Raw genomic sequence first — 55,348 nt, 5'->3', positions numbered from 1 at the left:
TGACGCCTTCTCTGCTTCATATTCCCGCCGATGAATATATTTCGGAACTGGTCGGGCATATTTTCTGGTTCTGGGCGATAGAGGTTTTCCGTCGCGATCTGCGAAACCGCATTACGCATGAACCTGATGCCGAAGTTCCGCTGAATTCACCGTTCAGATAATAGCGGGAAAAGCGATGTCAGTGACGGGCTCGCTACGGCGGGCCCGTTTTATCTCCTCAGAGGAGGCCCAGGCGCAGTCCTAAATCCTGGGGATAAGGGTTAAAGTAGTTTTGCGTCAGCAGGTAGCTATCCGGGAATTCGGCCAGGTAGTGTTTCAGTAAGGTGATCGGCGCGAGTATCGGCAGTAAACCGGCGCGATAGTTAAGGATTACCTCGCGAAGTTCCCCGCGCTGGCGGCTATTGAGCCGATCGCGGAAGTAACCCTGGATATGCATCAGCACGTTAGTATGGTTTTTCCGCGAAGCGGGTTGCTGCAGAATAGCCATCAGCTTTGCGCGGTAAGCGACAAAGAAGGCATCCCGATCCTCCCACTGGTGAAGGGAGGCAACGAAAGGCCCAATTTCGCGATAGCCTGCCTGATCATGCGCCAGCAGCTGCAGCTTGTACCGGCTATGGAAGTCCAGTAGCGCGCGACGGCTGAGCCCCTGCGCGCGCAGGGTATTTAGCTGGTGTAGCGCGAAGACGCGTTCGACAAAGTTTTCCCGCAGCACCGGGTCGTGCAGGCGGCCATCCTCTTCCACGGGTAGCCACGGGTAGTGCATCAGCAATTTCTGCGTGAAGATCCCCACCCCCTCTTTGCGTCCGCGGTTGCCTTTTTCGTCATACAGCCGTACGCGCTCCATACCGCAACTGGGCGATTTAGCACAGACAACAAAGCCAGAAAGGGCGTCGACGCTGGGGAGAAATGCCGCGGTAAATCCGGCCATTTTCTCCGTTACATCGTCGTGAGGCGTTTGGCTAAAATGCATCTGGATGGTTCCTTCGCGGGTTTGCACCAGACGCAGGGCCGGGCGAGGAACGGGCAGGCCGATAGCCATCTCCGGGCAGACGGGTTGAAAGGTGACCCAATCCGCTAGTTCATCCATCACAAAGCCCATACGTTTATGTCCACCGTCAAATCGTACGGCTGAGCCGGTTAAACATGCGCTGATACCGACCGCGGGTTGCCTGTTCATGCTGCCATCCTCTTATTGCACTCGTTGCAGGAAGAACGGGGTGGACCGGTTGTTGCCGGGCCGCGCGACGTCTTCGCGTACTTAAAACTTACACAATAACTAATATTTGTCCAAGTATTGGTGAAGATATTTATTATTATCTATTTAATTCATCAGGTTATATTCGTCGGTTTTCTCCTGGGCTTTTCCGTCATGCGATGTGGAAAAGCCCCGGAAGTCACTCTTTTTGGCGTGTGTCGCGGGCCGTGTCCGGCGAGATATCGGCGCAGGAGAGGGAGATAACGTCGAGGGTGTTGACCTGCCGCCGCCAGCATGCGATCTGCTCCTGGCGGGCCGCGGTGAGTTTTCCGGAGGTGACCAGCAGCCAGTTTCGTTGCGGAAAAATCTCGGGAGCCAGAGCCGCCGGCGGGAGAGGAAGGAGATCGATGCGATGGCCCTGGCCGGTACGGGCGAGGGCCTCCAGCCAGATTTCGCCAGGGTCGGAGAGATGCCAGCCGGCTATCAGCACGCTATCTCCCGGCGCTTTTTTGTCGCCTTCGAGGCAAAACGAGGTATAGGCGATAATGATCCCATCAAGAATCTCGCGCAGCGTCATCACCGTCGGGAGGCGGGCAGACAGCTTACCACGCAGCGGACGCAACACTTTAGCAACCAGTTCCTGGCGAGGGGACTCGCGGCCTGCATCGTAGATCAACTGGCGCAGGGCGTCGATTTTTCCCTCTTTCAATCGCTGCAGCATACTTTCCTGCAGGCTTGACCAGTGGTTCGTCTGCCTGGCGACGGGGTTATCCAGCAGGGGCTTTATCTGGCTGACGGGAACACCTTTTTGCACCCAGTCGAGAATGTTAAGCGCCTGTTGAACATCATCATCACTGTACAGACGGTGTCCCCCTTCGGTCCGTTGCGGTTTGAGCAGGCCGTATCGACGCTGCCAGGCGCGAAGCGTGGTGGGGTTGATCCCGCAAAGCCGGGCAAATTCACCGATGGAGTAAGACATGAGGGAGACCTGAAAAGAGAGGATAGTCCCAATATACTATGAATTATTCCCGGGTAAATGTTCAATGCCGTACGGGAACGTTGACCCGCGTGGTTTCCCGGTATTCGACAAAAAGTCCCCGAACGTCCTGCTGATTCTGCAGGGCAATAAATTGACCGTTTCCGTGTGGCTTTAAGGTTTCGTTAATTAAGTGCAACGATACTGAGGAAAGCAACGTTGCCGTCAACAAAATGGTTAAATGATGAAAATGAAAGACCAGTTATGTCATGCTCTCCCTCACCGGGACACCCCTTTTTTTCGTGCGCTACATATCAGCGTGGCGCTATTGGTTTTATTCCAGATTATCAACTCTCAACTGACTGAAAGCGAAGCCCTCGGCGATGTTACCCTGACAGGATGGGTGACGTGGCTGCACATTATCTGTGGATTTTCATTGATTGTGTTGGGTATTACGATGCTCATCTGGATGCTAACGCAGCGTGGTTTTGATTACTATTTTGCCTGGCTGAAGCTCGATTTTCGCGGCATCGCTACCGATCTCAAGACGTTCATTTCATTGCGTCTTCCCGAAGCGCATGCCGGGGGAGTGGCGGCATTGATTCAGGGGCTTGGTGTTGTGGCGCTGTTGGGCGTTGCTTTGTGCGGCGGGTTGTGGTTTGTGCTGAATACGGCGTTTGGTCCATCCTCGTCGCTGGCGCATGAGGTCCTGGGCCTGCATAAATTCCTGACCGTATTCATTGAAACTTATTTCTGGGCCCACGGAGCCATGGGATTACTGCATATTTTCCTCAAAGTCCGCAGTCAAAGGAATAACCCGATAATCTCGTGACCGCGATCAAGCGGCTCATTCTGGAACCAGAGCAACGGCGCTTTTGTCAAATACCCTTTTTCCTCGCGCTAAAACCGCCGTCAGGCTTTAACCTGACGGCAATGCGCAAGCCGTGAATCCGCTGCGACACCCCGCTTTAAATCGCCAGTGGCCACTCTTTTTTCAGCAGGGCATAGATGTAGGTATCGTCATATTGTTCTTCGCCGCTGGCGGTCACAAACGAAACAAACTCTTTAAAACAACCTTCCCGACGCATATGCAGGCGTTCACAGAGTCTCTGAGAGTCCTGGTTGTAGTCCTCAACATAGGCATATAAGCGCCGGGCTTCTCTTGCCGTAAACAGGTAGTGAAAAAGCGCGGAAACCGCTTCCGTCGCAAAGCCCTGACCCTCATAGCGCTGATTAAAATGCCAACCCACGGACCAGGTATTGTGGTCCGGTTCTTCGCGGTTATCGGCAAACAAATGCCCAATGAGTTGATCCGTTTCCTTGAGGCATACGGCAAACTGGCTTGCATCGCTGGCTCTTTTCATGACCTCTTCCCTTGCTTGCGCAAGTGAATCGAGCTTTTCATCCTCAAAACAGGGGACGCGCGGTGAAGACAGGTATTCCAGCAGCGGCAGGGCATCTTGTTCCTTAAAGGAACGAATAAAAAGTCGTGAAGTCGTTGCTACGATCATAGAGTGATAAGTCGCCCGGATGGGTTTGGGCCTAAATTAACATTCATCCAGGGATCTCCTCAACTCTTTCGAAAACGCCGACGATGCCCGGTTCATCGTCTGAAGTCGCGATGTGAATGATGCGCCATGGCGGGCGATTTTCGCCGGCGAGGGCCTCTGTTTTTTTCACCCATTCAGTCACACGGGGAATATTCCAAAAATAGGAAAACATGAAATTGTGAAGGGTATTTCTTTGGCATATGTTTAAAGTGTCAACTTAATCTTAAGGAACGATCATCATGTTTAAGCGTCGCACTCTCAAAACTGCACTTGCGGCGGTTATATCTCTTGCTGTCCTTGCGGCACCGGTTTATGCAAACCCAGGAAACGGAAATGGCGGTGGGCATGGCAATGGCAATGGCGGTGGTAACCACGGAAACAGCGGTAATCATGGCAACGGCGGAGACCATAGCAACAAGGGCCAGGGAAATGGGAAGTCCGATGAGGATCATGGCAACCGCAAGAACTATGGAAAACCAGATCACGTCGACTCCGATATCAGCTTCTCGCGGGCGCGCTCCCTGGCCGTAAATTATGGCCTGGTTGGCTATCAGGCGCTCCCTCCCGGTATCGCTAAAAATTTAGTCCGCGGCAAGCCATTGCCTCCGGGGATTGCGAAGAAAACGCTTCCGGCATCCATGATTCATGATTTGCCCTATTATCCTGGATATGAATGGCGTGCGGTTGGCGATGATTTGGTGCTGGTCGCATTAAGTACCGCCATTGTCACAGCTATTATTAATGGTGTTTTTGACTAGTAATACAGCGCTTATTCTGAGGCCCCGAAAATGCGGGGCTTTTTTATGGGCAAAATGCAGGATCAGGCAAGGCTGAAACGCAGTGATGGAATTTTATAAGGCCCTGGATTCTGCCTCCGGAAGAATAATGTATTCTTTCGCCGTTCCGGGCAAAATGGATAATGGCGGATTTCACCTATAATAGTAGTGATGACGGTGATTATATTACGGGGGATGGCGATGATTTATTTACGGAATTCTGTCACAGGAAAAGTTATGACGCAGGAAGAGTGGCAGCAATCCTTAAGCGAGTGGGAGGATGAAGGCGGCTCACCTTCGCCAACAGGCGAGTTCGTTGAGGTTGAGAGAGACAGCAACGGAAGCTGGGTGGAGAAAAAAAATGACGGTGATTTGCCCGACAGCAGTTGAAAACCTCTGTGGCGACTTAACCACGCTTTCCGTCATGCCAGGTGGATAATGGCTGTGATGGGATGCTTGTTTAAGCATGAAAGTTTGGTTGAATATTTCATGCTTAAACAAGATGTTATGGTTAAATAATGGGTTTTAATCAACCGGCGTGGTTCGCGTATTGCTTCCGGGCGGCTGACTTTCCCGCTACCGGATTCATGGCGATGTCCCGGTAACGTCCGTCCTGGCGTAAAACAGCCAGTGTTCAGGGCCGGCGGGTTGGATCCGAGCGAGGAGCGGACATGCATGCTGTCCGCTGGCGGGTCACACTTTATTCTCTTAACCTGGTGTCGTCGTGGTAATTAAACGACGAACGCGGCAGATCAGGATTGCCGTGGCGATGAGAATTTTGCCGCAATCATTTCAGATGTGGGTTGTATTCCCCCCAGACTCCACTGCTCAGGTTCATATTCATCAATCCTCACCCAGACCGAGCGGCGAAATTCAGGATCGCCGCGGCCTTCAATTTCCACGATCAGATCGGTCATGCGACGTAACAGCTCATTTTTTTGCTCCGGACTCATAATTCCTTTAATGGTTTGCACATTGACGAAAGGCATTGTATTCTCCATGATTATCTAGGTCTTAAAATCATACTCAGGTTAAAAGGTAAAACAAGGGATGTCAAAAGATAATTCACTGCCGTATTTGCTGCCTGAGCTGTGCGGGCTCGCGGCAGCCGCAGAACTGCTTGGCGATCAATGGGTTTTGTTGATTCTAAGAGAGGCTTTCTATGGTGTTACTCGCTTTGAAACGATACGTTGCCATACGAAGATAACGAAGCAGACCCTGGCGAACCGGTTAAAAAAAATGACAGACCTCGGCCTGCTTTGCAAAATCCCTTATCAAGAGGAAGGTACACGTGAACGCTACGAGTACGTTCTCACGGCAAAAGGGCGCAGCCTCGCACCGATCCTTTTTTCCCTGATGGCATGGGGGCATAAAAATATACTGCATGATGATCCCCATATTTCTTTAGTTGATAAAGCAAGTGGCGAAGCAGTATACGGAGCATTTGTCTCGGCCAGTGGCGAGGTTGTTGAGGTTAAAAATATTCAGATGGTGGCCTGCAAAAGTTAATTTCACTAAGAAATAATTGATCAACACGCGCTTCAAGCGGCATCAGTACATCCTGATGAACGAACGAGTGGATCCGCAGAGTGATTTAATCAGTGCGTCGCATCCATCGGTTGCAGGCTATTTCATCCCGGCGCAATGCATCGGTAAAAAATCCCCTTGAGCAGGCACACTCAAGGGGAAAATACTTCATGACATGATTGCTGTGTGCGACTTTGCACGATATCCATCATCCAGGAAAAATCCAGGTGTTTCCAGATGTTTCTGGTCCGAACAGTTCCCTGACGACGTTGGTGAGTGCGAGGATGGCTTGTCTGTCCCGGCATAAAAAGGGAGGGTGTCCGTTCCCGACGCTGGTGGAGCAAAATAACCCGCCAGGCTGAAAGCGCGGGCGAAGATATTGGCTGCAGTTGGTGGCGTGAGAAACGCGGGTGTGACGGGGGGGCTTTCAGGACGAGAAGCGGTTCTATGCGGGCGGCTCAATATAAGCGACTGAGCCGCAATAAACTCAAAAAATATTTTCCAGTAACGTAGCTTTCATCGTGGCTTCAAAGGGAATAATTTCCGCTTTAGCAATATTGAATTTTTGGAATGGATCCTGGCTAAGGCGGGCTTCCAGAGATTCAAGGCTGTCACATTTGGCGAGAATAACGCCGCCATTACGCGGAATGCGCCTTCCGGAGGTTAAAAATACACCATCGGAATAACCTTTCTTCAGCCACTCGACATGGTCTGGTAATTGCGAGTCAACGTCTTCTAGCGGTTTTATATAAGTCAGAACAACCACATAAATGATACTCATTTCAAAGTCCTTGTAAAAAGAAAGCCATTGAATGCTAGCACCAGAGAAGGTAAAGAAGAATAACTTCCCGCCATCATCCGGGAAGCCTCGCTTATGTACACTCGCTGATGGACAACATCAAGCGGAGCCGGTGTCGTAAACGCCAGTATTGCAAATTATGCTGCTCAACCGGCGTTGGCGAAGAGGGGATAGGGGATAGCCAGGAAAAAGGGTTGAGCAATCCTGAATTATCCCTCCAGACCAGAGCCGCTTCAGCCCGGAGATGACCAAACCTAAGGCCCAAGGGTACGCAAGGTGCCTGGTGTTACTGAAACCACCCGGCGTAGAAACTTCACATACTGTGTCGCCATCGAATCATGGACAGAAGAATTTTTTTGTTCAAAAAATAGGCTCTTATAATGATGAACAGTGTCAGCGCAATTAATATTTTTGTCATAAAAAAGCAACGAAAACGTTTGCGTAGGACATCCTTGCGATGTCTAATGTTTGCAGCCGTATTAATTGTATGGGTGTTAAAAATTATGAGTGTCGTTGAATTAGGCCTTGGCCTGCTGTGGATTGGCAGTGTAGTTACTATCACTTTAGTAATGGACTATCGATTCAGACGTAAATATCGCTCGCACCTCTAGCCTCCAGTAAAAATTATAAATCAGTATCTTACAACACGTCGTTCAGCGTCGTTTTTGCTTTCCGTCGATATGACAGGGGGGTTCGCGAGAGGCACCTGCATCAGCACCCCTGTCACATCGTCGTAATACAAATGAAAACAAGAGGCCTGAGTGCTTTCCCTGGTCAGAGCACCGTTGCGAGCAAGAGTCGAGTCCCGGCGGTGAACCTGTTTACCGCACCTGTGCTGTGGGCTTGTTGTCCGTTTACTTTTGGTTAACCAATGTCAGGCGAAGGTTGAAGCAATATTTACCTTTTATCGGGTATTTTACAGAAAACGATAAAGGGGTCGTGTTGTGAAAAAAATAGGCGGCGCATTGTTCTTTGTCAGTTGTCTTGCGGCAAGCTCTGCGATGTATTACTACCTTTACACGCAATTTAAAGCCGTTCACGAGCATCCAGAGCAACAGAAAGTCACAGATGAGAACCTGGATAACTGTGCTGGCGTTTTTTATGTGTCTTCTGGCCAGGATAGCTATGTATTACAGCATCCTTAAGGATTTTCTGGCAGATATTCAATTCGTTGCATAACATGAATCCTTAAGAGCCTGTTTTGTATCGCCAAATACAGGTGTCGAAAGTTGGCGGCAACGCGGGCGGCAAAATAAATGTCCGGAGTTAAACGATGTGCGGGGTGCGTAAGGCTGGTCAGCAACGGTTGGTTGCAATCAGGAACGCAGGCTAAACGGCAGAAACCAGGTAACACGATGATCGGGAAGCCAAAAGCGGAACGCCCCCTGGTGCAGTCAGCAGCAGGGGGCGGTTACGGGTGGGGATTATCGTCGTTCATCAGTCATCCCATTTGTGGCTTAGATACGCGGCAAGAAAACCAAAGAACAGAATTGTTCCCAGTACTGCCATGAATACATGCATATTTCCCAGCATGATTAACCTCCATTATTGATGAGTGTGCGCTAAGCGATCCTTATTAAACATAGTGTACGGTTGTTGCATAAAGAATAACCTGGTCAACTTAAACAAATAATTAACAAGAAAAACCTTTTCCGCGTGAAATCAAGCGTGCGGTGAATGATGAGCCTGTTACGATTTTACAACCGCAGCGGCAGAAAACTTCTTCCGGTATGCCGACGGGCTGATAGCGAACTGCTGACGAAAATGGTGACGCAGAGTACCGGCGTCGGCGAACCCGCTAAGTTCGGCGATTTTATCGATGCTGATGCGGCTATGGGTCAGATGCTGCTGCGCGCGCTGCAACCGCTCATCCAGCAACCAGCGGGCAGGGGTTTTGCCGGTCGCCGCCTGAAAACGGCGTAAAAACGTGCGGGGACTCATTCCCGCCTGCCGGGCCAGCGACGCCACGGTATGGCTGGCGGCGAGATGCTGATGCAGATAATCAAACACCAGCCCCAGGCGCTGGCTTTCCCGCGCCTGGGCGACGGGGCGGACCACTTGCTGCGCCTGCGCGCCGTCGCGGTGCGGAGAGACAACCAGCCGCCTGGCCACGGTATTGGCGGCGTCAATGCCGTAATCCTCGCGCACGAGGTGCAGACACAGGTCGATGCCAGCGGCGCTGCCCGCGGAGGTCATGATGCCGTCAGAACCCACGTACAGCACATCGGCGACCACGTCGATCGACGGGAAGCGCTGGCGCAGAGTTTCCGTATATCGCCAGTGCGTTGTCGCCCTGCGGCCATTGAGCAACCCGGCCGCCGCGAGGACAAAGACGCCGGAGCAGATTGAGATAATCCGGCAACCGCGGGCATGGGCGGCGGCTAAGGCATCGCACAGCGCCGCCGGGACCGGCGCATCGATCCCGCGCCAGCCGGGGACCACGATAGTCTGCGCATCGTGAAGCAAATTCATCCCGCCGTCGGTCATCAGGCGGATACCGCCGGTAGCCCGCAGCTCACCGTCATCGACGGCGGCGACCGCGAACTGGTACCAGCGCTCGCCCATCTCCGGGCGAGGAAGACCAAAGATCTCCACCGCGATCCCAAACTCAAAGGTGCACAGGCCATCATAGGCCAGCACAACCACCCGGTGGCGCGATAAGGTCAGGGGAGGATTTGTCAGGATTTCAACGTTTTCTGTCATGGTTGCCGGCAGAGGTTCGGTGGGGGGATTCATTAAATTAGTGGTACCACAGACAAGGAGAATACGCCATGAGTGTTGTAACCGCTTTCCCCCCAGCCACCTCCGCCGACGCTGCCGCCTGGTTCCGGCATAAACTGAGCTTCGAAACCGACTGCGCGGATGTTTACAGCGCCATGCGCGGCGGGGCGGGCGATTTTGTCCTGCTGCACGTCGTCGGCAGCGCGGAGACCTTTGCCCGGCGGCATCTGCCCGGGGCGCTGCATTTGCCGCATCGCCTGATCGATAGCGCCCGAATGAGCGCGTGGCCAACTGAGACGCTGTTCGTCGTCTATTGCGCCGGCCCACACTGCAACGGCGCGGATATTGCCGCTCTCAAGCTGGCTGAACTCGGGCGTCCGGTCAAAATGATGCTCGGCGGCCTCACCGGCTGGCAGGACGAGGGGCTGCCTTTCGCCGACTGACTTTAGCGGCCGGTTTCCTGCCGGCAACCGGCTGCAAAATGAATTTATTTCATGTCTGATGAAATTTTCTCGTTTGCCGCTGACGGCAGTGCATGACAGTATCTGGACGTATAGCCATCCAGAAGTCTAAAATTCAAATAATGAACTATCACGGCAGGCAACTAATTGTGCTTACCGCTAAGGAGACACCATGCAACGTCAACAGGCCCCGTTCCGCGCAGATATCGTCGGCAGTTTTTTACGTCCGGATGCAATAAAAGTCGCGCGTCAGCAGCTTGCCGAAGGCGCCATAGATGCGCAGCAATTGCGCCAGATTGAAAATGATGCCATTCGCCAGTTGGTTCAGCAGCAGTGCGATTGCGGGCTGCACGTGGTGACCGATGGCGAATTTCGCCGCGCATGGTGGCACTTCGATTTCTTCGATGGGTTAGAAGGCGTTGAACGCTACGATGCTGACAAAGGGATCCAGTTCAACGGCGTGCAGACCAAAGCCCACGGCGTTCGGGTCATCGGCAAACTGGCGTTTGGCGATCATCCGATGCTGGAAGATTTTCGTTATCTGAAAAGCGTCAGCGGCGAAGCGCAGCCGAAGATGACCATTCCAAGCCCAAGCGTGCTCCATTTCCGCGGCGGGCGTAAAGATATCGACGCCACGGTTTACCCGGACCTCGCCGACTACTTCGACGATCTGGCGACCACCTGGCGCGATGCCATCCGCGCCTTCTATGATGCCGGTTGCCGCTATCTGCAGCTTGACGATACCGTCTGGGCCTATCTGTGCTCCGATGAACAGCGTCAGCAGGTACGCGATCGCGGCGAGGACCCGGATGAACTGGCGCGTATTTATGCCCGCGTTCTGAACCAGGCTCTGGAAGGCAAACCGGACGATTTGACCATCGGCCTGCACGTATGTCGCGGTAACTTCCGTTCCACCTGGATTTCCGAAGGCGGCTATGAGCCGGTCGCTGAGGTGCTGTTTGGCGGCGTCAACGTCGATGCGTTCTTCCTTGAGTACGATAATGACCGCTCCGGCGATTTCGCCCCGCTGCGCTTTATCCGTCCGGGCAAGCAGCAGGTGGTGCTGGGATTAATCACCACCAAAAACGGCGAGCTGGAAAACCCGCAAGGAGTAAAAGCCCGTCTGCAGGAGGCTGCGCAGTATGTCGCGTTGCAGCAGATTTGCCTCAGCCCGCAGTGTGGCTTCGCCTCAACCGAAGAGGGGAACGCGCTGACGGAAGCCCAGCAGTGGGATAAAGTCCGCCTGGTCACCGGGATCGCCGCTCAGGTCTGGTAACCGCCCTTCATCGCGCAGCGTTGCACCGTTTTGAGGCAACGCTGCCGGTCCGTTTTACGCCCGCCGCGCCGCAGCGCGCTTTCCCGCCGCCAGATAACCTGGCACCGTTTTTGCCTTATCACTTCCGGCTAGTCGTTTATTCATTTTCGTTTTTGCGATTTTCAGGAGTGAATCATGCAGCGTCGAACATTATTAAAAGCTTTTGCACTCTCCGCCTCTACCGTTCTCATGGGCTACTCTTTCCAGGTTTATGCCGCCGACACGATTAAAGTCGGGATTATGCATTCGCTCTCCGGGACCATGGCGATTTCCGAAACGCCGTTGAAAGACGTGGCGCTGATGGCGATTGACGACATTAACGCCAAAGGCGGCGTGCTGGGGAAAAAGCTCGAGCCGGTGGTGGTCGATCCCGCCTCAAACTGGCCGCTGTTCGCGGAAAAAGCCCGCCAGCTGCTGACCCAGGACAAAGTGGCGGCGGTCTTTGGCTGCTGGACATCGGTGTCGCGCAAATCGGTGCTGCCGGTTTTTGAAGAGCTCAACGGTCTGCTGTTCTATCCGGTGCAGTACGAAGGCGAAGAGATGTCGCCAAACGTCTTCTATACCGGCGCAGCGCCGAATCAGCAGGCGATCCCGGCGGTGGAATATCTGCTGAGCGAAGATGGCGGCGGGGCGAAACGCTTCTTCCTGCTGGGCACCGATTACGTCTACCCGCGTACCACCAACAAAATCCTGCGCGCCTTCCTGCATGCAAAAGGGATCCAGGATAAAGACATCGAAGAGGTCTATACCCCGTTCGGTTACAGCGATTACCAGACTATCGTCGCCAATATCAAGAAATTCTCCGCCGGCGGCAAAACGGCGGTGGTGTCGACCATCAACGGCGACTCCAACGTCCCGTTTTATAAAGAGCTGGCAAACCAGGGTCTGAAAGCGACCGATGTGCCGGTGGTGGCCTTCTCGGTGGGCGAAGAGGAGCTGCGCGGGATTGATACCAAACCGCTGGTGGGGAACCTGGCGGCGTGGAACTACTTTGAGTCGCTTGATAACCCGACCAACAAACAGTTTGTGGCGGATTACCGCGCCTATGCCAAAGCCCACAAGCTGCCAAACGCCGATACCGTGGTGACTAACGATCCGATGGAAGCCACTTGGGTTGGGCTGCACATGTGGGCCCAGGCGGTCACCAAAGCGGGGACCACCAATGTCGATAAGGTACGGGCAGCGATGGCTGGCCAGACCTTCAACGCGCCATCAGGCTTTACTCTGACCATGGATGCGACCAATCACCATCTGCACAAACCGGTGATGATTGGCGAAATCGAAAGCAACGGTCAGTTCAATGTCGTCTGGCAGACCGATAAGCCGGTACGCGCTCAGCCGTGGAGCCCGTGGATCGCTGGCAACGATAAGAAACCCGATCATCCGGTAAAAACCGCCGCGAATTAAGCGCCTCTCACGCGGGCGCGAACGCTTTGCCGGGGCGACATCTGTAGCCCCGGTCAGCGCCAGCGCCGCCGGGGATGTCCCGGGCTCCCGCGCTACCCTCGTTAGCGTTAACGGGGAAATGACCCAAGGAGATACTCATGAGCACATGGCGCATAGTGGGGTATTACCTCGCGCTACTGGTGATGATCGCGCCGTGGCAGGCGCAGGCAGCGGATGCGGATGATTTTGTGGCGGCCAACCGCACCCAGCAGGCGCGCCTGCTGGAACAGTGGGCCGCCGCGCCGGACGCACAGCGGCTGCCGCTGCTGCGGGCGTTGAAAGCGGAAACCCTGGTGGCGGACGAGAGCGGCCACGCCTTCAGCCAGCAGCAGGCGCTGGGGGCTGCGCCCGCGCCACAAGGGGCGATAAAACCGGTTCGCCTCACCAATCGCCTGCGTAACCTGGTCGCCGGGGCGCTGGCTACGCATCTACTGGTCAGTGACAGTGTCACGGAAAGGGCCGCTGCCGCCAGAACGTTGCAGCGGGAAGCGACGGCGGAAATGGCCGGGCTGTTGCAACAACGGCTGGCGGTTGAAACTGATGAAGGCGTTAAAGCGCAGTTGGAAATTGCGCTGGCCCGTTTGCAGCTTGCCAGCCCCGACAGCGCCAGTCGGCTGGCCGCCGTTGAACGGCTCGGCCACTCCGTGGATCCGGATACCCAGGCCCTGCTGATTCCGTATACCGATCTGCAACATGAGCCGGACGCTCGCGTGCGCGATGCGGCGGCAAACAGCCTGAGCCAGATTAAACAGCGTCTGCTGCTCGGCGATATTCTCGGCCAGGCGTTTATGGGGCTGTCGCTGGGGTCGGTTTTGCTGCTGGCGGCGCTGGGGCTGGCCATCACCTACGGGCTGCTGGGCGTCATCAATATGGCGCATGGCGAGATGCTGATGATTGGCGCCTACAGTTGCTGGCTGGTGCAGCAGGCGCTGGCTCAACTGGCGCCGCAGTGGCTGGCTTTTTATCCTCTGATCGCGCTGCCGGTCGCCTTCCTGATAACCGGCGGCATCGGCATGGCGCTGGAACGTACCATCATTCGTCATCTCTATGGTCGCCCGCTGGAGACGCTGCTGGCCACCTGGGGGATTAGCCTGATGCTGATCCAACTGGTACGCATGCTGTTCGGCGCCCAGAACCTGGAAGTGGCCAACCCGGCCTGGCTCTCCGGCGGCTTGCAGGTTCTGCCGAACCTGATCCTGCCGTGGAACCGCCTGGCGGTGCTCGGCTTTGTGCTGCTGGTGCTGTTCTTCACCTGGTTAATTCTCAATAAAACGCGCTTAGGCATGAACGTGCGGGCAGTGACCCAAAACCGGGCGATGGCCGCCTGCTGCGGTGTGCCGACCGGGCGAGTGGATATGCTGGCGTTTGGTCTCGGTTCGGGTATCGCCGGACTGGGGGGCGTGGCGCTGTCGCAACTGGGTAACGTCGGCCCGGAGCTGGGTCAGGGCTATATCATCGATTCATTCCTGGTGGTGGTGCTTGGCGGCGTCGGCCAGCTGGCGGGAAGCGTGGTGGCGGCTTTTGGCCTGGGGATCTTCAACAAAATCCTCGAACCGCAGCTCGGGGCGGTGCTGGGTAAGATCCTGATTCTGGTGCTGATCATTCTGTTTATTCAGAAACGTCCGCAGGGGCTGTTTGCCTTGAAAGGGAGGGTAATTGACTGATGAGCCAACCTATTACTTTAACGCTGGCGCGCAAAGCGCCGCGACCGCTGCAGTGGCTCGGCGGATTGCTGGTGCTGGGGCTACTGAGCATGCCCTTTTTAGCACTGCTGCCGCAGTCGCATCCGCTGGCGGTCTCCACCTGGCTGCTGACCCTGACCGGTAAAATCCTCTGTTACGCCATTGTCGCCGTGGCGCTGGATCTGGTCTGGGGCTACGCCGGTATGCTGTCGTTGGGCCACGGCATCTTTTTCGCCCTCGGCGGCTATGCGATGGGCATGTATCTGATGCGTCAGGCGGCGGGCGACGGCCTGCCGGCGTTCATGTCTTTTCTGTCATGGAGCGAGCTGCCGTGGTTCTGGTGGGGCACTCAGCATTTTGCCTGGGCGATGCTGCTGGTGGTGCTGGTTCCGGGCCTGCTGGCGCTGGTCTTCGGCTGGTTTGCTTTCCGCTCTAAAATTAAAGGTGTCTACTTCTCAATCATGACCCAGGCGTTGACCTACGCCGGCATGCTGCTTTTTTTCCGCAACGAGACCGGTTTTGGCGGCAACAACGGTTTTACCGGATTCACCACGCTGCTGGGTTATTCCGTGACCGCGACCAGCACGCGGGCCGCGCTGTTTATGGTCACGGTTTTACTGCTGCTGCTGACCTTAGGAATCGGCTATCTGCTGGCGCAGAGCAAATTCGGCCGGATCCTGACGGCGGTGCGTGATGCGGAAAACCGGCTGATGTTCTGCGGATACGATCCGCGCGGATTTAAGCTGCTGGTATGGACGCTCTCGGCGGTGTTGTGTGGCCTGGCGGGCGCACTGTACGTGCCTCAGGTGGGGATTATTAACCCCAGCGAAATGTCACCGACCAACTCTATTGAAGCGGCTATTTGGGTCGCGCTTGGCGGGCGCGGCACCTTAATTGGCCCGGTACTTGGCGCCGGGCTGGTGAACGGCGCGAAAAGCCTGTTCACCGTCACTATGCCGGAATACTGGCAACTGTTTCTTGGCCTGATATTTATCATCGTGACCCTGTTTTTACCTCGCGGGGTGATTGGCCTGCTACGTAAAGGAGATCGCTGATGCAGCCGGATGAAGGCCTTTTTACCCGCCAGCAGCCCACGGACCGCTTTCGCGAGCAGACCGACCCGGTGCTTGAGCTGGAGAACATCAACGTCAATTTTGATGGTTTTCAGGCGCTGACGGATCTCTCGCTGCAGATTGGCGTGGGCGAACTGCGCTGCATTATCGGGCCGAACGGCGCCGGAAAAACGACGCTGATGGATGTGATTACCGGCAAAACCCGGCCACAAAGCGGCAGGGCGCGGTATGACCAGTCGATCGACCTGCTCGGACTTGACCCTATCGCTATCGCCCGCCAGGGGATCGGCCGTAAGTTTCAGAAACCGACGGTATTTGAGGCGCTGACCGTCGCCGAAAACCTTGAGCTGGCGCTGAAAGGCGATAAGTCGGTCTGGGCCAGCCTGCGGGCGCGGCTGAACGGCGAGCAGGAGGACCGCATCAGCGACATTCTGCGCCTGCTGCGTCTTGATGGCGAACGCGCGCGTCCGGCGGGGCTGCTTTCGCACGGACAAAAACAGTTTCTCGAGATTGGCATGCTGCTGGTCCAGGAGCCGCATCTGTTGCTGCTGGATGAGCCCGCCGCCGGAATGACCGATGCTGAAACCGAGTACACCGCCGAGCTGTTTCGTACCCTCGCCGGGCAACATTCCCTGATGGTGGTGGAGCACGATATGGGGTTTGTCGAAACTATCGCTGACCGGGTCACGGTATTGCATCAGGGCCAGGTGCTGGCGGAGGGCTCGCTGCGCGAGGTGCAGGCGAATGAGCAGGTGATTGAAGTGTATCTCGGTCGTTAAGGAGAGCGAATGCTACAGGTTAACCAGTTACATCAATATTATGGCGGCAGCCACATTCTGCGCGGGGTCGACTTTGCGGCCCGGCAAGGTGAGGTTACCTGTCTGCTGGGGCGCAATGGCGTGGGTAAAACCACCTTACTGAAGTGTCTGATGGGGCTTATCCCGGCGCGCAGCGGCGAAGTCATCTGGCAGGACAAACCGATTACCCAGCGTAAACCGCACCAGCGGGTGCTGGCTGGCATCGCCTATGTGCCGCAGGGACGTGAAATCTTTCCTCGCCTGACGGTGGAAGAGAACCTGCTGATGGGGCTGTCGCGATTCCCGGCCAGGGACGCCGGGCAGGTACCGGAGGAGATTTATCAGCTGTTTCCGGTGCTGAAAACCATGAAACAGCGGCGCGGCGGCGATCTCTCCGGCGGTCAGCAGCAGCAGCTGGCGATTGGTCGCGCGCTGGCCAGTCGGCCGCAACTGCTGATCCTCGACGAGCCGACGGAAGGTATCCAGCCATCGGTCATCAAAGAGATTGGCGAAGTGATCCGCCAGCTGGCTAACCGTGGCGATATGGCTATTCTGCTGGTCGAGCAGTTCTATGACTTTGCCGCGGCGCTGGCCGATCGCTATCTGGTGATGTCGCGGGGAACGATTATTCAGCAGGGTAACGGGGCGGAGATGGAAGCCGAAGGGGTGCGCGGCATGGTGACAATTTAACGCGCTGCGTTTCTCAGGGCTTTGCCGTCTTGCGGCAAGGCCCGAGCGCCAGTGACTGGCTTCGTCCCATAATGAACAGACCTCTGTTCGTCTTTTATTCTGCAATAAGAATAAAATCCAGCATATTTCATTGTCAGTCGTTCAGTCTGCTTATCTATCTGCTATTTATCAGCCGACGCCGCTAATGACGGCGCTGTTATTGCGCCGCGTTTGGGGTTAATTGCAGCGATCTGGACACTAATTCCCGGGTGTAAATTTAGGACTTTTCCTTATTTTAATTATTTGTTATTTATATGTGTGGTCGGCATCGATATCCGCCATATATTGTAAGCGATAAAACACTTCTTCATTGGCTCAAAGGCAGTTTAAGCTGCGAATTTAATGGCGAAACCAGCGCTAAATACTAAATGTTGATTTTTATCGAATGTAATGGTTGTTGAGTTGTTTTTTTATTATGAAATAGCCCGCTAAGAATAAACCCTGTCTGCTGCCGCGTCAGGGTAATAAATACCGTCAAATAATGCCTGATTTATAAGCAATTAGTCCGCTTTTATGGGGCTGTTTTTTCTTCAAACGATCGGTCAAAACGATCGTTATATGTTAAGTGATAGCTTTGGGCTATTAACCAGAATGAAATCGATCGATTATAAATATTAGCTGGCCGCAGAATTATCAGGCTATTCTGCTGCTGCCCGGGAAATATCAGCACCGAAGGATGGATTCTTTTTGTGAATATATCTCGGGAGATCTATAAATTTAAATATTGAATGATGGTTAATAAGGGAACTAATAATGCTAAACCGTGTTTATGATAAATATCTGGCTGCCTATACCTGTGTTGCTGGATGCATTTATGATTTCAAAAACAATGAAAAAGGCGTCACCGCCGTTGAGTACGCGATTGTCATCGCAGGCGTGGCCGCCGTTGTTTCTGTGGTGTTTGGTTCAGGTGGCTCCGTTCAGACAACACTGACTTCTGTGTTCACGGCGGTCACAACGAAGATTACCGGCCTTGTCCAATAATAATTATTGGAATATCTAATAATGACACGGGCATCATAGGATGTGATGCCTGTATTCAGAGATGATTTCAGAATTTCTGGCAGAACAAAGTGGATAACAATGAATATGAAAAGAGGCGGTCTGCTGGTTTATGTGGTGATGATCGTTGTCGGTATTCTGGGGCTGTTTTTCTATTTTAATCAATCCCGCACGGCTGCCCCTTTGCAGGCCAGCCAGCCAGAAAAAAAACCGCAGCAGACGATAAGCGTGGTGGTAGCCACCCGTGATTTAGACGCCAGAACGATACTACGGGCCGGGGACTTTCAGATTAAAACCGTTACGGTTGATGTCGGCAGTACCGATGCGCAGTTTAATCTCGTCGGTAAAAACCTGGATAACTGGGCGTTAAAAAGCGCGGTGCCGGCGAATTCATGGATTTTGCCGGGTTTAATGGTGGCGCCGGGCAGCGATGAATACCTGACCCTGTTTTTACGGCCGGGGAATATTCTCTATACCTTTGAGCTGAACAAGTCCGACAACTATTTATTAAATAACATCAAAGCCGGGCAGGGCGTAGATATTTATCTCTCCTATCGTCGGATATACCCCAAACATGAAGATACGCTGGAAGTCGGCGCCGAACAGTCCCGTGAGAAAAATCAGCTTTATAACCGCCTGAAACCGCTGATGGGCAATAAGCGGGTACTGGCGATTCGCCCGGCAAAAACGGTGGTCACTAACGGCGTCAACGTGGTGGAAAAGGGTAGCCAGTTGGTGGTGGAGCTGCAGGATCGCGAGGTCAAAATGCTGAAGGGGCTGGGCGGCGAGCTGGCGAATATCCTCCTGTTTCCGGCCACCACCTCTCCGGAAGGGAAATCGACCATTGCGCTGCCCTCGCCGGAGGCGGCATGGCCGGTCAGCGACGACGTGATTTTTAATCTACCTCCCGTTCCAGCAAAGCTCACCTCAGAAATTAACGAGCTTCGAGGCTAAATCGCCACCTGACCTCAGGTGGCTTATAACACCATGGAACCCCGGATACAGGGATATTTTAAAAGATGACTCAACGTTTGTTCTGCATTAAAAGGCTGTTTGTGCTGCTGGTGTTTTGCGTGTTTTCTCTGGGGGCCAGGGCGGAAGTCGTTAATCTCAAACCCGGGCAATCGAAAACGCTGCGCTTCGCTAGCGCCGTTAATACGGTGTTTGTGTCAGACCCGGCCGTTGCCGATTACAAAATCGTCAACGATAAAAATATCGTGCTGTATGCCCGCAAGCTGGGCAGCACTGAGCTGGTGGTCTATGGCCCGCAGGCGAAAATCCTGATGAATCTCAGCGTGGATGTTGACCCTTTTCTGAGCGACATTCGCCAGCGCGTGGCGCGTGAATACCCCGGCAGTACGGTGGAGGTGAAACGCTTCCAGAATGCCGATAAAGCCACGTGGATCCTGAGCGGCACGGTGCCCGATGAAGAGAGCCGCGACGGGGTCTATCAGCTGGTCGGCAGTCTGGTGGGCTCCGGCGATGGCGGCAGTAAAAGTAACGGCAGCAACGCCAGCAGTGAAAACACCCGTTTTGCGATCGCCAAAGTCTATGACAACGTCATTAACCGCTTACAGCTCCCGTCCTCGAACCAGGTCAACGTTAAACTGACCGTGGTGGAGGTGAGCAAAGAGTTTACCGATAACCTGGGCATCGAGTGGAGCAGCCTGACGCTGGATAGCATTATCAACGGCGGCGGAAATAACGGTATCACCACCAACAGCCCTGGGGTCTTTAATCTGCTGGGGTTTCGCCGTGGGTTTGATGCCGGAAATATCAGCACCTTGATTAACGCGGTAAAAAATGACTCGATTGCCCGGGTGCTGGCCCAGCCTAATCTCACCGTACTTTCCGGAGAGTCCGCTAGCTTCCTGGTGGGCGGCGAAATTCCGATTATGGTGAAAGACCAGGACTCGGTCACCGTGCAGTATAAAGAGTACGGTATTCGCCTGAATATTACCGCCAAGGTGGAAAAACGCCAGAAGATACGCCTGTTTGTCTCCAATGAATTAAGCAGCGTCACCGGTTCGTATGCCTATAACGACTACCAGATCCCGACCATGCGTACCCGGCGCTCCAGCTCAACCATCGAGCTGGCGGATGGCGACAGCTTTGTTATCGGCGGCTTATTAAGCGAGGCCGATAGGGAGTCGCTCACCAAAGTGCCGTTTATTGGCGATATTCCGGTGCTGGGGGCATTGGCCCGTAGCTCGATGACCGAAAGAAGCAAAAGCGAACTGGTGGTATTCGCCACGGTGAATCTGGTGAAACCGCAGGCCGAAGCGGCGGCCCGCAAGATGTCGCTTCCATCCTTTCGCCGCAGCTCGGTTGAGAAGCTGTTCTTTAACGTCGGCGTTGACCAGAAAATGCGCGAAGAGCGTTTAAATAGTGATGCCGGACGCTTTCTTGAACAGGGCGGCTTTGCCCGCTAACGACCTCGCATCATTGACATATTTCTGGAGTGAAAGATGAAGTTGTTTTCGGATTCTAAAAAGAAAAGCGAGCCGGAAGTCGCGCAGAAGGCGAAAAAGGGGGGCGCGCAGTCGATAATTATTATCTCCCCTGATAAAGAGATACTTTCTGACATTAGCAGTTTGTTATTAATTAATAACTTTAATAACGTTATTGGTCACCCGCTTGATTTTTTTGCCTTGCAGGATGACAGCATTTTGCGCGGCGCCGCGACGGTGATTATTGATATCGGCAACTGTAATGATGTCACCTTGATCTGTGAAACGGCCACATTGCTGATTCCCGCCAGCGCGCGTCAGGTCTTTCTCGGTCGCAATGACTCGATAGCTTTCGCCCAGGCGCTGATGAGCGCCGGCGTCTGCTATCTGCATATTCAGTCCCAGCTGGCTCAGTTGGCCGGGCAGCTCCAGCAGCCTGACAGCGCCCTGGCGACGCGCAGCATGATGAAAATCAGTCTGCTGGGCTGCAAAGGCGGCGTGGGTACCACGACCGTGGCCTGGCAGCTGTTTCAGGCCATCGGTATGCAGACCTCGATCCCCTCGCTGCTGGTGCAGGGCGCCAGCGGCAGCCGGGATCTTGATTTAATGACCTCCCGTACTCTGCCCAGAGACGGGGCGATTACGCCGATGGGGCCTCAGCAGTCCGCGCGCATAGAGCCCCTGGATGCGGCCTGGACCTATGACGATAGCCACTTCAATGCGTTCAATCTGGTGATGTTCGATCACGGCGTCTATGCCCAACCCTACGAGCATCTTGAGACCGTCTTTACGCAATCCAGCACCTTGATTCTGGTGATTAACCGCGATCTGAGCGCCCTGCGGGTGGCTAAGTATTTGCTGGATGAGAAGCAGCGCGTCGACCTGTCGCGCGGCGGTAAAGAGCTGCGGGTCTTCATCTGCCTCAATGAGAATCACCCTGCGCACGGCGATGAGCTGCGCAATGACGATATTGAGGAGTACCTGGGTTACCCGCTGGCGGTGATTAACCCGTGGAACGTTAAGCAAAACCAACCGTTGTCGGCAACACCGCTGTGGCGTTTTGCCGCCCAAAGCCTGCTGGGTAAATCTGAGCAGGAGACGGCAAAGAGGAGATTATTTCCATCGTTTTTCTCATTACGCCCCGACCGTAAGTCGTAGCGGATTTCGTCACGCGGCGGGAACATAACTTTTAAGGATGACGACAGCGATGGATACGGAGAGCTTTGAATCCCTGCTCTATTTTCGTGAGCTGGTGCTGAAGAGCGTTGATTTAGAACGGGTTGATGCGTTGCGTCACGATCGCGATGCGCTGTTTCGGGAAATCAGCGAGGTGATCACGCGGCAGGTGAACAGCAGCGGCAGATATTTATCCTCCCGCGCCAGTCACGATCTGTGCGAGCTGGTTACCGATGAGATAACCGGCTACGGCCCGCTACGGGAATTAATGGAAGACGACACCATCAGCGATATTTTGGTGAACGGCCCGGATCGCATTTTTGTCGAGCGTTTCGGCAAACTTGAACAGGTCGATAAACGCTTCCTCAACGACGTTCAGCTCACCGATATCGCCAGACGGCTGGTTTCGCGAGTGGGGCGCCGGGTCGATGATTCCCAGCCGCTGGTGGACGCCAGGATGCCGGACGGCAGCCGTCTCAACGTGGTGATTTCACCGGTGGCGCTGGATGGCGCGTCGATCTCCATCCGTAAGTTTGGCAAGGGCAAGAAATCACTGGCCGACCTGGTGGAGTACGGCAGCATGAATGAAATGATGGCCAATTTTCTGGTCATCGCCAGCCGCTGTCGGGTCAACATTATTGTCTCCGGGGGGACGGGCTCGGGGAAAACCACGCTGCTTAACGCGATGTCGCAATACATCAATGAAGATGAGCGGGTACTTACCCTGGAAGATGCCGCCGAACTGCGGCTACAGCAGCCGCACGTGGTTCGCCTGGAGACGCGAATGGCCGGGTCGGAAAACCAGGGAGTGGTGAATATGCGCCATCTGGTGGTCAACGCGCTGCGTATGCGTCCCGACAGGATAATCGTCGGCGAGTGTCGTGGCGAGGAGGCTTTTGAGATGCTGCAGGCCATGAACACCGGCCATGATGGTTCAATGTCGACGCTGCATGCCAACTCGCCGCGCGACGCGCTGGCGCGTCTGGAGAGCATGATCATGATGTCCAGCGCGTCGCTGCCGTTGGCGGCCATACGCCGCAACATCGCCTCGGCGGTCAACATCATTGTGCAGGTGTCGCGCCTGCCGGACGGCTCGCGCAAGGTGATCAACATCGCCGAAGTGATGGGCATGGAAGGAGACAACATTATTCTGCAGGACATCTTTAGCTTCGGCGCCGAAGCGGATCGCAATGAGTACGGCAAGATTCAGGGGACGTATACCTGTTTTGGGCTGCTCCAGCGTTCGGCGGTGTACCGCCAGGCGCTGGTGCATGGCCTGCTTGAACCTTTAAAACAACTGTTCGGGAACCGGATGCCATGATGATGATCATTTTTAGCTTTCTGCTGCTGGCAGGCTGCATTCAGCTGGGGCTGTGGTATCGCCAGCAGAAGCGCATGCGGCGTTTACAGCAGGCGGAAGCTGCCCGTAACCGGGTGGAGCTGACAAGGCGACTGCTGCGTAATCCGCTGGGCGGGTGGTTATCACGCTTGATGGACACTATGCGTCTTCATTTACTGGGCAAGCAGCGCGCTACCGTCTTGCGCCACGGGCTGATCCTGCTACTGGTCCAGGCCGCAAGCTTCTACGTAAACCAGAATTACCTGAACCTGAGTCCGCTGATTATCCATCCCGCATGCTTTGTGCTGACCCTCTACGGCCTGTATCTCAACAGTAAGAAAAAGATGCGTCTGGAATTTGATGCTCAGTTTTCGGAAGCGCTGAATATTATTAACAGCTCGATCCGCGCCGGTAACTCGGTTATTCAGGGGATTGAGCAGTGCGGGCAAAAGATTGACGGTGTGCTGGGCGATGAATTCAGACAGATATCGCAGCGCCTGGAAATCGGTGAAGATGCGGAAAGCGTATTTTTGGCCTCGTGGCGACGCCTGCCGTTTAGTGAATACTACTTTTTCATCATTACCGTACAGCTCAACATGAAAGGCGGGGGGCAGGTCAAAGAGGTGATGTCGCGTCTGGGAACGCTTATCTCCAACGCCCGGGTGCTGGAGAAGAAAAAATACGCCATGACATCGGAAGTCCGCATGTCGATTAAGATACTGACGGCTATCCCCATTTTTTTCTTCTTCTTTCTGAAATTTCAGTCGCCGGCCAATTTTGACATTTTACTGCACCATCCGACGGGCCAGATGATGCTCTATTACGCTATTTGCAGCATTCTGCTGGGGCTGCTGATTGTCTGGATGATGATGAATAAAATATAGGTGACATATGTTTTATATTCTTGCGCTAATCCTGCTGGTCTCAGGTGCCGGGGGATTAACCCGGATCTGGTTATTGAAGCGACGTCGGCAGCGTATTTATCACCTGCTGGAGCAGAGTAGCAAGCAGTACGCTTTTATCCCACAGGATAATACAACGCCGGTTGAGCGAATCATGAGGAAAACCAGTCGTCTGGTCTCGTGGACCGCGATGCTGGATAAAAACATTGTCGCTAAAACGTTAATCATCGTTATCGCGACGCTACTGCTGGTATTCGTGGATGCGACCGGGATTTATACATTTTCCCGTGAGATGTTATTTCTTTGCGTACTGGCCTGCGTGGTGGTGGTTATTCTGTTACCGAATCTGGTAAAGGAAATGACCATTAAAAAAAACATGAAAAGGATTTCTGACGACCTGCCATTCGTTATCGATATGCTGGCTGTCTGCGTGCAATCCGGGATGACCATTGAAAAAGCGTTGCGTTATATCGCCGACAATACCTATGCCATTAATCCCAATATCGCCACGCTGTTCGACAGGGCGATGCTCAAAACAGAGGTGAACGGGATTAACTCCGCGCTGGAACAACTCTATGAGGAGGTTCCGGGGACAGAAGTCAGAATGCTGTGTTCGACTTTGCAGCAAAGTATTAAATATGGCTCGTCAATATATCAGGTGTTGATCGACCTTTCTAAAGAGATGCGCGAACTGCAGCTGCTGAGTACCGAAGAGAAGGTGGCCAGCCTGTCAGCAAAAATGACGTTGCCGATGATCGCTTTCATTATGTTTCCGCTGTTGGTCATCGTTGCGGGGCCAGGCATTATAGGGATGGTGTCAATGTGGTCAAAATAATCTCTCTTACGGCGTTTCTCGCGCTGCTGGCGTTGGGCGGCTGCCAGAGCCAAACCGGCGGCGGTGAACTCAATGATAGTCAGCGTGAATATATTCTCAGTAAGGTCAATAACTATAACGGCTTGATCAAGCTCTACCGTGAAAAGCTCAGCCGTAAAGAGGATAAGGATACCCGCTACCAGCTGGCGGAATACTACTATCTGGCGGAGGATTTCGACTCTTCCCGCCAGTATCTGCAGCCGCTCATCGCCAACAATCCCGATGAACGGGCATTATTACTGGCAAGTAAAAACCTGATGGAGCTCGGCAATTATAGCGAAGCGCAGGCGATGGTTGCCGGCGTGCTCAGGCAGAACCCCCAAAGCGGCGAGGCCTGGAATATGCAGGGGATCCTGCTGGCGCAAGATGGCGATTTTACCGGGGCGGCCCGCGCGTTTAATAGCGCGAGGCAGCGCTTTGTCGATGACGATATCGTGATTAATAACCTGGCGATGCTGGCCATTATGCAAAACGATTACGCCACCGCCAGAGACTATCTTTTTTCTCTCTACGGCAGGGGGCATGCGAGCCAGAAAGTCCTGCATAACCTCGTCTACGTGCTGGTGAAGCTCCAGGACTTTAACGGTGCGGAAAGCATCCTGCAGCAGGAAAAGATGGCCGACCGTAGCGACGGGTTGATGGAAGCGCTGGCGAAAGTGAATCCGCGCCCGCGCGTGCGGTCGGCAGCGTTGTCGGCCCCGGCTCCGGTGTCGATAGCGAAAAGCGCGGCGCCAGCGGTGAAATCGGGGGCCCAGACCGGCATCGCACCGCCACCGCTCAAAACGGCGGCCGCTGAACGCACATCGGTCTCCACTCAGGATGAAATAACCCGGCTCCTGGATAATCAGCCGACGGCGAAGCCGGCAGGGCTGGTGGAAAAAGCGTCTTTGTCGTTAACCAGCGGTCTGAAAGACGTTTCTGCGGTTCGCTCCGGACGCCACCCCGGATATTTCCGCATGACGCTGGAGTCGCAGCATGCGATTAATTTCCGCGAACTTCCCAGCGCGGATAAAAATAAGCGTATTTTTGAATTACAGAATGTCAGACTAGGGCAGGCGTTGCTGCGTGCGGCTGACGATATTCCCAGAGAATACCCCAATATCAATAAATTGACGTTTTATCAGAATCAAACGGATGCTGTTTTAATTGAGTTTGAATTTACCCACTCACTGGCAAAAGCGAAGGTATTCCGCCTCGCCGCGGGTAAGGTTCCAGGGGAACGACTGGTGTTTGATATTTATTACGGCTGAACCGCCGGGTCTGTTTTTATACGGAAATAAACATTATGAAAATTTATGAATACAACGATCTGCTGGTGCAGGTTCCGGCGGGCGTCACGCATCTGATGATCGGCGCAGATGGCGTATTACGCGGCTATCGTAACAGGCCGGATATGTCGTTGCCCCGGCCCTGGGAAACGACGGAAAGTATTATTCCTGGCGTGCTGAACTGGGAAAAATCACACGCTGAGATTGCCGCGCTGCGGGAATATTCGCCCATTATTATTCACGAGTTTGCGTTGCCGGGAACTGAACGTTTCCGCGTCGGCGATAAATACACGCTGCATGCGACTATCAATGAAGAACTCTGTTTGACCTCCGAGGTTCATGCGGTCGTCAGCTGCTATACGCCGGGCATGAAGCCCTGGTGCCAGATATTAAAACTGAAGGTCGAAGGACTCTCTATCGATAATATTCTGCTGGCAAATGTTAAAGAAGTTCTTCATGACTTAAAAGTCACTGATTAATCACAACAGAATGAATTTACAGGAGAAAATAATGGCTGAAATGGAAAAGTTACTGGATGGACTGGTTAACCTTGATGGCGCGCTGGGGGCGGCGCTGGTCGATGCCCGTAATGGCATGCTGTTACACGGCGTGGGCTCTGCCGGTCTGGATATTGAAATTGCCGCCGCGGCCATTACTGACGTTCTGCGCGCCAATATCAAGATGCTGAAATTAATGGCGACCGGAGATGAAGTGGAAGACATCCTGATTACGCTGGGCAAACAGTACCACATACTCCGACCGGTGAGGGCTGTGGATGGGGTATTCGTGTATACCATTCTCGATCGCCGCAATGGAAATCTGGCGCTGGCCAGACGCAAAGTGACGGACGTCGAAGAGGCCATCGTCATTTTATAAGTAACCCCGCCCGCGTAGTGCGGGCGGAGGACATAAGGTTCGGGATGATGAAAGACTATAAGGTGATCCTGGTAGGACGCAGCGGCTCGGGTAAGACCACGGCTATCCGTAGCGTCAGTGAAATCAACGTCGTGTCAACGGACGTGCTGGCATCGGACCGCGGCGACGCAGAGAAAGACACCACCACCGTCGGTTTTGACTACGGCGAGCTGACTATTCCTGGCGGGCAAAACCGGATGCGGCTTTACGGCACTCCGGGGCAGGAGCGCTTCACGTTTATGCGCGATATCCTGGAACGCGGCAGCGTCGGTATTCTGCTGCTGGCCGATAATCACCGGCCAGATCCGCTGGCAGAGACTCGCAGCTGGTTTCGGGCGCTGAAAACCGGCCCGTTGGCGGGAAATGCGATCGTGCTGCTGGGCATCGTTAAGTGCGATTTGTCCCCCTTACCTGATCTTGAACAATACCAGCGCTTGCTGCGGGAGGAGGGGCTAACTCTTCCCGTCGCGACGCTGGATGCACGCAGCCCGGAAAGGGTCTTATTTCTGCTGAAGGTGCTGTTTTGCCTGCTTGAGCGTGCCAGAAATGAAGAGGTTTATTCCTGATGACAAGCATACTTCCGTTTGCGATTGAAGATGCCGGTACCCTGTCGACTGAACTCAGTCAGCAGATTCAGCAACTGCTGCTGGAGTTTGCCCAGAATTATCCCGTGATGGGGGAGCTGCTGGTGGCGACCGCCGATGGTTATGAGGTCGCGGCCGTTCTCAAAGAAGAGGATCCCGGGCGGTTACATAAAATCGCGGCGATGACCAGCTCTCTGCTGGGGGTTGGCGCCGCGATGCTAAATGAAATCGCGGCCGGAGAGCAGAAAGCCATCACCGTCGAGGGCGAGAGGGACAATATCCTGCTCTGGCAGGTCGCTACGCAGCGTTTTCCGTTATGTCTGACCGTCGTGGCCTCCGCACAGGAGCCCCTCGGGCAACTGTTCTGGCTGCTGCGTCAGTTGGCGGCGGCCATCGCTGAGATCTGCCATGCGCAGCCCGATCTGCCGCCGCCACAGGAATATTATTATGAATGATCCGTTAACGATGTCCTTCGCCGTCAGATTATGCTCGGCAGACATGAGCTGTGGTTTTATTTCCGTGTCGCCGGTCCTGGATAACAGGGCAGAATTAATTCAGCAGCGCCTGAACTGGTATCACCAGTGGCTACATTCGCTGTGTAGCCATTTGCAGAAAGAGACGCCGATCCCGCAAGATATTTTCTCGCTTCTGTTGCTGCAGGCGGTTGAATTAACGGCTGCCGATATGCTTAGCGATGCCATTGCGCTGGCTCCGGTGCTTTACGATCGCGACAGCAGAATCATCGAGAGCGTGACCAGCTATTTTTCCTGGCTCCAGGCATGTACGCTGCCGGACCCTGAAAATAATGAACTGACGCAGCCAGAGAATCTCTCGCCTGAATAAACATGGTTCTTTTTAACACCGCATTTTTATGATGCGTGGAGAATAAGGGATTATTGTGAATATCGCATGGCTATTGACTGCCGGTATCAGCGGAGTGCTTATCTATATTTGCTATATGGATATCCGCTGGCGGCGGATACCTAACCGCGCCACGCTGCTGATACTGCTGCTCTCCTGTCTCGCAGGATTTACGCATATGCCTTATCCGGCGTTCATTCTCCCCGGCATACTGCTGGCGCTGGGTTTTATCGCCGTGATGGCGAAGCTGATGGGCGCCGGGGATATTAAGCTGGTGTGCGCGCTGGCGGTGGCGTTGTCAGTACCGGAGACCGGCAATTTTTTGCTGCTGACGGCCATCGCGGGTATTCCCGTCGCCATTGTCAGCCTGCTCTGTTTTTATTTCTTCGCCCGCGAGGAACGCGCGACGGTGCCATATGCGCTGGCCATCAGCTGCGGGTACTGGCTACAGCTGTGGGTATAACCATTGGTGAATGTATGTTTAAAAAGATAAAAAACGGTCTGCGGCATTATTTATGCGCTGAACATGGCGTTGCTGCTATGGAATTTTCCATGGTGTTTATTCCTTTTATTATTTCGATACTTTTTATTGCCGAGATGTGCCGGGTGGTCTTTATTTCCTCGGCGCTCGATCTGATTATCGCCGAGTCGGGCCATATAGCGGCGATCACCAGAGTGCCAGACAATTATCAGCAATATTTTAATGCCGAAATCAATAAGCGCATGGCCGACTGGCCGCTCATTTCCCGTGAAGTACATGTCCAGATTTCGGTTAGCTGGTGTGACAGTATTTCCGCGGTGATTAACCACACTTGCACCACCACGGATGCGCATAATAAGCCGCTGGCATTTTATAAAGTGACCACTGATTATCAGCCGCTGTTTTTCTTCTTTCCTTCGCAAAGCGTCATCCAGGAACTAAGCCGCAGGATTTTACTGGTACAGGAATTTCAGCGTGAGGCAGAAAATAATGAATAACACGATGGGCAAGATAAAACGCGCGCTACGCGACGATCGAGGGTCAGTCGCGATTGAGGCCGGTCTGTACTTCGTCGTCTTTTTTGTGCTGTGCGCGCTGCTGGTGGATTTCAGCGCCGTCTTTCTGAATAAAAGTTACCTCGAGCGGGTCACCCATTCGCTGGCCAGCGTGGTACGCGAAAGGTCCGTCTTCTATGGCGAAAGAGAGGAGCTAAGTCAGCAGGAGGTCAGCGATCTCTACGATCTGGCCGGTGTTCTGCTAGAGGAGAGCCGTCTGGCAGACAGCCGCTATCAGCTGGTGGTGGAAGCCGCCTTCTTTCAATCCAGCGGCAGCAAAGCGCAAAAAAACCTGTTGAATACTCAGTCCTTCTCCCGGGGGACCGGGATCTGCCGCAGCCGGGTTGCGATAACCAGCGCGCAGATTGCGGCGCTGTCGCCGTGGGATACGAAAGGGCGCTGGCTGCCGGTTTATCAGGTGACGATGTGTCTGCCGGGCGGCGAGAGTTTATTTAAACGCGCGTTGAATAGCGCCGGAATACAGATCGGCGATATTGCCATCAGCAATGCGGTGATCCCGCGTTAATACCGTTCCTTATGGGCGAGGTGAAAATTATGCGAAACCGATTTTTACGGTTTATCGTGCGTCTTTTGCTTCAGGAGTACGGCGCGATAACCGTGATGTTTGCCATTATGTTTCCGCTGATAATGATGTTTTATTCGGTGGCCTATGATGGCGCTAATTTACAAAGCAGTCGCGCCAGGCTGGCAGATGGCCTTAATCAAGGCGTGCTGGCGGTGGCGATTCTCGACAACCGCAACACCACCGCCGCGGATAAGGCGGAGAATATTACGCTGGTGCATAACTACCTTTCCTACTATGTGCCGGATGCGACGATCGCGAAAAACGATCTGGCCGTAGCGGTAGAGGTGAACTACAGCACCACGGAAACCGGCAAACTTGACTCCGTGGACTATACCGCCAGCGGTAAAGCCAGCATGCGGCCAATAATCGGCGCGCAGCAAGAGGTCGGTTTTGACTCCGCGGTGGATATTCGTGCCGACAGCGGCGCGGGAGTGGTCAGAAAAACGTTTGAAGTCGTCAGATTCCCGACTGATTACGCTCTGGTACTGGATTTTTCGGGTTCAATGCAAGAGCTCTCATCAGAGCCGGGGATGACAAGAATTACCTTGCTCCGTAAGGTTGTGACGGATTTCATCAGTGATATATTAAATGATGATTCGGTGAGTAATACGGTAAGCATTATTCCATTCAGTATTGGTGTGCCAGTTATCCTGCCGGGCGAAAATATTGCGGGTGGGGTAAGCGTGGGTTGCTCTTTTGTAGGAAAGTTAAAGCCACAGTATCAAAAAGTCGATCTTGATTTCTGGTATAATAAATTCCACATCAATAATTCTAATACTCCTGCTGAGAAGGCTCAGTCTTATAGTTATGACCGTTCATTATATAGCTATTATCAAGATGTGATTGGTCCGGCTACCGGTAATAGTATGGATAATATGATTACGAAAGGATGGTGCGTAAAAAATGCGAGTTATGGCAGCAGCGTGGGTAGAGATGTGTACAGCTGTGATGCCGATCCGCGTTCAAGGTTGTTTGATAACTATGATGAGTTTCTTGAATCGCGTGTAGCGGCTCATGATTTAATGCTGAGGGACGGCGCGAATTATGCAATCACGAATAATGAAACCCTGGATTATGAGGGGATGTTTGCCGATGGATATATGTTTTCAGAACAGGCGGTTATCACCTTTAAACATATGATTGGATCGCGGTCGATGCGGCCTTTTGATCTGGATTGTTATTCTGCATTTGACGCAATGGATTTTAGTTTCGAGATGGTCAATCTCCTGAAGGATAAGACAGCAAAACCTAAGTCCTATCTTATAGAGCTAACAAACGATATTAGTGTTATTGATGAGTTTAATAACATGAGGATTGTTAATGGCTCACCCACTCATGTGACCTCTGGCCTGCTACGATCCCTACCGGTAGTTGCCAAAGGCACCAATCCCAGAAAAGCAATTATCGTGATATCCGATGGTATTGATTCCGGCAGCACGACCAGTGGACCCTATGCGATGACCGAGCGGCTATTTAAAACGTACGATCTTTGCCGGCGAGTCAGGGAGGGACTACTCCGTTACCCGCAGGGAACCCCGACTCAGGTGGCCGATATCTTTTTTATTTTTACGGTTAATAATTCGGAAACTACCAATGCCCTTAATTTGTGGCGCAATTATTGCGCCGGTGACAACGTGTTCCTTGCCACCAACTATCAGGACATTATTAACGTCCTGACGGGGATTGCTAAAAAATCCTCGGTGAAATTTATCAATAAAAATGAGCCGGAATAACCCCCGCGAGACAGGAGGTCAGAGTGTTGGATTTGGCTGTTTTGGCTAATCAGTGCGCGCCAGACGTCGCTCCCCAGGTGCTGGAACGTTTAATGAAAGTGGAATCGTCGTTTAATCCTTATGCCATTGGCGTGGTGGGCGGGCGGCTGGCTCGTCAGCCGCGCCATAAGGAAGAAGCTGTCGCTACCGCGCAGTATCTGGCGCAGGCGGGCTGGAATTTTTCGCTGGGGCTGGGTCAGGTGAACCGGCACAATCTCGACAAATACGGACTGGATTATGAAACCGTTTTCGATCCTTGTCATAACGCCCGCGCCGCTGCCGGTATTTTTAATGAATGCCTGCGCCGCGCGTCGGTCAAGTTTTCCCCGCAACAGGCGCAGCTGGCGGCGTTTTCCTGCTACTACAGCGGCAACTTCCGCCGCGGCTTTCTCCCTGAAGGCCAGGCGCAGACCAGCTACGTTGAGCGGATCATGGCGGTAAAGCCGACGCTTACGGCAGGCGGCGCGGTCCCTATTGCGGTGATTCCCGACGGTCAATCTCGCCCAACGGCAAAAGTCCCCAGCGCAAAAGAAAACCGGCCAACGTCGCCCGGCGCGAAGCTATCTCAGATAGCCGGCGCATCATCGCCCCGAGGCGTGAAAGCTCTGCGGGGTGACTAGCCGGGGTCTGCCTGCGTAGCCATCCGTAGCCATTCGTAGCCCCGCTTAGCGTCAGCGCAAGCGGGGGACGACGGCGGGGGGCAAATCTATTTGCGCAGCAGCCGCTGCAACCGCGTCTGACGCCAGTTGCGGATCCATTCGCCGAAAACAAACAAGCGCAAGCCTCTCACCAGCAGCAATGCCCCCCAGATCCCGGCGACCCACGCAGACCAGTAGTGGCCCGGAGAGGTAAACCGGTTGAGTAAAACCAGCAACACGCACACCACCACGGCGGTCGACAAGGAGCGGAAAAAGCGACTCTCCTGATGCACGCGCGCTTTTGCCTCTTCGATACGTAAATCGAGAGACTGCTCGTGGCCTGCCGGGGCGTCACCGGTTATTTCGCCCACGTTCACTTCAAAAACTGCGGCAAGGGCGCTCAGGGTTTCCAGCCCCGGGCGATCGCCGTTCTCAATGCGCTGAATGGTCCGCACGCTGAGGCCGGCAAGTTCGGCCAACTGCTCCTGGGACCAGGCGCGCTGCAGACGTAATTGTTTAACCTGATTACTGCTGTTCATCATATTTATCTCCGGGTGAAAACCTGAGATGGAGTGTGGTTCCAGGCACTGTCGGGCACCACGATCCGCAGCCGACAGTTGCACGACATTAACCCGACAGCCGCATGACGCCTGGGTTCAGGCGCTGACGATCGAACAGCCATTGCGCCACGGGTGAACTTTCATTCCGCGCAAGATCATCAGCCAGGCAACGATAATCGCGAGCATCAGCACCACAAACAGCGACCAGTGCGGCATATGGGTCAGGATAGATCCGCTAATCATCGGGTTGAAAGCGGCGCCCAGCCAGCCCAGCGACTGGGCGGAAAAGTAGCTCGCCTTCATGCCAGCGGGGGCGATGTTATCAATCAGCATATACTCGCCCGGCGCGTAGATAACCTCGCCAAGGGTAAACACGGCGGCAGATATCCCCCATAGCAGCAGGTTGTTGCCGGAAAGAATAAATCCCCCCAGTCCGAGAACGAAACAGACCGTCCCAAAGGTCATCAGCGGACGAATATTGCTGGCGCTCAACCGACGGCCGACGGCGTACTGTAGCGCCACCACCACGGCGGCGTTAACCGGGAGCACCACCGCCACCACCTTTTCGGCGAAATCGCTATCGCCGACCACCAGCACATACTGAGCAATACAGGAGGCGAATGAACCGCCGACGAACGAGGCCAGCAGGGCGGAAAGCGTAAACCACATCAGCGCCCGGTCGCGCAGCAGCACTGAAGGCGACCAGCGGGTGGCGTTATCCTGGGTAACCGCCGCCGGGGAACGCTGAACGAAGAGCTGAATAGCCACCAGCGGCAGCGAGGCGCAGGCTGCCGCCAGCCAGAAAGGCAGGTTGATGCTGTGCATCACCAGCAGTGTGCCGATGGGCGGACCGACGGTCCAGCCGATATTCAGAAAGGTATAGTTGAGGGAGAAGATCCGCGCCTTCTTTTCCGGCGCCAGAACCTCGGCAAACCAGGCTTTCAGCACGGTAGAGAAGACGGAATAGGCGCAGTTGATCAGGGCAAAGAACACCACCACCAGCGCCACGCTATTGACCAGCGGAATGGCGATGAAGCCGCAGATAAAGGCCAGCACGGCGATAAGCATATAGCGCTTTTTATCAAACTTATCGGCCAGAATGCCAAACCCCATGCTAAAGACGACGCCGACGGTGAGGGCGATGGAGAGCGCATAGCCAATGTTATCCACCTCAAGCTGGTACTGACGAGTGAGGAAGATGGTCATAAAGGGCAGCGTTGCGCCACGGCCGATAGTCAACAGCAGCGAGGACGCCAGCAACGCGATGGTCGAGCGTCTGATGGTCGGTATCATGTTCTTTGCCTGATGAAATGTTTTTTAGCGTGTTCTGCTCAGAAATATCATTCTATCAGGAGCTTGTATAGCGCAACCCTGTGCTATCGCGTGCTTTCACACCCTGCCAAAAATAATGATCTATCCGCCGGGCGTTTTTTTGGGTACTTTGATTTTGTTCACAAAAATCCATATAACAATAGAGGCAGGGTATGACACGTAAAGACGGGCTACTGGCACTGCTGGTGGTAGTGGTGTGGGGACTGAATTTTGTGGTGATTAAGGTCGGGCTTCACAATATGCCGCCGCTGATGCTGGCGGGGCTGCGCTTCTTACTGGTGGCTTTCCCGGCGCTGCTGTTTGTTGCCCGTCCAGAAATCCCGCTGCGTCTGCTGCTCGGCTATGGCCTGACCATCAGCTTTGGTCAGTTCGCCTTTTTATTCTGCGCAATCAATCTTGGGATGCCCGCCGGCCTCGCCTCTTTGGTGCTTCAGGCTCAGGCGTTCTTCACCATTATTCTTGGCGCCTTTGCCTTCGGTGAACGCCTGCAGGGAAAACAGCTGGCCGGGATTGCGCTGGCTATTTTTGGCATTCTGGTGCTGGTGGAAGCCAGCCTCGGCGGCCAGCATGTCCCGGTGGTCGGATTTATGCTGACCCTGGCAGCGGCGCTGAGCTGGGCCTGCGGGAATATCTTTAATAAGAAGATCATGTCCCGCGCCGAAAAGCCGCAGATTATGTCGCTGGTGGTGTGGAGCGCGTTGATTCCCGTGCTGCCGTTTATGCTGGCGTCATGGGCTATCGATGGCCCGCAGGCGATGGCGGCGAGCCTGATTCATATTGATATGCTGACCGTATTTTCGCTGCTGTATCTGGCGTTCGTTGCTACGATTGTCGGCTATGGCATCTGGGGAGCGCTGCTCGGGCGCTATGAAACCTGGCGAGTGGCGCCGCTGTCGTTGCTGGTGCCGGTCGTTGGGATGGCCAGCGCCGCGCTGTTGCTCGGCGAAACGCTGAACGGCCTGCAGCTGCTGGGCGCCGTGCTGATTATGGCCGGGCTATATATCAACGTTTTCGGCCTGCGGGTGTGGCGCACGGGCGCGGTACCGAGATAAGCAAAGCCCTTAGCGGCCTGTTTTTTTGCGCCGGGCGCGATGTTTGCCGGCCTGGCCTTCAGCGCTTGACTCTCTGCCTCAACGTCTATGAGTGACCAAAGGAATGTAAATGATTGATGACATCCGCTATCTGATTGTGTTCGCCAAAATTGTCGAGGCGGGCTCAATCTCCGGTGGCGCAGACGCTTTAGGGCTGACGACCGCCACGGCGAGCAGCCATCTGGCGAAACTGGAAAAAAATCTGGGTAGCGCTCTGCTATATAGAAATACGCGAAAACTTTCTCTGACTCACGATGGCGTCAGTTTGCTGGAGACGGCCAACGCTATGCTGGAACTCTATGAGAAGGGGGTTATTGAATTTAAACAGCGTTCTGTCTCAACGGCTAACAAGCTGCATATTTCTGTCCCCGCCGTTTTTATTAATAGCGCCTTTACGCGCCACCTCGCGGTTTTCATACAACAATATCCGGATGTGCGCCTGAACATTTCTTATAGCGACACGCGTAAAGATATTATTGGCGAGAGTATTGATGTTGCATTTCGGATTGGGGAACTCCCGGATAGTTCACTCAAAGCACGGCATCTGTTTGTCCTGCCCCGGCAACTGGTCGCATCAAAGGGTTTGCTCAGTCATTATAAGCCCATCAACCATCCTGATGACTTATCACATCTGCCCTGGATTGGCCTGACGATGAGGCAGCACAACCGGGAGTTCAGGCATAAAAATGGCGAAGTGGCGTTAATCAAATATACGCCAACGGTTATCGTGGATAATGTTGAAGCGTCCTATTCTCTTGCAAGGCAACAAATTGGGCTGGCGGCTCCCCCGCGCTATCTGAGTGAGGATGATGTTAAGCACGGAGAAATGCAGGAAGTGCTCCCCGACTGGTCATTAGAACCGTTAAAGGTATATGCAATATGGCCTGCGAATATATCGAGCAGCAGCATTGCCTATAAATTGATTAATAACATTTATAATTCTTTTGAGTCTCATCAATTATGAATGATTGAGGAGTGGCAAACAAAGCATGTAGCCCGCTGTAACAATCAGCGATCCGCCCATCAACAGGTTAAAAGTACGAATGCGTTGTCTGCTCCTGAGCAGCATTGAAACTTTGTCGCCGATAACCGCCCATGAAGCCAGTGAGAGATAGCAGACGACAAAATAAATCATGATAAACACTAATACTGTCACATTGGTTGACGGGTCAGAAAATAACGCCGCGCCTGATGCACAGGCGGTCCAGGCTTTCGGGTTGAACCATTGCATTAAAAATCCCTGAATGAAACCCGGCGTTTCGGTCTTTTGCAAGGCCAAATCAGGTTGAGATGACGCTATCTTATACCCCAGATACAGTATAAACAGTGCGCCGGCAGCGTTGAGATATTTGAAGAACAGAGGATATTGTTCAATTGCGGCGTACAAGCCAAAACAAACGACGATCAGCAATAAAGTAAAACCGGTGGTCGCGCCTGAGATCAACGGCAATGTTTTTCTGAATCCATGAATCGCCCCCGACGATATAATCAGCATATTTACCGGGCCTGGGGAAAATGACAGAGTGAGGGAAAATATAAACATCGTAAAAATTAAAATCATTCTTTCTCCAGGACTGTTAACCGCTTAATAGGCATGGGACACTCTTTTTTATTGCACAATAGCCTTTCTGATATACCTACAGGCTACATATAAATATTGATGAGAGTAAGTGGCTTTTCTCTAAAGGTGTGTTTGATATTTTCACCTTGCGGCGGAGTACAGCGCTGGATTGGCGAGGGATTGGTGCGGCAAAAAATGGTGGACAGTTGCAACCAAAGCGCGTGAACCCGTTCTGGTGGCGATGCGCATTGCTGGACGCGCTGGCGTTTCATCGGGCGAGAGCGATGGGGGAAGTCTGGCGGAGTGAATCATGATATGACAACGGGTTACCCGATGGTTTTCACAACATGGTGGCGTCACCACCGGCCATTTTCGCCAGCCTGCAGCGCTGCGGCTTCGATGACCACAAAAAATGGTAGGGAATATGTACATTAATGAAATTGAAAATGATATTAATTTTCATTAATATTTGCATTCCGTAAATTCTTGTAAAGAAAAATTACATGTCTACTGTATCCCTGAAGAAAGCTGCGCTCTGCGCGCTGGCCGTTGCAAGTTCTCTCCATGTGTTCTCTGCCCCGGCTAAGGATTTTACCGAGCAGGCATTCCTCTCACAGCCTCTTGGTCACGGCGTTTATGAGCTGGCTTATGATAACAGCCAGAAAACACTCTATGCCGCCTCCGCGCCCTCATTTGATAAAGATAAAACGACGGGATTAGTCTTTCGACTGGTAGCCGATTCGCTGCAGATTAATGAGAAAATAGCCACCGAACGCCGCGCCTTTGCGCTCTCTCTGGATGAAGAAAACCATATCCTGTATTTGGGCAATGCGCTGGATGGTTCGCTGACGCTTGTCGATACGCAGACCAATAAGGTGATCCAAACGCTTCAGCTCAGCGATGATTTGGATCCTGAGAAACAGGCTCATGTCCGCGAAGTGGTGCTGGATAAGCCTAATCAGCGTCTGTATGTGTCCGGAATCGGGCGTAAAGGCAAAGGCCTGCTTTGGGTCGTCGATACCCGCAAGCAGCAGCTTATCGAAACGTTGAACAACATCGAGCCGGTGGGGTTTGCCGTGGATGCTTCCGCTGACAAGGTGTATGTAGTCACCGGCAAGGGGGAACTGGTGACCCTTGATGGCAAAACGTCGAAACTCCTTTTCCGGGTGAAGGTCGATCCGGCTGAATCTGACCACTACTTCCTCAATATCGCCCTGAACACCGCCGCCGGAGTCGGATATATCGCCGATACCAATAACCGCGATGTGCTGGTGGTGCAGCTGGACTCCGGCAAGTTGGTCGATCGTATCGCTTCGCCAAACTCCATCGCCGTGCTCTATCACGCCGGGCGCGATGAAATCTATGTGACCCATCGTAACGATCGCTCGATAAGCATCATCGACGCGAAAACCAACCATCTTAAACACACCATCAAAACGGCGGCCATGCCCAACAGCCTGGCGCTTTCAGCGGATGGCGGAACGCTCTATGCCAGCGTCAAACAGGACGAAAAAAGCAACCTGGCTGACTACGTTCTCAAGATTGATCTAACTAAATTTTAAGGATTTTTTGTGACGATGAAAACACGCCTGGACGTGGCGGTGGCGCTCGCCTTGAATCTACCTGCGGCAGCCTTCGCCGCAGATGGCGCTGTAGTAAATGAAGAACAGATGGTAGTGACCGCCACGGGATTCAGCCAGGAGAGGCGCGAGGCGCCGGCGACGATCTCGGTGCTCGATGAGAAGGCGCTGAATACCCGCTCAAATCAAAACATCACCGAAGCGTTGCGCGAGATGCCTGGCGTGCTGGTGGGCAACGGTCACGGCAGCCTGGCGACCGGCGATGTACAGATGCGCGGTATGGATTCGACCTATACCTCGTATATGGTGAACGGCATCAAGCAATCTACCCGCGAATCTCGTCCCTACGGGCATCATATTGGGACGGAAGCGGCGTTTATGCCGCCGCTGGCCGCTATTGAACGAATCGAGGTCATTCGCGGGCCGATGTCTTCGTTGTACGGCTCTGACTCTATTGGCGGCGTGGTCAACGTCATCACCAAAAAGGCGTATAACCTCGACACATGGACGGGGGTGCTAGAGGATAATTACTTCCTGCAGGAGAAAAGCGAATACGGCAATACTAACCAGACAAACGCCTTCTTTATGGGGCCGGTCGTGCCGGGTAAACTCGGGGTCAGCGTGGGCGCGGATTATCTTGATCGTCGCGATGATGACAGCCCAAGCAAAGAACGTTTTGTTAAGCATCAGGCCGGGAATCTCGACGCCACGATTTCTCTGTCGCCAACCGATACCCAGCTCTGGGATCTGAACGCCGCCAAAGGTAATCAGGAGAAAACCCATAATGATAAAGCGTGGTACTGGGGTTTTGACCGCGATGCGGCATCGCTGTCACAGCATGCCTGGTACGGTGATGACCTGCTGGAGGTGAAGAACTTTATCAGCTACGAAAAGGCCCGCACGGAGTACCGCGTGCCCGGCATGGACCCGCAGTTTATTAAGCAGAATAATTTTGAGGCCAATAGCGCGAACACCTTTACGCTGGCCGATCACAAGCTGACGTTAGGCGTCAACTTTACGCGCAACGAGTTGAATGACACCTTCGGTATCGCCGACAAACAGGCGCCTGGCGTCACCCCGGTCAGTAAAATTACCCGCCACGGCTGGGCGGTATTCGCGGAAGACGCGTGGATGATCGTCCCGGACTTTACCCTGACGACCTCGGCGCGCCTCGATCATGATAGCTATTTCGGTTATCACGTTACGCCTAAGCTGTATGGTAACTGGGCCATTGACGAAACCTGGGCGCTGAAAGGGGGCGTGTCCGCCGGCTATAAAAAACCGGATTTACGCCAGAATAATGCCGGTTTTACCAGCGTCTACGGGGCTTATCCTTATTCTGAAATCGGTATTGGCAACGACGATCTCAAGCCGGAACAAAGCATCAATACCGAGCTGGGCGTGTACTGGCAGCAGGATGCCCTGGCGCTCGACGCCACCCTTTTTTACACCAAATTTAAAGATAAAATCAGCGACCATACCATCTGTACTTCATCGGCTACCCAGAAGTGCCAATACAATGGCTATACCGCCGATAGCGTGTCGCAATATATTAACGTCGGTGATGCGCAGATCTACGGTGTGGAGCTGAACGGCGACTGGCAGGTGACCGCAGCGCTGAAGGCAAACGCCAACTATACCTACACCCACAGCGAACAGAAAAGCGGTGAGTATAAAGGCTATGCGCTAAACGATTTCCCCAGCAGTATGGCCAACGTTTCGCTGACGTGGAACACCACTTCCGATCTGGAACTATGGACCAAGGCCAGCTGGCGCAGCAGATCGCCGGATATCGGCAAGTCCAGCTCAACGGACGCCTACGCGCTGGTGGATTTAGGCGCGCGTTACCACCTGACTAAGCGCGTCACCCTGATGAGCGGGATCTACAATCTGTTTGATGTCAATCCGGTTTACACCACCGCCTACAGGCAGACGGCGATGCTGGAAGGGCGGCGCTATAATTTTGGTGGACGTGTGGAGTTCTGAAAACAATGCAGGGGGCCGAATGGCCCCCTGCGATAGCATGTCAAAAAGACCTGTTATGGCCTGAAGTCCAGAACGGCATTGCTGAATGTCTGATAGGTTTTTTCATCCGGCGCTGGCGGGATTTTGGCTCCTTTCAGCGCGGACACTATCTGCGCACATAACGCCGGGTCGCCGTTCTCGACGGTGGCGTTATCCACCGTCCCGTCACGCTGTAGCGCTAAGCGTATGGAGCATCGTTGCCCCTGATACGACTGCGGCTGGTCTATTTTAGCGGAGATAGCCTTCTGAACCTGCGTCAGATAGCGTGCGACGTTGGCCTGCGGTGAAGTATCTGAACCCATCGGATAATCGCGAAACATCTTATCCACTTCTGCCGATAATTTAGCGTTTTCAGCGCTATCCGGCGCAGAAGGGGGGGCCGAGCAGGCGGAAAGGAGTAAAGAGAGGAGACAAACGCGTACGGGGCTGAGTCTTAAGGGCATAGTCATGCCTCCTTGCTGGTGAGGGTACATTCCGGGTGCGAGGCCGTTATCCTCTGATATTTCGCGATTATATTCAAACGCTAATCGCTGACAGCCCCGCAGAGCTTTGGCTGCAGGGCGTCAGTTATAAGTGACGTTGTCACTATTTCTTCGCATTCTCAGCAGGTCATTTACGCCATCCAGTCGCGGATAAGGTCTCCGTATAGCTGTTCAGCCTCCTGCAGTCGGCTGAGCAGGCAGTATTCGTCGGTTTGATGAGCCATAGAGGGCTCGCCGGGGCCGAGAATAATACAGGGTGGATTACCCAGCGCTGGCAGCAGCAGCGAGGCATCGGTAAAGTAGGGCACCACGCGCGGTTCGAGCGGCCGATCGTGCAGCGGCTGGCAGCGCTGATAAACCTGCTTTATCCATGCGTGATCCGCTTCGCTCAATACCGCAGGCAGATCGACCAGCGTCGATATCGTGACGTTCTCGCCAAGCAGCGTGGTCAGGCGCTGGCGGATGGTGGCGTGCTGTAAATTGGGCGCGCTACGGATATCGACATCAAAACGCGTGCGGTCCGGCACGGAATTAATATTTAACCCGCCTTCGATCCGACCGACGTTAAGGGTGGGCTGCTTCATCAGCGGATGCGGCGCGCCCGGTGAAAAATGTTGAATCTTACCCAGCGCATCCGCCGCCAGATAGATAGCATTTATCCCCAGTTCAGGCATCGCGCCGTGGGCGGTTTTCCCGCGGGTTTCGCAGCGTAACCACAGCGCGCCTTTATGGCCGATAACCGGGTAATTGGCGGTAGGCTCGCCGACGATCAGCGCGCCCGTTTCCGGCAGGGAAGCGGATTCAATCAACGCCCGTGCGCCGTCGCAGCCGGTCTCTTCCCCGCCGGTAATCAGCAATACCGCGCCGCGCTCGGCCATAATGGCTTCCCGGTGCTCAACGCAGGCAACGGCAAATGCCGCCACCGCCGCTTTCATATCGCTGGATCCGCGACCGTAAAGACGCCCGTCCTCTATCTGCGAGCCGAAAGGATCGTATTGCCACTGCGCATTACCGAGCGGCACGGTATCCAGATGGCCGGTAAAGACCAGCGGTTTACCGGCCGTCGCCCCGCGCAGCCTGGCTATCAGATTACTGCGTCCCTCGCCGAACGAGGACAGCGAAACCTCAAAGCCGCTATCTGCAAGCCAGCCGGCAAAGAAGCGCATGCAGTCAGCTTCGCTACCCGGCGGATTGATGGTGTTAAAGCCCAGCAGTTGCCGGGCCAGTTCAAGGGTGGTGGTCATCAGCGACGTTCCGTCAGCCAGTCAAGGCAGTTAATCCACAGCTGGCGATAGCCGGGCCAGTTGCTAAACTCTTCCGGCAGCCAGTGCGCCGACATATCGCTGGTCCATACCAGCGAGCGCCCCTGTTGATATTCGCGAACGGCCAGCAGCGGATGGCCGGTACCGGCGATCGTCGCCAGCAGTTTGCCTTGCGGATGCATTTCCACTTCGTTGTAGCCCAGCAGCCACGGCCATTCGCCGGGAATATCGTTAAACAGGGCGTGAGATTCCGTCACTTCAGCATAGCAACCTTCCGGGGTTTCAATACGATCGTCCCATGCCAGGCAGCGGACCGGCAGAACCTTCTCGACGGCGGTATGGCGATAGCGCGCGCCGCCGTTAATTCCCTGGAAGCTGTAATAGCCGCCAATCATCATCAGCGCGCCGCCAGCGGCAACGTAGTCATGGATAAGCGTCAGACGGTTGGCGGTACGACGGCTTTTCAGCCAGGTATCCGGATGCAGCAGCAGCGTATTGGCGCCGATATCCGAGAGAATAATTGCGTCCCACTGCCGCAGCGCGTCCTGGGTCAGCGGGAAGTCCGTCGCCGCCGCGTGGGCGGGCATGTAGGTAATGGCGTACTGACTGTCCGCAAGCGCGGCGAGGAAATCCGTTGCGCCGGTGTGCCAGGTGGCGGTGGCAAACTGATCGAAGCCTTTAACATGTGTTGATGTGCTGGTCCAGGATTCACCGACCAGTAAGATTTTTTTCTGCATGATGTCTTTCCTTTTTATCCGCCAAAGACCCGTTGGGGATTGCCAATCATCAAGGTTTCAAGCTGTTCTCCGCTGACGCCGTGGCGCCGCAGACGAGGAACAAAATGCTTGAGTATGTAGCCGTAACCGTGGCCGCCGTAGCGGGTGAGCATGGTTTTCAGGAAGATGTCCTGCGACAGCAAAATCTGCTGGATATAGCCGTCGTCAATCAGCTCGCGAATGGCGCGGGCGTTCTCCTCGTCGGAGGGCGACTGAGCCGACTCGTCGGCGTAGTAATAGCTCATGCCGATCATGTCGTATTCGAGAAATGCCCCGCGCTGCGCCAGTTCACGCTGGTAGCGCTTATCGGCAAAGCTGGGATTCATATGGCACAGCACGGTATGGCGTAGATCGGCGCCTTCCTGTTCGAGAATATCCAGCACCCGGTGACCGAGCCGCTCCCAGCCCGGCAGATGGACCTCGATCGGCACGCCGGTCGCGGCACTGGCCCGCCCCGCGGCGCGCAGAGACTTCTCTTCATCCGGCGTAAAGCGGCTTGAGATACCAATTTCGCCGATAAGCCCGGCGAGCACTTCCGGTTTCTCCTCCGCGCCGCCCAGATCGTAAATCAGCCGTTCGGCCAGCTGTTCGACGCTGCTGGTTTTTACCCACTCGGGGTGCGACGGTTCCAGATACAGACCGGTACCCATAATAATGTTCAGGCCGGTCAGACGCGCGATGCGCGCCAGCGCTTTGGGATCGCGGCCAATGCCGATATTGGTCGGATCGACCACCGTCTCCCCGCCAAGGGCGCGATATTTGGTCAGCTCTTCAATCGCCACGTCGACGTCAAACAGCTGGCAGTTATCGCGGCTCATCAGTGGGTTCAGCGACAGTTCGCCGAGGTTTTCCATCTTCACCGGCATTTCGGCAAGATGACGATCGCTACAGCAGCAGGGCGGCACCCATTTGCCGGAGGCATCCAGCAGAATATGCTCGTGCATCAGGGTCACGCCCATTTCCCTAACCGGCAGTGGGCCAAGCACCGTCATGACATAACCGCTGCTGACGCCAAGCGGCAGCGGGGTAGGATGGCGAAAAATTGATCCTTTCATCAGCTATCTATCCTTTTGCCGCCGCGCGCGCGGGGTTGAGAATGCGGGTGTTCAGCCAGATAGCCAGCAGGATAATGGTGCCGGTGGCTATCTGGGTGTAGAACGGCGAAATATGCGACAGGATCAGCCCGTTCTGGATCACCGCAATCGACAGCGCGCCGAGCAGTGTGCCGATAATAGTACCGAAACCGCCAAACAGGCTGGTACTGCCGAGCACAACCGCGGCGATAACCTGTAGCTCAAAGCCTTCGCCCTGGTTGGAGGAGCCGCTGCCGAGGCGCGCGGTGATGATCATGCCGGCCAGGGCGGCGGCCATTCCGCTGATGATATAGACCTTCATGGTGACCGCTCTGGTGTTGATCCCGCTGCGTCGCGCGCCTTCGGCATTCGCCCCGATAGCCGTCACGTAGCGGCCAAAGCGCATATGGTTGAGAACGATATGCCCGATAACCAGAATCATCACGCCGATCAGCGCGGGCATGGGGATACCGACAACCCAGGCGCGGCCGATAAAGGTAAACAGGCTGTCAGCCGGAACCGGAATCGAGTAGCCCTGGGTGACCAGCAGCGCGATACCGCGAACAACGGCCAGGGTGGCGAGGGTAACGATAAACGCCGGTATGCCTTCATAGGCAATGAAGAAGCCGTTGATGGCGCCCACCAATCCGCCGAGCAGCAGCCCCCCGAGCAGGACCACCGGCCACGACAGCCCCCAGTTGTTCAGGGCGATAGCGGACAACGCGCCGACCAGCGCGAGGGTCGAGCCCACCGACAGATCGATGCCGCCGGTGGTAATCACCAGAGTCATGGCGGTCGCGACGATCAGCAGCGGGGCGCTCTGACGGATTATATTCAGCCAGTTGGTACCAGTGAGAAAATTGCTGGTGATCAGTGAAAATACCACGCAGCAGAAGACAAAAAACAGCGCGATGCTCACCACGCCCGAGTGGTTATGCAGCAGGCGGCGGGGCAGCGAATGCTGGATCATGCGGGAGCTACTTAAGTTCATGATACTCATCCTGTTACCTCAGTGTGCAGCCGCAGAGCGGGCGGTGAATTTTTCGCCCACAATCAGGTTAACGATATCGCTCAGGCTGGTGTCGGCCACCCGCCGGTCGGCGACGTTGGTACCTTCATACATCACCATGATCCGGTCACAGACCAGGAACAGGTCCTGCAGGCGGTGGGTAATCAGAATCACGCTCACGCCGCGTGCGGAAACGCGACGAATCAGTTCCAGAACCGCTTCGACTTCCGCAACGGCCAGCGCGGCGGTGGGCTCGTCCATGATCAGCACTTTCGGGTCAAAAGCCGCCGCGCGGGCGATGGCAATGGCCTGGCGCTGACCGCCGGAAAGATTTCGCACCAGCAGGCGGGTATCGGGAATGGAAATTCCCAGCCCTTTTAGCATCTCCCGGGCATCGGCGTGCATTCTGGCCTCATCGAGAAAGGGGATACCAAGGACCGATTTCATTGGCTCGCGGCCCATAAACAGATTGCCAGCGACGTCAACCGTGTCGCACAGCGACAGATCCTGATACACCATCTCGATATGACAGCGGCGCGAATCGGCCGGATTAGCAAACTGCTGCTGTTCACCATCGATACGAATCGTGCCGCTGGAGGGGGTCACCGCGCCGGAGAGCACTTTGGTCAGGGTTGATTTCCCCGCGCCGTTATCGCCGACCAGGCCCAGCACTTCGCCCGGGGCCAGCTCCAGGTTGACTCCGCGCAATGAACGTATCGACCCGTAGGTCTTGGTGATATTGATCATCTCCACCCTTGGCGGGGGGGTTTGTGGCTGCTGCATCTGATAACTCCCATCGCTATTGCCGGGAAAATGTTCGTCATCCTGCGGGAGATACTCCCTCCGACACGGTTCACATTCTAGTAAACCGGTTTACCTGCGGAGCGGAGCACTCACCAATCCAGTCTGACCAAACGCTACGTAAGATATTTGTTCGCCAGTAAGAACATTGCAGCATCCGTGCCAGGGCAGGAATCACATCGCTGCCCTGTTACTTAACCTTATGGAATAAATAACGTTTCTTGATTCCATTCCGGTAAACCGGTTTACTGATTATAGTGAAGCGCTGGCAAGTCGAACGTTTTTTGCGCCAAAAACGGTCGCTTTTGCGCCATTTTGGGACGCGCTTAACAAATCTTGATCGAGTCGCGGCCAATCCATTCGACCGGCAGGCGGGTTTCTGCCGGGATATCTTTGTCGTTGTTCAGCAGGCGCATCATGATGTTTACCGCGGTGCGGCCCAGTTCCCGGGCGGGCTGGCGGATAGTGGAAATCCGCGGCTGGGTGAAATCGGCATAGTTGGCGTCATCAAATCCGACTAACGACAGCGCCTCCGGTGCCTGTAGTCCGCGGGCGCGCAGTCCGTCGAGCAGGCCAAGTACCAGATAGTCGCTGGCGGCAAAGATGGCGGTAGGGCGCTGCGACTGGCTAAACAGGTACTGCAGCGCCTGTTGACCGAACTCGCGCTGATAGTCGCCGTACATCACCCATTCAGAGGGCCAGCTCAGACCGGCCTGCTCCATGGCGGTGCAGAAGCCCTGGTAGCGTTCGCGGACGCTCATCAGCTTGTCCGGCCCGCCGACGAAAGCGATATGGCGATGCCCGGCGGCGATCAGTTTTTCGGTGGCGATGCGTCCACCCTGGACGTTATCGGCAAACACCTTCGGCACCGTACTGCCGGGTATATCTTCATCCAGCAGGACAATGCGTTCGTGACGCTGGATCTCTTTGCGCAGCAGGCCGTTATCGGGGCGGTTAGTCGTGAACAGCAGGCCATCGACCTGACAGGTATCCAGCCAGCGGATGAACTGACACTCCTTTTCAGGATTATTGCGGGTGATGCACAGCACCAGGCTATAACCGCTGGCCGAGGCGGCCTCTTCGGCGGCATCGGCCAGTTCGGCAAAGAAGGGGTTGGTGATATCGGGTAGCACCAGGCCAAGGGTTTCGCTGCCGCCTTTGCTCAGACGGCGTGCGAGGCTATTACCGCGATAGTCCAGTTCGTGGATCGCCGTTTCGATGCGGTCGATGGTGTCCTGCGGTAGCACGATACTGTTGTTCATATAGCGCGACAGGGTAGCCTTCGACAGGCCCGCCAGCTTTGCCACGTCGGATAGTAATACGCGTTTTATACTCATTTCCTGCGCCATTTCTGCCAGAATTGGCTATCTGTAACATAGTTAAGCGCGGTGGATACAGCAATTTCTCTGCACACAGAGGCCCGAAATAAATCCTTGACAAATTTTAAATGGCGGAGAATTGTATAGGCAGTTTACCGCATCATCCGGGAAGTCATTCCCAACCCCGTTTAACTCATTCCAGTCGCGCACCGACACGGACCGGTTGCCGGAATGAAATTAAGCAGGTATCCGCCGAACGGTCGATGATTGTTCTGGCCATATAGACGATATTTGCCCGCCAAAAAAATAATCTTTCTGCGTTCGCATGCGGCGCGGAACTTTGCTGGCTATCAACGATTCCCGACGAGGATAATGATGATGTTATTTAACACCGGAAAACTGCGTTTTATTGCTGTCGCAACAACAATGCTGGCATCTGTGAGCTTTATTTCTGCCGTCAGCGCTGCGGCTCCAACCTATGCCCTGGTACAAATCAATCAGCAGGCGCTGTTTTTTAATCTGATGAATAAAGGCGCGCAGGATGCCGCAAAAGCCAGTGGTAAGGATTTAGTGATTTTTAACTCTAACGATAATCCCGTTGCACAAAACGACGCGATTGAAAACTATATTCAGCAAGGTGTTAAAGGCATTCTGGTTGCCGCTATTGACGTTAACGGAATTATGCCGGCGGTAAAAGAAGCCGCCGCCGCTCACATTCCCGTGATTGCGATTGATGCCGTATTACCGGCCGGGCCTCAGGCGGCTCAGGTTGGCGTGGATAATATCGAGGGCGGCAGAATTATTGGAAAATACTTTGTTGATTACGTGCAGAAAGAGATGGGCGGCCAGGCGCGACTGGGGATTGTCGGTGCGCTGAACTCGGCCATTCAGAACCAGCGGCAGAAAGGGTTTGAAGAGACGCTGAAAAGCAATCCGAAAATTACCATCGCCAATGTCGTCGACGGGCAAAACGTACAGGATAAAGCAATGACCGCGGCGGAGAACCTGATTACCGGCAACCCCGATCTGACAGCGATCTATGCCACTGGCGAACCCGCTCTGCTGGGCGCTATCGCCGCCGTGGAAAACCAGGGGCGGCAGAAAGATATTAAAGTCTTTGGCTGGGATCTGACGGCGAAGGCGATTTCCGGTATTGACGGCGGCTACGTCACCGCCGTTCTGCAGCAGGACCCGGAAAAGATGGGGGCCGAAGCCCTGAAGGCGCTGAACAGCATCACCTCCGGCAAAACCGTACCGAAAACCATTCTGGTTCCGGCTACGGTGGTGACCAAAGCGAACGTGGATAGCTACCGTTCGCTGTTCAAGTAGGTCAGTGGGCGCCGCCCGTGGCTAACAGGGCGGCGAGTTCCTGGGCGTCGGGAAACGCGCTGAGCGTACCCCGGCGGCTAACGGTAATGGCGGCAGCCCGGCTGGCATGCGTCAACGCCAGACCATCGGGCGCCACGTTGCGCAGGATAGCGGATGCCAGCATCACGGCGAGGAACGTGTCGCCCGCGCCGGTGGTATCCAGCGCTGCGGCGGGGATGGCGGGGCAAAACTGGCGCTGCCCCTCGCGGATAAGCCAGGCGCCTGCCGCGCCCTCGGTAATGACTAAGGTTTTGACGCCGTAAGGTTGCAGCAGCTCGGCCTCTGATTCATTGACTACCGCGATATCGATAAGCGGCCACAGATGGCAAAAGTCAGGATTAACGGGTGAGGGATTGAAGACCGTTGTCATACCGCGGGTTTTGCCGTACTGGAATAGCGCCCGCGTTTTCTCCAGGGAGAAATTGCCCTGCTGTAGCAGAATATCGCCTGCGGCGGCCTTCGCCAGGTGCGGCATAATATCATCAAGGCCGAATGTATCGGCAGCGGCGGTGGTGGTAATGATGGCATTGTCGCCATCGGCGCTATTTAAAATAATCGAGGTATCGCTATGTTGGTTAAAATAGCTGTCGGGTAGTAGCGTCAGCGCTTCATTTTTCATCCGTTGGCGGATCCAGGTTCCGTTGCTGTCATTTCCCGTGGCGGCAATTAAATGCGTTTCTATTCCACAGCGAGATAATATAATCGCCTGATTCGCGCCTTTACCGCCGATATCCTGCGAAACTTTAACGCCGTGAATTGACGAGCCTTTTTTCGGTATATCCGGAATGGACCAGGTTTCATCTGCGGTAATATTACCGGTAACGTAAACACGCATAGTGTTCCCTTAACAGGATGGATAAGATGGTTGCTATCTCAGCAGAAAAAACGAATGCAATACAAGCTATTTTTTCACGTAGTAAAGCCATTATTGGTGTTATTCATTGCGATCCGTTTCCCGGCGCGCCTAAATACCGAGGGAAATCAGTTTCTGATATTGTTGAACGTGCGCTTCGCGATGCGGATAATTATATTTCTGGGGGCGTTCATGGTCTGATTATTGAAAATCACGGCGATATTCCCTTTTCCAAACCTGAAGATATCGGTCATGAAACCTCAGCGCTGATGGCGGTGATTACCGAGAAAGTCCGCGAGCGTTTTGGTGTATCGCTGGGGATTAACGTCCTGGCTAACGCTGCGATTCCGGCGATGGCTATCGCCCTGGCGGGCGGGGCCGATTTCGTCCGCGTCAATCAGTGGGCCAATGCTTATATCGCCAACGAAGGATTTATTGAAGGGGCGGCGGCTAAGGCGCTGCGCTATCGCAGTATGCTGCGTGCTGAACATATTCGCGTCTTCGCCGATAGCCACGTTAAGCACGGTAGCCATGCCATCGTTGCCGATCGTTCGATTCAGGAACTGACTCGCGACGTGGACTTTTTCGAGGCCGACGCGGTGATTGCCACCGGCCAGCGCACCGGCGATAGCGCCACGATGGCGGAAATTGATGAGATTCGCGCGGCGACAGCGTTGCCGTTGCTGGTGGGCTCGGGGGTGACACCGGCCAACGTCCGCCAGATCCTCGGACGGACTCAGGGGGTCATTGTGGCCAGCACCATGAAGGTTGACGGCGTCTGGTGGAACGATGTTGAACTGGCCCGAGTACAGCATTTTATGTCGGTCGCTCAGTCTGCGCTGGAGGAGGCATAATGGAAGCGTTTAGCGATCGCCTGCTGCGCGAACATCAGCAGGTCTGGCAGGTGATGCAGCGGCACCGTTTTGTGGTGGATATTGAACAGGATCGTCTGCCGACAACCGTATTCGACCGCTATCTGGTGTTTGAGGGCAACTTTGTCGCCACGGCCATCGCCATTTTTGCCCTCGGGGTCAGCAAGGCACCGCATATTCAGCAGCAGCGCTGGCTAATCGGCGTACTGAATGCCCTGGTCGACACGCAGATGGCATGGTTTGAACAGGTGTTGACAGCACGGCAGATCAATCCTGCGGATTATCCCGACGATTTGCCCGGCGTGCAGCGCTTTCGCGACGGCATGCTGCGGATGGCCCGACAAGGCAGCTATGAGCAGATAATGACTATGATGTTCGCGGCGGAATGGATGTACTACTGCTGGTGCCGACGGGCGAGCGAACAGCGCCAGAACGATGCTGATATTCGCCGCTGGGTGGAAATGCATGCTGAAGAGGCGTTTTTCCAGCAGGCGAGTTGGCTGAAGGGCGAACTGGATCGGTGCGCCAGCTTAATGAGTGACAGTGAGAAGCAGGCGCTGTCGGCGCTTTACGGCGAGGTGCTGCAGTGGGAAATTGACTTCCATAGCGCAGCTTATGAGGATTAGCCACAGGATAAACAAGGGGGGCCTGAAACGGTGCCCCTGTATGCGCTCAAAATTATCGCCAGCGTGGATATGGGTAATCTCCATTCTTCAGGCGACGGATGAAATATCAGGAGCCATTGCAGAGCGTGTTGTTAAACGCCCCGATAATAATGACAGATGTCTGCCTGGCGCGGTGAGTTCACCGAGGGAGATAACGCGCAGATTCTCAGGTTGATCAACAATAACGACAGCATAAGTCAGGACGGGGTAAAAAAGGGGGAACGTGTTGAATCGTTAAAAGATTTTTCCTGATGATGCTTTTTACGCCTTTTTATGGCACAACATTCCCCTGAGATAAATGCTTTGCGTACAGGTATTCCATGCCGGCCATTCCCTTTCCCTGGTACACCCTGTCTATTTTGCTTATTTTACTGTTGAAGGTTTGCTGGCAGCGTCCCGCAGGCTATCGCAACAGCGCGATTTTTATTGCGGGCTGTTCCCTGCTGGTCTTGATGTCAGCCTTGCGCTGGCAGTTTGACCTTATTCAACTGCGCCAGTTGCAGTCTGTCATGGCGATCACTCTGCCACCGTTGGCCTGGCACTGCTTTGCCTGCTTTACAGAACAGCGCTTGCAGCAAAAAATTGCCGCTTTTGTGGGACCGCCGACGCTGGCTCTGGCGCTGAACCTTATTGCTCCGCAAACCACGGATGTGGTGCTGATGCTGCTCTATATCGGCTACGGTTGCGCCCTGATTCGAACGGCGCTGCAGGGGAGCGATACGTTTATTTTCAGGCGACTTAGTGATAGCGCTGCAACGTCATCGCTCGCTTTTATCGCGGGGGTCTTCCTCTGTTTTTCCGGACTGACCGATCTGGCCATCGCGCTCAATTTCCATTTTTATCAGGGCCGGCAGGCGCCGCAACTGGTCGCAATCTCGCAGGCTATTCTGCTGCCATTTGTCTGTTTTGCCATTGTCGGTAGTAGCCGTCCGTCGCTCCCGGCCGCGGAGCCGGTTTTGCCCGCCGAAGCGAGTACAGAGAACAATAGTGACGCGTTTCTCGCGACTTATCAGCAGGTCAACACGTTGATAAGCGAGCATAATTTGTATCTGAATCCCGACCTGACGCTGAATGCGCTGGCGAGAAAAACCGGGGTCCCCGCGCGCCAGATTTCAAAAGCGGTGAACCTGACGCGCGGCTGCAATGTCTCACAATGGATCAACGGCTTGCGCATCGACTATGCGCAGCAGCTTCTACGCAACACCACCCTGCCGGTAACGGAAGTGATGCTGGAGGCGGGTTTTGCCACCAAATCAAACTTTCATCGCGAGTTTCTTCGTATCAGCGGTATGACCCCGACGGATTACCGCCGGGCAGCGGTTGAAAGTCGAGGGCCTGATTGAGGAAGGCGCTGATATCCCGGGCGAGCTGACGGTGAATCGCAGCACGGCTCCGGGTGCCGCCATCCTGGCAGACAATCTCTTCGCCCGGTTCTTTTTCCGCGATTAATGCCATCGCACCCGGTTTGCATTGCTGCATAAAACTAAAGTGTGTGGCCCCTTCGACATTCACTACCCGCCTTACCGCGGCAGGGAGATATTCCGCCAGGTAGCCCGACTCCAGCCTGGCGGGTAGCTCATCGCTGTCCGCCTGAGCCGCCATAATCAGCACCGGCACTGCAATCTGAGAAAGTGATTCTGGCGTGAATCCGCGGGCCAGGCCCAGATCGAGTGAGACAACGGCTTTGATTGCCGGATCGCCTTCGTCTGCTGCCAGTCGCCCGCCAGCGTCATCAATACCCAGCGTCTGAATTAACTTGCAGGCGGACAGCCTGGCATGTGTCCGGCAATCATGCTGAAAGCGAGCGGCGTCAAAGCGCGCCCCCGCCAGTTCAAGTACCGTCCAGCCGCCGAGAGAGTGTCCGGCTGCGGCTATGCGCTGCGTATCAACTTTTCCGGCAAGGGAGGGGGTAGTGATAATTTTCACCATTGCCCGTTGGAGATCCTGCGGGCGGCGCCAGAGTTCCTTCGCATCCTGCGGCCGCTTGTTAAATGTTGTCGTGCCGGGATGATCGACCGCCGCCACAATATAGCCCTGAGCCGCCATTTCCGTCGCCAGCCAGTTCAGGTTGCGCCAGTTACCGCCATAGCCGTGAGAAAGCAGAAGCAGCGGATGCTCGCCCGCTTCCGGCGCCGCATCGCGCAGCACAGAGGTGCCGTAAAAGGCAATATTGTCACCCACCTTTTCCGGCGAGCCGGTCGCCGCGGTGGGATACCAGATAGCGATATTGAGAGGGCGGGAGCTAGCCTCGTGGATATTCAACTGGCGAAAAGCCGTGTTGGCATACGATGCGACGCTAAAGAGAAGAGAAAAAAGAAAGCAACAAAGGGGCCGTAACATAACGATCTCCGGTAAGTAAACAGAGACGCATTGTGGTCACAAACGCCCGGTTGATGCGTCCTGAAACGCGATCGAGGACCTTTTTTGTGGTGTTTGCGGCAGGGGGCGACTGGCAAATGTGCTAAGGGCGTGGCACCGCATACATCTCTGGGCGCGTTATCTGAAGCCAGCGGCAAAGCGCAGGCACGATAAGATCAGTCTGGATATCGCAAGGCGGCCGCTCACCATGGTTCGTAGATTTGCCACAGACGTAGTTTAGGCCCTTCATTCGGTCCCCAGAATGCCGCTAATAACTCTTTGAACCACGCTACCGACCCGTTGTTCAGTAATAACTGTTCGGCATTTTTATCTGCTCTCGCTCAAAACTGCCTGCCTGCCGGGCAAACAGGCATAACGTATGATATTTCCCGTTTCGCGGCGAATCCCATAGGCTCCACACATCAAAATAAAAAACTATGTCAGGATGTTGTTAAGTTTGTCGGTCTATTTTTCAAGGTACTGCCCACCAGTTGCCCGCGGATAGCCATCTGGTACAAAGCGCGGAACGCATCGTCCACACCACCCAGGAAATGCAGCGTCAGCTAAGTTGTCTTTTATTGCTCTCGCGCGATCCGCAAACGCTGCCGCAGTCCGACGTACCTTTGCGCCCGATATTTGAGGAGTGCGTCGCCCGATGCCAGCCCTGGCTGGCAAAAAAAGAGGTCAACTTAATCCTTGACTTACCATCCTCTCCCCACGCATGTACCAATGCCGAGTTAGCGCGCAGCGTCATCTGGAATCTTCTGCGCAATGCCTGTCAGTACACCGAAATGGGGGAGGTTCGTCTGGCGATACATGGTACGACGATCGTCATATGCGATAGCGGACCGGGGCTACCATCCAGTATCGATCCCCAGCAGTTTCGCCGCTTTCAGCGCGGCGCCCGGCTCAGTGGCGAAGGGCTTGGTTTATCCATTGTGCAACGCATTGTGGAGCATTTAGGCTGGGGCATGACGGTCGAAAGTTCTGAGAAGGGATGTCGCTTTACACTAGAGTTACGCGATACGGTACAGCGGACAACAGCAAAGTGATTTTCACGCCCCAGGGCTGGTGAGTTCCCCCCCGGATATCATTCCCGAAAACGCATAAACGGCGGTATCCTGCGATATTCCACAGCAAGGCCCTGACAATTTCCTGACACTCCTTCCGCCATAATGTGAAAAGGATGACTTATCAGGAGATACGCATGCCACCCCCCGTGATGACGAAAACCGGTGAAGGCCCGAATAACATGACCGGCTTTAATACCTTTATATATTCGCGCAATGGTTTTATCGCTGCGGTGGAAGGTGAAAGCGAATTTCGTCAACGGTTATCCTGACAGCCAGGCAGCGGATAATCCGATGCCGGATGAAGGCACCGTCGATTCCATTTATTATCTTATCCAGTATTCATACTAAGGAAAGGTATGTTACCAGGCAATAAAACTATTCTGACAAGAATCATAGCTTCAGTGACAATTTTTGTGGTGATTGTCCTTTCGGGAATTTATCTACAGGCAGGATTTAGTTCACCATCGAGAAATATAACCGGTGATGCACAGCTGGTACGATTTATGACGCCGTTTCTCCGCGGTGCTCGCGGCCATGTAGCGGTCGCGCTCATCAAACCTGGAGGGGTTCAGTATGGGCTCTGGGGAGGGGATTTTAGTCAGGAATTTGAGGTCGGTAGTCTGAGTAAAACGATGACGGCGGCATTGTTGGCTGATGCCGAGAATCGTGGGGAGGTCAAACCCGAAACCACCGTTGGCGAACTCCTCCCCGGCCTACCCGTAGCGATGGCATCTGTCCGGCTCTCAGAACTGGCTTCTCACCATTCGGGGCTTCCTGACATATCGACAACGCCGTGGCAGAGCGCCTTGATGTTATTAGCCATCGCCACTCATAAGAAC

General features: G+C 54.4%; 61 protein-coding genes (2 of these 61 only partly in view). 42 read left to right on the top strand and 19 right to left on the bottom strand.

Annotated features, from left to right (window positions below):
- Positions 1 to 161, top strand: partial view of a YagU family protein gene (locus CWM52_RS09140; protein WP_100683807.1) — the 3' portion only. 403 nt of this gene lie to the left of the window's left edge; the window shows 161 of its 564 coding nt (coding positions 404–564); the start codon falls outside the window, past its left edge; the stop codon is at positions 159 to 161.
- A gap of 56 nt (positions 162 to 217) precedes the next feature.
- Here CWM52_RS09140 and CWM52_RS09135 read toward each other — a convergent pair whose 3' ends face one another.
- Positions 218 to 1,177 (bottom strand): YbgA family protein, encoded by a 960-nt coding sequence (locus tag CWM52_RS09135; RefSeq protein ID WP_100683806.1) that lies wholly within the window; start codon positions 1,175 to 1,177, stop codon positions 218 to 220.
- 217 nt (positions 1,178 to 1,394) lie between these two features.
- The gene (locus CWM52_RS09130; protein ID WP_100683805.1) at positions 1,395 to 2,174 is read right to left on the bottom strand and encodes a MerR family transcriptional regulator; all 780 of its coding nucleotides are present in this window, start codon (positions 2,172 to 2,174) and stop codon (positions 1,395 to 1,397) included.
- Between the two features lie 247 nt (positions 2,175 to 2,421).
- Between CWM52_RS09130 and CWM52_RS09125 the strand changes: the two genes are divergently transcribed.
- Complete coding sequence (locus CWM52_RS09125) at positions 2,422 to 3,003, top strand: cytochrome b/b6 domain-containing protein (RefSeq protein ID WP_100683839.1); 582 nt, start codon at positions 2,422 to 2,424, stop codon at positions 3,001 to 3,003.
- A gap of 136 nt (positions 3,004 to 3,139) precedes the next feature.
- Here the strand turns inward: CWM52_RS09125 and CWM52_RS09120 are convergent, their stop codons facing one another.
- Positions 3,140 to 3,682: a GNAT family N-acetyltransferase gene (locus CWM52_RS09120; protein ID WP_100683804.1), complete on the bottom strand. Its 543-nt coding sequence runs from the start codon at positions 3,680 to 3,682 to the stop codon at positions 3,140 to 3,142.
- Between the two features lie 278 nt (positions 3,683 to 3,960).
- On the opposite strand from CWM52_RS09120, the gene CWM52_RS09115 reads away from it, so the two are divergent.
- Positions 3,961 to 4,479, top strand: a complete 519-nt coding sequence (locus CWM52_RS09115) for an anti-virulence regulator CigR family protein (RefSeq protein ID WP_100683803.1) — start codon at positions 3,961 to 3,963, stop codon at positions 4,477 to 4,479.
- Positions 4,480 to 4,734: 255 nt separating this feature from the next.
- Positions 4,735 to 4,887: a hypothetical protein gene (locus CWM52_RS26290; protein WP_165785363.1), complete on the top strand. Its 153-nt coding sequence runs from the start codon at positions 4,735 to 4,737 to the stop codon at positions 4,885 to 4,887.
- Positions 4,888 to 5,249: 362 nt separating this feature from the next.
- Here CWM52_RS26290 and CWM52_RS09110 read toward each other — a convergent pair whose 3' ends face one another.
- Positions 5,250 to 5,486: a tautomerase family protein gene (locus tag CWM52_RS09110; RefSeq protein ID WP_100683802.1), complete on the bottom strand. Its 237-nt coding sequence runs from the start codon at positions 5,484 to 5,486 to the stop codon at positions 5,250 to 5,252.
- Between the two features lie 61 nt (positions 5,487 to 5,547).
- Here CWM52_RS09110 and CWM52_RS09105 point away from each other — a divergent pair, with 61 nt between their 5' ends.
- On the top strand, positions 5,548 to 6,006 hold the full coding sequence (locus tag CWM52_RS09105) for a winged helix-turn-helix transcriptional regulator (protein WP_100683801.1): 459 nt from the start codon (positions 5,548 to 5,550) through the stop codon (positions 6,004 to 6,006).
- 505 nt (positions 6,007 to 6,511) lie between these two features.
- Here the strand turns inward: CWM52_RS09105 and CWM52_RS09100 are convergent.
- Positions 6,512 to 6,805, bottom strand: coding sequence for a YciI family protein (locus CWM52_RS09100; RefSeq protein ID WP_100683800.1), 294 nt, complete (start codon positions 6,803 to 6,805; stop codon positions 6,512 to 6,514).
- Positions 6,806 to 7,767: 962 nt separating this feature from the next.
- Here CWM52_RS09100 and CWM52_RS26100 point away from each other — a divergent pair.
- Entirely contained in the window at positions 7,768 to 7,968 is a 201-nt protein-coding gene (locus tag CWM52_RS26100) for a hypothetical protein (RefSeq protein ID WP_133121736.1), read from the top strand.
- A 292-nt stretch (positions 7,969 to 8,260) separates the two neighbouring features.
- Here the strand turns inward: CWM52_RS26100 and mgtS are convergent, their stop codons facing one another.
- Together mgtS and ftrA are read right to left on the bottom strand one after the other, a co-directional pair.
- On the bottom strand, positions 8,261 to 8,356 hold the full coding sequence (mgtS, locus tag CWM52_RS09095) for a protein MgtS (RefSeq protein WP_004102377.1): 96 nt from the start codon (positions 8,354 to 8,356) through the stop codon (positions 8,261 to 8,263).
- 156 nt (positions 8,357 to 8,512) lie between these two features.
- Entirely contained in the window at positions 8,513 to 9,526 is a 1,014-nt protein-coding gene (gene ftrA, locus CWM52_RS09090) for a transcriptional regulator FtrA (protein WP_100683799.1), read from the bottom strand.
- Between the two features lie 68 nt (positions 9,527 to 9,594).
- On the opposite strand from ftrA, the gene CWM52_RS09085 reads away from it, so the two are divergent.
- The 25 genes from CWM52_RS09085 to CWM52_RS08965 all read left to right on the top strand — a co-directional run bounded on the left by CWM52_RS09085 (position 9,595) and on the right by CWM52_RS08965 (position 32,431).
- Positions 9,595 to 9,987: a rhodanese-like domain-containing protein gene (locus CWM52_RS09085; protein ID WP_100683798.1), complete on the top strand. Its 393-nt coding sequence runs from the start codon at positions 9,595 to 9,597 to the stop codon at positions 9,985 to 9,987.
- 190 nt (positions 9,988 to 10,177) lie between these two features.
- On the top strand, positions 10,178 to 11,281 hold the full coding sequence (locus CWM52_RS09080) for a cobalamin-independent methionine synthase II family protein (protein ID WP_100683797.1): 1,104 nt from the start codon (positions 10,178 to 10,180) through the stop codon (positions 11,279 to 11,281).
- 174 nt (positions 11,282 to 11,455) lie between these two features.
- Positions 11,456 to 12,727, top strand: coding sequence for an urea ABC transporter substrate-binding protein (gene urtA, locus CWM52_RS09075; RefSeq protein WP_100683796.1), 1,272 nt, complete (start codon positions 11,456 to 11,458; stop codon positions 12,725 to 12,727).
- Positions 12,728 to 12,864: 137 nt separating this feature from the next.
- Complete coding sequence (gene urtB / locus CWM52_RS09070; RefSeq protein ID WP_100683795.1) at positions 12,865 to 14,430, top strand: urea ABC transporter permease subunit UrtB; 1,566 nt, start codon at positions 12,865 to 12,867, stop codon at positions 14,428 to 14,430.
- Positions 14,430 to 15,503, top strand: a complete 1,074-nt coding sequence (urtC, locus tag CWM52_RS09065) for an urea ABC transporter permease subunit UrtC (RefSeq protein ID WP_100683794.1) — start codon at positions 14,430 to 14,432, stop codon at positions 15,501 to 15,503. The genes urtB and urtC overlap by 1 nt, the downstream gene beginning before the upstream one ends.
- Complete coding sequence (gene urtD, locus CWM52_RS09060) at positions 15,503 to 16,300, top strand: urea ABC transporter ATP-binding protein UrtD (protein ID WP_100683793.1); 798 nt, start codon at positions 15,503 to 15,505, stop codon at positions 16,298 to 16,300. The genes urtC and urtD overlap by 1 nt, the downstream gene beginning before the upstream one ends.
- A gap of 9 nt (positions 16,301 to 16,309) precedes the next feature.
- On the top strand, positions 16,310 to 17,008 hold the full coding sequence (gene urtE, locus CWM52_RS09055; RefSeq protein WP_100683792.1) for an urea ABC transporter ATP-binding subunit UrtE: 699 nt from the start codon (positions 16,310 to 16,312) through the stop codon (positions 17,006 to 17,008).
- A gap of 792 nt (positions 17,009 to 17,800) precedes the next feature.
- Positions 17,801 to 18,031: a Flp family type IVb pilin gene (locus CWM52_RS09050; protein ID WP_100683791.1), complete on the top strand. Its 231-nt coding sequence runs from the start codon at positions 17,801 to 17,803 to the stop codon at positions 18,029 to 18,031.
- 99 nt (positions 18,032 to 18,130) lie between these two features.
- On the top strand, positions 18,131 to 19,003 hold the full coding sequence (locus CWM52_RS09045; RefSeq protein WP_100683790.1) for a hypothetical protein: 873 nt from the start codon (positions 18,131 to 18,133) through the stop codon (positions 19,001 to 19,003).
- A gap of 65 nt (positions 19,004 to 19,068) precedes the next feature.
- Positions 19,069 to 20,481 (top strand): type II and III secretion system protein family protein, encoded by a 1,413-nt coding sequence (locus CWM52_RS09040; protein WP_100683789.1) that lies wholly within the window; start codon positions 19,069 to 19,071, stop codon positions 20,479 to 20,481.
- Positions 20,482 to 20,517: 36 nt separating this feature from the next.
- Positions 20,518 to 21,657, top strand: a complete 1,140-nt coding sequence (locus tag CWM52_RS09035; protein ID WP_100683788.1) for a hypothetical protein — start codon at positions 20,518 to 20,520, stop codon at positions 21,655 to 21,657.
- Positions 21,658 to 21,706: 49 nt separating this feature from the next.
- On the top strand, positions 21,707 to 22,996 hold the full coding sequence (locus tag CWM52_RS09030) for a CpaF family protein (RefSeq protein WP_100683787.1): 1,290 nt from the start codon (positions 21,707 to 21,709) through the stop codon (positions 22,994 to 22,996).
- A complete protein-coding gene (locus CWM52_RS09025) occupies positions 22,993 to 23,898 on the top strand; it encodes a type II secretion system F family protein (RefSeq protein WP_100683786.1) in 906 nt (301 codons plus the stop codon). The genes CWM52_RS09030 and CWM52_RS09025 overlap by 4 nt, the downstream gene beginning before the upstream one ends.
- A gap of 7 nt (positions 23,899 to 23,905) precedes the next feature.
- The gene (locus tag CWM52_RS09020; protein ID WP_100683785.1) at positions 23,906 to 24,751 is read left to right on the top strand and encodes a type II secretion system F family protein; all 846 of its coding nucleotides are present in this window, start codon (positions 23,906 to 23,908) and stop codon (positions 24,749 to 24,751) included.
- Positions 24,739 to 26,040, top strand: coding sequence for a tetratricopeptide repeat protein (locus CWM52_RS09015; RefSeq protein ID WP_100683784.1), 1,302 nt, complete (start codon positions 24,739 to 24,741; stop codon positions 26,038 to 26,040). The genes CWM52_RS09020 and CWM52_RS09015 overlap by 13 nt, the downstream gene beginning before the upstream one ends.
- Before the next feature lie 35 nt (positions 26,041 to 26,075).
- On the top strand, positions 26,076 to 26,537 hold the full coding sequence (locus CWM52_RS09010; RefSeq protein WP_100683783.1) for a hypothetical protein: 462 nt from the start codon (positions 26,076 to 26,078) through the stop codon (positions 26,535 to 26,537).
- Positions 26,538 to 26,568: 31 nt separating this feature from the next.
- Positions 26,569 to 26,934 carry a roadblock/LC7 domain-containing protein gene (locus CWM52_RS09005; RefSeq protein WP_100683782.1) on the top strand — a complete coding sequence of 122 codons (366 nt, stop codon included), beginning with the start codon at positions 26,569 to 26,571 and terminating at the stop codon, positions 26,932 to 26,934.
- A gap of 44 nt (positions 26,935 to 26,978) precedes the next feature.
- Positions 26,979 to 27,539, top strand: coding sequence for a GTP-binding protein (locus CWM52_RS09000; RefSeq protein ID WP_227521274.1), 561 nt, complete (start codon positions 26,979 to 26,981; stop codon positions 27,537 to 27,539).
- Positions 27,539 to 28,012 (top strand): roadblock/LC7 domain-containing protein, encoded by a 474-nt coding sequence (locus tag CWM52_RS08995; protein WP_100683780.1) that lies wholly within the window; start codon positions 27,539 to 27,541, stop codon positions 28,010 to 28,012. Before CWM52_RS09000 ends, CWM52_RS08995 begins: the two co-directional genes overlap by 1 nt.
- Positions 28,005 to 28,400, top strand: a complete 396-nt coding sequence (locus CWM52_RS08990) for a hypothetical protein (RefSeq protein WP_100683779.1) — start codon at positions 28,005 to 28,007, stop codon at positions 28,398 to 28,400. Before CWM52_RS08995 ends, CWM52_RS08990 begins: the two co-directional genes overlap by 8 nt.
- Positions 28,401 to 28,455: 55 nt before the next feature.
- Positions 28,456 to 28,881 carry an A24 family peptidase gene (locus CWM52_RS08985; RefSeq protein WP_100683778.1) on the top strand — a complete coding sequence of 142 codons (426 nt, stop codon included), beginning with the start codon at positions 28,456 to 28,458 and terminating at the stop codon, positions 28,879 to 28,881.
- Positions 28,872 to 29,396: a TadE/TadG family type IV pilus assembly protein gene (locus CWM52_RS08980; protein ID WP_133121735.1), complete on the top strand. Its 525-nt coding sequence runs from the start codon at positions 28,872 to 28,874 to the stop codon at positions 29,394 to 29,396. Before CWM52_RS08985 ends, CWM52_RS08980 begins: the two co-directional genes overlap by 10 nt.
- Positions 29,389 to 29,979 (top strand): tight adherence pilus pseudopilin TadF, encoded by a 591-nt coding sequence (gene tadF / locus CWM52_RS08975; RefSeq protein WP_100683776.1) that lies wholly within the window; start codon positions 29,389 to 29,391, stop codon positions 29,977 to 29,979. Before CWM52_RS08980 ends, tadF begins: the two co-directional genes overlap by 8 nt.
- A gap of 29 nt (positions 29,980 to 30,008) precedes the next feature.
- Entirely contained in the window at positions 30,009 to 31,772 is a 1,764-nt protein-coding gene (locus CWM52_RS08970; RefSeq protein WP_133121734.1) for a TadE/TadG family type IV pilus assembly protein, read from the top strand.
- Positions 31,773 to 31,795: 23 nt separating this feature from the next.
- Positions 31,796 to 32,431: a lytic transglycosylase domain-containing protein gene (locus tag CWM52_RS08965; RefSeq protein WP_100683774.1), complete on the top strand. Its 636-nt coding sequence runs from the start codon at positions 31,796 to 31,798 to the stop codon at positions 32,429 to 32,431.
- A gap of 86 nt (positions 32,432 to 32,517) precedes the next feature.
- Here the strand turns inward: CWM52_RS08965 and CWM52_RS08960 are convergent, their stop codons facing one another.
- Both CWM52_RS08960 and ydeE read right to left on the bottom strand, forming a co-directional pair.
- Positions 32,518 to 32,988 (bottom strand): helix-turn-helix domain-containing protein, encoded by a 471-nt coding sequence (locus CWM52_RS08960; RefSeq protein ID WP_100683838.1) that lies wholly within the window; start codon positions 32,986 to 32,988, stop codon positions 32,518 to 32,520.
- 117 nt (positions 32,989 to 33,105) lie between these two features.
- Entirely contained in the window at positions 33,106 to 34,302 is a 1,197-nt protein-coding gene (ydeE, locus tag CWM52_RS08955) for an efflux MFS transporter YdeE (protein WP_100683773.1), read from the bottom strand.
- 191 nt (positions 34,303 to 34,493) lie between these two features.
- On the opposite strand from ydeE, the gene eamA reads away from it, so the two are divergent.
- Both eamA and CWM52_RS08945 read left to right on the top strand, forming a co-directional pair.
- A complete protein-coding gene (eamA, locus tag CWM52_RS08950; RefSeq protein ID WP_100683772.1) occupies positions 34,494 to 35,393 on the top strand; it encodes an O-acetylserine/cysteine exporter in 900 nt (299 codons plus the stop codon).
- A gap of 109 nt (positions 35,394 to 35,502) precedes the next feature.
- Complete coding sequence (locus tag CWM52_RS08945; RefSeq protein ID WP_100683771.1) at positions 35,503 to 36,396, top strand: LysR family transcriptional regulator; 894 nt, start codon at positions 35,503 to 35,505, stop codon at positions 36,394 to 36,396.
- Here the strand turns inward: CWM52_RS08945 and CWM52_RS08940 are convergent.
- Complete coding sequence (locus CWM52_RS08940) at positions 36,391 to 36,993, bottom strand: LysE family translocator (protein WP_100683770.1); 603 nt, start codon at positions 36,991 to 36,993, stop codon at positions 36,391 to 36,393. The two genes, CWM52_RS08945 and CWM52_RS08940, sit on opposite strands and share 6 nt — an antisense overlap.
- A gap of 503 nt (positions 36,994 to 37,496) precedes the next feature.
- Here CWM52_RS08940 and CWM52_RS08935 point away from each other — a divergent pair.
- Together CWM52_RS08935 and CWM52_RS08930 are read left to right on the top strand one after the other, a co-directional pair.
- Positions 37,497 to 38,555 carry a YncE family protein gene (locus tag CWM52_RS08935; RefSeq protein ID WP_100683769.1) on the top strand — a complete coding sequence of 353 codons (1,059 nt, stop codon included), beginning with the start codon at positions 37,497 to 37,499 and terminating at the stop codon, positions 38,553 to 38,555.
- Between the two features lie 15 nt (positions 38,556 to 38,570).
- Positions 38,571 to 40,559 (top strand): TonB-dependent receptor domain-containing protein, encoded by a 1,989-nt coding sequence (locus tag CWM52_RS08930; protein WP_416308798.1) that lies wholly within the window; start codon positions 38,571 to 38,573, stop codon positions 40,557 to 40,559.
- Positions 40,560 to 40,612: 53 nt separating this feature from the next.
- Here the strand turns inward: CWM52_RS08930 and tolA are convergent, their stop codons facing one another.
- The 7 genes from tolA to CWM52_RS08895 all read right to left on the bottom strand — a co-directional run bounded on the left by tolA (position 40,613) and on the right by CWM52_RS08895 (position 47,350).
- Positions 40,613 to 41,041 (bottom strand): cell envelope integrity protein TolA, encoded by a 429-nt coding sequence (gene tolA / locus CWM52_RS08925; RefSeq protein WP_100683767.1) that lies wholly within the window; start codon positions 41,039 to 41,041, stop codon positions 40,613 to 40,615.
- Between the two features lie 170 nt (positions 41,042 to 41,211).
- On the bottom strand, positions 41,212 to 42,324 hold the full coding sequence (locus tag CWM52_RS08920) for a M20 family metallopeptidase (RefSeq protein WP_100683766.1): 1,113 nt from the start codon (positions 42,322 to 42,324) through the stop codon (positions 41,212 to 41,214).
- Complete coding sequence (locus CWM52_RS08915; RefSeq protein ID WP_100683765.1) at positions 42,324 to 43,079, bottom strand: glutamine amidotransferase; 756 nt, start codon at positions 43,077 to 43,079, stop codon at positions 42,324 to 42,326. Before CWM52_RS08915 ends, CWM52_RS08920 begins: the two co-directional genes overlap by 1 nt.
- A 14-nt stretch (positions 43,080 to 43,093) precedes the next feature.
- Entirely contained in the window at positions 43,094 to 44,173 is a 1,080-nt protein-coding gene (locus tag CWM52_RS08910) for a phosphotriesterase family protein (RefSeq protein ID WP_100683764.1), read from the bottom strand.
- A gap of 7 nt (positions 44,174 to 44,180) precedes the next feature.
- Entirely contained in the window at positions 44,181 to 45,182 is a 1,002-nt protein-coding gene (locus CWM52_RS08905) for an ABC transporter permease (RefSeq protein ID WP_165785362.1), read from the bottom strand.
- A gap of 18 nt (positions 45,183 to 45,200) precedes the next feature.
- Positions 45,201 to 45,947 carry an ATP-binding cassette domain-containing protein gene (locus CWM52_RS08900; RefSeq protein ID WP_165785361.1) on the bottom strand — a complete coding sequence of 249 codons (747 nt, stop codon included), beginning with the start codon at positions 45,945 to 45,947 and terminating at the stop codon, positions 45,201 to 45,203.
- Between the two features lie 380 nt (positions 45,948 to 46,327).
- Positions 46,328 to 47,350, bottom strand: a complete 1,023-nt coding sequence (locus CWM52_RS08895) for a LacI family DNA-binding transcriptional regulator (protein ID WP_100683761.1) — start codon at positions 47,348 to 47,350, stop codon at positions 46,328 to 46,330.
- Between the two features lie 345 nt (positions 47,351 to 47,695).
- On the opposite strand from CWM52_RS08895, the gene CWM52_RS08890 reads away from it, so the two are divergent.
- Entirely contained in the window at positions 47,696 to 48,649 is a 954-nt protein-coding gene (locus CWM52_RS08890; protein WP_100683760.1) for a substrate-binding domain-containing protein, read from the top strand.
- A gap of 1 nt (position 48,650) precedes the next feature.
- On the opposite strand, the gene CWM52_RS08885 is transcribed toward CWM52_RS08890, so the two are convergent.
- Complete coding sequence (locus CWM52_RS08885; RefSeq protein WP_100683759.1) at positions 48,651 to 49,523, bottom strand: ribokinase; 873 nt, start codon at positions 49,521 to 49,523, stop codon at positions 48,651 to 48,653.
- 26 nt (positions 49,524 to 49,549) lie between these two features.
- Here CWM52_RS08885 and CWM52_RS08880 point away from each other — a divergent pair, with 26 nt between their 5' ends.
- The 3 genes from CWM52_RS08880 to CWM52_RS08870 all read left to right on the top strand — a co-directional run bounded on the left by CWM52_RS08880 (position 49,550) and on the right by CWM52_RS08870 (position 52,421).
- Positions 49,550 to 50,395 carry a BtpA/SgcQ family protein gene (locus tag CWM52_RS08880; RefSeq protein WP_100683758.1) on the top strand — a complete coding sequence of 282 codons (846 nt, stop codon included), beginning with the start codon at positions 49,550 to 49,552 and terminating at the stop codon, positions 50,393 to 50,395.
- Complete coding sequence (locus CWM52_RS08875; protein WP_100683757.1) at positions 50,395 to 51,039, top strand: TenA family protein; 645 nt, start codon at positions 50,395 to 50,397, stop codon at positions 51,037 to 51,039. The genes CWM52_RS08880 and CWM52_RS08875 overlap by 1 nt, the downstream gene beginning before the upstream one ends.
- A gap of 359 nt (positions 51,040 to 51,398) precedes the next feature.
- Positions 51,399 to 52,421, top strand: a complete 1,023-nt coding sequence (locus CWM52_RS08870) for a helix-turn-helix domain-containing protein (protein WP_100683756.1) — start codon at positions 51,399 to 51,401, stop codon at positions 52,419 to 52,421.
- Here CWM52_RS08870 and CWM52_RS08865 read toward each other — a convergent pair.
- Positions 52,360 to 53,418 (bottom strand): alpha/beta hydrolase family protein, encoded by a 1,059-nt coding sequence (locus CWM52_RS08865; RefSeq protein WP_100683755.1) that lies wholly within the window; start codon positions 53,416 to 53,418, stop codon positions 52,360 to 52,362. The two genes, CWM52_RS08870 and CWM52_RS08865, sit on opposite strands and share 62 nt — an antisense overlap.
- 509 nt (positions 53,419 to 53,927) lie before the next feature.
- Between CWM52_RS08865 and CWM52_RS08860 the strand changes: the two genes are divergently transcribed.
- The 3 genes from CWM52_RS08860 to CWM52_RS08855 form a co-directional block, all read left to right on the top strand.
- A complete protein-coding gene (locus CWM52_RS08860) occupies positions 53,928 to 54,488 on the top strand; it encodes a sensor histidine kinase (RefSeq protein ID WP_227521273.1) in 561 nt (186 codons plus the stop codon).
- A 155-nt stretch (positions 54,489 to 54,643) separates the two neighbouring features.
- Positions 54,644 to 54,778: a hypothetical protein gene (locus CWM52_RS26980; RefSeq protein WP_255410863.1), complete on the top strand. Its 135-nt coding sequence runs from the start codon at positions 54,644 to 54,646 to the stop codon at positions 54,776 to 54,778.
- Between the two features lie 87 nt (positions 54,779 to 54,865).
- On the top strand, positions 54,866 to 55,348 hold the 5' portion of the coding sequence (locus tag CWM52_RS08855) for a serine hydrolase domain-containing protein (protein ID WP_100683753.1). The gene runs 609 nt beyond the window's last position; only the first 483 of its 1,092 coding nucleotides appear in the window; its start codon is at positions 54,866 to 54,868; its stop codon lies beyond the right edge, outside the window.

The organism is Raoultella sp. T31 (genome assembly GCF_002806725.1).
Taxonomy (GTDB): Bacteria; Pseudomonadota; Gammaproteobacteria; order Enterobacterales; family Enterobacteriaceae; genus Klebsiella; species Klebsiella electrica.
The sequence above is the reverse complement of the archived record's forward strand: the minus strand, read 5'-3'. Positions and strand labels throughout refer to the sequence as shown.

Excerpts from the sequence above, each read along its gene's own strand:
- CWM52_RS09135 (WP_100683806.1), bottom strand. The coding sequence starts at position 1,177 with ATGAACAGGCAACCCGCGGTCGGTATCAGCGCATGTTTAACCGGCTCA.
- CWM52_RS09130 (WP_100683805.1), bottom strand. The coding sequence starts at position 2,174 with ATGTCTTACTCCATCGGTGAATTTGCCCGGCTTTGCGGGATCAACCCC.
- CWM52_RS09125 (WP_100683839.1), top strand. The coding sequence starts at position 2,422 with ATGAAAGACCAGTTATGTCATGCTCTCCCTCACCGGGACACCCCTTTT.
- CWM52_RS09120 (WP_100683804.1), bottom strand. The coding sequence starts at position 3,682 with ATGATCGTAGCAACGACTTCACGACTTTTTATTCGTTCCTTTAAGGAA.
- CWM52_RS09115 (WP_100683803.1), top strand. The coding sequence starts at position 3,961 with ATGTTTAAGCGTCGCACTCTCAAAACTGCACTTGCGGCGGTTATATCT.
- CWM52_RS26290 (WP_165785363.1), top strand. The coding sequence starts at position 4,735 with ATGACGCAGGAAGAGTGGCAGCAATCCTTAAGCGAGTGGGAGGATGAA.
- CWM52_RS09110 (WP_100683802.1), bottom strand. The coding sequence starts at position 5,486 with ATGCCTTTCGTCAATGTGCAAACCATTAAAGGAATTATGAGTCCGGAG.
- CWM52_RS09105 (WP_100683801.1), top strand. The coding sequence starts at position 5,548 with ATGTCAAAAGATAATTCACTGCCGTATTTGCTGCCTGAGCTGTGCGGG.
- CWM52_RS09100 (WP_100683800.1), bottom strand. The coding sequence starts at position 6,805 with ATGAGTATCATTTATGTGGTTGTTCTGACTTATATAAAACCGCTAGAA.
- mgtS (WP_004102377.1), bottom strand. The coding sequence starts at position 8,356 with ATGCTGGGAAATATGCATGTATTCATGGCAGTACTGGGAACAATTCTG.
- ftrA (WP_100683799.1), bottom strand. The coding sequence starts at position 9,526 with ATGACAGAAAACGTTGAAATCCTGACAAATCCTCCCCTGACCTTATCG.
- CWM52_RS09085 (WP_100683798.1), top strand. The coding sequence starts at position 9,595 with ATGAGTGTTGTAACCGCTTTCCCCCCAGCCACCTCCGCCGACGCTGCC.
- CWM52_RS09080 (WP_100683797.1), top strand. The coding sequence starts at position 10,178 with ATGCAACGTCAACAGGCCCCGTTCCGCGCAGATATCGTCGGCAGTTTT.
- urtA (WP_100683796.1), top strand. The coding sequence starts at position 11,456 with ATGCAGCGTCGAACATTATTAAAAGCTTTTGCACTCTCCGCCTCTACC.
- urtB (WP_100683795.1), top strand. The coding sequence starts at position 12,865 with ATGAGCACATGGCGCATAGTGGGGTATTACCTCGCGCTACTGGTGATG.
- urtC (WP_100683794.1), top strand. The coding sequence starts at position 14,430 with ATGAGCCAACCTATTACTTTAACGCTGGCGCGCAAAGCGCCGCGACCG.
- urtD (WP_100683793.1), top strand. The coding sequence starts at position 15,503 with ATGCAGCCGGATGAAGGCCTTTTTACCCGCCAGCAGCCCACGGACCGC.
- urtE (WP_100683792.1), top strand. The coding sequence starts at position 16,310 with ATGCTACAGGTTAACCAGTTACATCAATATTATGGCGGCAGCCACATT.
- CWM52_RS09050 (WP_100683791.1), top strand. The coding sequence starts at position 17,801 with ATGCTAAACCGTGTTTATGATAAATATCTGGCTGCCTATACCTGTGTT.
- CWM52_RS09045 (WP_100683790.1), top strand. The coding sequence starts at position 18,131 with ATGAATATGAAAAGAGGCGGTCTGCTGGTTTATGTGGTGATGATCGTT.
- CWM52_RS09040 (WP_100683789.1), top strand. The coding sequence starts at position 19,069 with ATGACTCAACGTTTGTTCTGCATTAAAAGGCTGTTTGTGCTGCTGGTG.
- CWM52_RS09035 (WP_100683788.1), top strand. The coding sequence starts at position 20,518 with ATGAAGTTGTTTTCGGATTCTAAAAAGAAAAGCGAGCCGGAAGTCGCG.
- CWM52_RS09030 (WP_100683787.1), top strand. The coding sequence starts at position 21,707 with ATGGATACGGAGAGCTTTGAATCCCTGCTCTATTTTCGTGAGCTGGTG.
- CWM52_RS09025 (WP_100683786.1), top strand. The coding sequence starts at position 22,993 with ATGATGATGATCATTTTTAGCTTTCTGCTGCTGGCAGGCTGCATTCAG.
- CWM52_RS09020 (WP_100683785.1), top strand. The coding sequence starts at position 23,906 with ATGTTTTATATTCTTGCGCTAATCCTGCTGGTCTCAGGTGCCGGGGGA.
- CWM52_RS09010 (WP_100683783.1), top strand. The coding sequence starts at position 26,076 with ATGAAAATTTATGAATACAACGATCTGCTGGTGCAGGTTCCGGCGGGC.
- CWM52_RS09005 (WP_100683782.1), top strand. The coding sequence starts at position 26,569 with ATGGCTGAAATGGAAAAGTTACTGGATGGACTGGTTAACCTTGATGGC.
- CWM52_RS09000 (WP_227521274.1), top strand. The coding sequence starts at position 26,979 with ATGATGAAAGACTATAAGGTGATCCTGGTAGGACGCAGCGGCTCGGGT.
- CWM52_RS08995 (WP_100683780.1), top strand. The coding sequence starts at position 27,539 with ATGACAAGCATACTTCCGTTTGCGATTGAAGATGCCGGTACCCTGTCG.
- CWM52_RS08990 (WP_100683779.1), top strand. The coding sequence starts at position 28,005 with ATGAATGATCCGTTAACGATGTCCTTCGCCGTCAGATTATGCTCGGCA.
- tadF (WP_100683776.1), top strand. The coding sequence starts at position 29,389 with ATGAATAACACGATGGGCAAGATAAAACGCGCGCTACGCGACGATCGA.
- CWM52_RS08970 (WP_133121734.1), top strand. The coding sequence starts at position 30,009 with ATGCGAAACCGATTTTTACGGTTTATCGTGCGTCTTTTGCTTCAGGAG.
- CWM52_RS08960 (WP_100683838.1), bottom strand. The coding sequence starts at position 32,988 with ATGAACAGCAGTAATCAGGTTAAACAATTACGTCTGCAGCGCGCCTGG.
- ydeE (WP_100683773.1), bottom strand. The coding sequence starts at position 34,302 with ATGATACCGACCATCAGACGCTCGACCATCGCGTTGCTGGCGTCCTCG.
- eamA (WP_100683772.1), top strand. The coding sequence starts at position 34,494 with ATGACACGTAAAGACGGGCTACTGGCACTGCTGGTGGTAGTGGTGTGG.
- CWM52_RS08945 (WP_100683771.1), top strand. The coding sequence starts at position 35,503 with ATGATTGATGACATCCGCTATCTGATTGTGTTCGCCAAAATTGTCGAG.
- CWM52_RS08940 (WP_100683770.1), bottom strand. The coding sequence starts at position 36,993 with ATGATTTTAATTTTTACGATGTTTATATTTTCCCTCACTCTGTCATTT.
- CWM52_RS08935 (WP_100683769.1), top strand. The coding sequence starts at position 37,497 with ATGTCTACTGTATCCCTGAAGAAAGCTGCGCTCTGCGCGCTGGCCGTT.
- CWM52_RS08930 (WP_416308798.1), top strand. The coding sequence starts at position 38,571 with ATGAAAACACGCCTGGACGTGGCGGTGGCGCTCGCCTTGAATCTACCT.
- tolA (WP_100683767.1), bottom strand. The coding sequence starts at position 41,041 with ATGCCCTTAAGACTCAGCCCCGTACGCGTTTGTCTCCTCTCTTTACTC.
- CWM52_RS08920 (WP_100683766.1), bottom strand. The coding sequence starts at position 42,324 with ATGACCACCACCCTTGAACTGGCCCGGCAACTGCTGGGCTTTAACACC.
- CWM52_RS08915 (WP_100683765.1), bottom strand. The coding sequence starts at position 43,079 with ATGCAGAAAAAAATCTTACTGGTCGGTGAATCCTGGACCAGCACATCA.
- CWM52_RS08910 (WP_100683764.1), bottom strand. The coding sequence starts at position 44,173 with ATGAAAGGATCAATTTTTCGCCATCCTACCCCGCTGCCGCTTGGCGTC.
- CWM52_RS08905 (WP_165785362.1), bottom strand. The coding sequence starts at position 45,182 with ATGAACTTAAGTAGCTCCCGCATGATCCAGCATTCGCTGCCCCGCCGC.
- CWM52_RS08900 (WP_165785361.1), bottom strand. The coding sequence starts at position 45,947 with ATGATCAATATCACCAAGACCTACGGGTCGATACGTTCATTGCGCGGA.
- CWM52_RS08895 (WP_100683761.1), bottom strand. The coding sequence starts at position 47,350 with ATGGCGCAGGAAATGAGTATAAAACGCGTATTACTATCCGACGTGGCA.
- CWM52_RS08890 (WP_100683760.1), top strand. The coding sequence starts at position 47,696 with ATGATGTTATTTAACACCGGAAAACTGCGTTTTATTGCTGTCGCAACA.
- CWM52_RS08885 (WP_100683759.1), bottom strand. The coding sequence starts at position 49,523 with ATGCGTGTTTACGTTACCGGTAATATTACCGCAGATGAAACCTGGTCC.
- CWM52_RS08880 (WP_100683758.1), top strand. The coding sequence starts at position 49,550 with ATGGTTGCTATCTCAGCAGAAAAAACGAATGCAATACAAGCTATTTTT.
- CWM52_RS08875 (WP_100683757.1), top strand. The coding sequence starts at position 50,395 with ATGGAAGCGTTTAGCGATCGCCTGCTGCGCGAACATCAGCAGGTCTGG.
- CWM52_RS08870 (WP_100683756.1), top strand. The coding sequence starts at position 51,399 with ATGCCGGCCATTCCCTTTCCCTGGTACACCCTGTCTATTTTGCTTATT.
- CWM52_RS08865 (WP_100683755.1), bottom strand. The coding sequence starts at position 53,418 with ATGTTACGGCCCCTTTGTTGCTTTCTTTTTTCTCTTCTCTTTAGCGTC.
- CWM52_RS26980 (WP_255410863.1), top strand. The coding sequence starts at position 54,644 with ATGCCACCCCCCGTGATGACGAAAACCGGTGAAGGCCCGAATAACATG.